Source organism: Flaviflagellibacter deserti (genome assembly GCF_042652085.1).
Classification (GTDB): domain Bacteria; phylum Pseudomonadota; class Alphaproteobacteria; order Rhizobiales; family Methylopilaceae; genus Flaviflagellibacter; species Flaviflagellibacter deserti.
On record NZ_JBHSJF010000004.1, the window covers coordinates 111649 to 169319 of the forward strand.

Here is a 57671-nt window from a genome sequence, read left to right on the forward strand (position 1 = left end):
CACGCCCTTGGCCTTCATCGGCGAGGAGATCGGATCCGTCTCTTCGAGGAAGATCACGTCCTGATGAGGGATGTCGGCGTGGACCGGCACCTCGTATCCGGCAAGGTCGTGGTTCACGAAGAAGCCGAGGCGCTTGTCGACCGCGAGTTCTTCCATCAGCGCCGCGCCGGCACCCATCGTCATCGCACCGATGACCTGGCTTCGAGCCGACTTCGGATTGAGTATGCGGCCCGCGGCGCAGACCGCCAGCATGCGCCGCAAGCGGACCTCTGCGGTCGCCACGTCGACCCCCACCTCGACGAAATGGGCCCCGAACGTCGATTGCTGGTACTTCTTGTCGAGGTCACCGTATTCGATCGCGTCCTCGGCGATGATCTCCTTGTCGCGAGCCGCTTCAGCTAGGGGAACGCTGCGGTTGCCGGCGCGAACCGAAGCGTCCGCAAAAACGGCCTCCTCCGAGTTGAAGCCAAGCTTCTGGGCCACGGCCTCCCGGAGCTTGACACATGCGGCGTAGACGCCCGCGGTCGAGTTGTTGGCACCCCATTGCCCGCCCGAGCCGGCCGATACCGGGAACGAGGAATCGCCTAGGCGCACAACGACCTTCTCGAGCGGAACGCCCATCATCTCGGCGGCGGTCTGGCCGATGATCGTGTAGGTGCCGGTGCCAATATCGGTCATGTCCGTCTCGACCGTCACGGTTCCCCGACCGTCGAGGCGAACACGCGCGGCCGACTTGGTCAGCAGGTTGTTGCGGAACGCAGCAGCGACCCCGGTCCCGACGAACCATCGACCTTCACGGACACTGCCCGGCTTCGGGTTGCGCTTGCTCCAGCCGAAGCGTTCCGCGCCGATGCGCATGCATTCGACGAGTTGTCGCTGCGAGAACGGACGCTCCGGGTGTTCCGGATCGACCTGGGTATCGTTGAGTGCTCGGAATTCGATCGGATCGAGGCCGAGCTTTTCGGCCATCTCGTCCATGGCGATCTCGAGCGCCATCATGCCGGGCGCTTCGCCAGGCGCGCGCATGGCATTGCCTTCGGGCAGATCGAGCACGGCGAGCCGCGTCGCGGTCATGCGGTTCGCGCCGGCGTAGAGGAGACGTGTCTGATTGGCAGCGAGCTCGGCGCCACCGCCCGGCAGGTCTCCCGACCAGGTCTCATGGCCGATCGCTGTGATCTTGCCGTCCCTCGCCGCGCCAATGCGAATCCGTTGGATCGTCGCCGGCCGGTGGGTTGTGTTGTTGATCATGAGGGGGCGCGGCAATGCCACCTTCACCGGCCGTCCGGCCGCGCGAGCGCCCAAAGCGGCAAGCAAGGCATCGGACCGCACGAAGAGCTTTCCGCCGAAGCCGCCGCCGATGAACGGTGAGTCGAGGCGGACATTCTCCACCGGGATGCCGAGTGTCTTGGCGACATCTCCCACGCCCCAAGCGATCATCTGGTTCGATGTCCAGATCGTGAGCTTGTCGCCGTTCCACGCAGCGATGGAGGCATGTGGCTCCATCATCACATGCGCATGGTCGGGGGTTGTATAGACGGCATCGAGCTGGACCGGGGCGGCGGCGAACGCGCCGGCGAAGTCGCCGGCGGCGGTGTCCGGCGGGCCACTGAATGCATTCGCCTCGGGCGCTTTCGCAGAGTCCTTCGCGGCGGCGAGCTCAAATACGCCTTTGGTCGGGACATAGTCGATGCGAACCAGATTGGCGGCGGTGCGTGCCTGCTCAAACGTCTCCGCGACAACCACGGCAATCGCCTGGTGATAATGCTCGATATCCGGGCCACCGAGTAGCTTGGCGGTGTTGAAGCTGCCCTTGGCGAGCTTTCCGGCATTGTCGGCGGTGACGATCGCAAGCACGCCGGGCGCCGCCTTTGCGGCCTTCACGTCGATCGAAGCGATGCGTCCCTTGGCGATGGCCGAGCCGACCATGTAGCCATAGGCTTGGTTCTGCACCACGTCGTGGCGCTCATAGGCATAGGGCGCGGTGCCTGTGGTCTTGAGCGGGCCGTCGATACGATCGGTCGGTTTGCCGATGACCTTGAGCTGATCGATCGGATTGGTGGTGGCTGGAGTATCGAACTTCATCTGTCAGCCCCTCGCTTCTGTCAGGACCGCGCCGAGCGTGCGCTCGACCAGGGGTATCTTGAAGCCGTTTTCTTCGGTCGGTTTGGCGTCGGCAAGCAGCCGCTCGGTTACGGCCTGGGCGCCGCGCGGCATTTCGGCCTCAGCTGCCTCGACGCGCCATGGCTTGTGGGCGACCCCGCCCACCGCCACCCGTCCGGAGCCGTCCGGCTGAACGATCGCTCCCACCGAGATCAAGGCGAAGGCGTAGGACGCGCGGTCCCGGACCTTGCGATAGATCTGCTTTCCACCGACCGGCTTCGGCAGCGTGACTGCGGTGATGAGCTCGCCCGCCGTCAGCGTCGTTTCGATGTGGGGCGTGTCGCCCGGCAGGCGATGGAATTCGGCGATCGGTATGGTCCGCGTCGCGCCGTCCGGGCGCACCGTTTCGACCGTCGCGTCCAGCGCGCGCATGGCCACCGCCATGTCGCTCGGATTAGTGGCGATGCAGGCCTCGCTCGCGCCGACCACGGCCAGTTGCCGATTGATGCCGCCGATGGCGGCGCAGCCGCTGCCCGGCTGGCGTTTGTTGCACCGCTGGTTGGTGTCGTAGAAGTAGGGGCAGCGGGTGCGCTGAAGCAGGTTGCCTGCCGTCGTCGCCCTGTTGCGAAGCTGCCCCGAGGCGCCCGCGAGCAGCGCCCGCGAGAGCAGGCCATAGTCGCGCCGTACACGCTCGTTGGCGGCGAGATCGGTATTGCGGACCAGGGCACCGATGCGCAGTCCACCGTCCTGGGTCGGTTCGATCTTGTCGAGGTCGAGTCCGTTCACGTCGATCAGATGGGTCGGTGTCTCGATCTCGAGCTTCATCAAGTCGAGCAGGTTGGTCCCGCCCGCGATGAACTTGGTTCCCTCTTTGCGCGCAGCGGCAGCGGCTGCGTCGGCAGCGGAGGTCGCTTTTTCATAGGTGAAGGATTTCATGCTCGGCCCTCCGCGACTTCGGTGATGGCCTCGACGATGTTGGAATAGGCGCCGCAGCGGCAGATGTTGCCACTCATCCGTTCCCGATATTCCTCGTTGGTGTCCTGCGGAGCTGAAGTCAGATCGGTGCTGACGTGGCTCGGGATGCCGGCCTTGATCTCCTCCAGCATCGCGACGGCCGAGCAGATCTGCCCGGGCGTGCAGTAGCCGCACTGGTAGCCGTCATGCTTGATGAAGGCGGCCTGCATGGGATGAAGATTGTCCGGCGTGCCCAGTCCCTCGATGGTCGTGATCGTCTCGCCCTGATGCATCACCGCGAGCGTCAGGCATGAATTGATGCGACGCCCGTTGACGATGACGGTGCAGGCGCCGCACTGGCCGTGATCGCAGCCCTTCTTCGTACCGGTCAGTTGCAGGTTCTCGCGCAGCGCGTCGAGCAGAGTGGCGCGCATGTCGAGCTCAACCTCACGTATCCCGCCGTTCACGTTCAGCGAAACCTTCGACATGACGGGTGCTCCGGCAATGATCGGTGCCGCGGAAGCGGGAACCTGGCCGTGAGCGATGTTCGGCGCGGCGGTTGCCACCACTGAGGCGGCGCCCACGATCAGGACGTCCCGTCGGGTGAAGTCGCTGCTACTTGGCATCAGGCTTTCCCTTCCTTGGTTGCATCAGCCGGCGCCGCACGAAACGGCTGGCTGCGATTTGCGTGTCGGACTTGTTCCAAGGATAGGGCGCCGATCAGCGCGCGATTACCGGCACTGGGCCGAATGCCCCTATGTTTGGAATTCATCAATTCCAAACGTTTCCCGTCCGTCTTTAGAAGGACTTGGTGCGTGTCACGCGGGGCGCCAGTGCGCTGACGACGCCTAACGAAGGTAAAATTGTAACAAAACGTATCCACCCGTTGTCCTGTCACATTGGATGACAGAACTCGGATACGCCGGATGATAGAGGCGATTGATCGGCGGCGGCCGATTCGGGTGATTGTCGGCGATCGCCTGGCAAGCGCGCCCTAGCGGGCGCCGTACTTCTCGTCGGTCACCTTTTCCAGCCAGTCCACGGTCTTTCCGTCGAGTGCCTCGGCGATTGCGACATGAGTCATCGGCGAGGTAGCCGTCGCGCCATGCCAGTGCTTCTCGCCAGGCGGTATCCAGACCACGTCGCCGACCCGCATCTCCTCGACCGGACCGCCCTCACGCTGAACCCAGCCGGTACCCGACGTCACGATCAAGGTCTGGCCGAGCGGATGCGTGTGCCAGGCGGTTCGTGCGCCTGGCTCGAACGAAACAATGGCTCCGCCGATGCGTGCCGGAGCCTCGCGCTGGAAGCGAGAAGCCACCGAAACGGAGCCGGTGAAGTATTCCGCCGGTCCTTTGCTCGGCTCCGAGCCGCTGCGAATGATCTCCATCCTGGTGTTTCCCTTCACCGATTGAGGGTTGGATCCCGCACTGGCGCGACCTTGGAAGACAGTCTTCGCCACCGGCACCGCGGACATCGCCTTGGGCCAGCCGGCGTAGAAAGCGAGATGCGTGATCACTTCGGAAATCTCGGTCTGGCTCAGGCCGCTGTCCATCCCCCGGTTCAGATGGAACGGCAGCTGATTGACCTGACTGTCGGCGATCAGAGCGGCGATGGTGACAAGGCTGCGATCCCGGGGCGCAAGGTCCGCGCGTCGCCACAGATCGCCGAACAGAACGCCATTCGTGTATCGGGCCAGGGCCGGGACGGTGCCGCCGACCTGTTTGTCCACGGCGTCTTTCCGCCGGGCTTCGGCGGCCTCGTCGAAAGCGATCGCTTCGCCCGACACCGCGGCGAGTTGCGCGGGATCGACGCCGCGCTTCTCGAAAACGGCCTTGGCGACGGCGACCGACGACATCGCCTTCGGCCAGCCCGAATAGAAAGCGAGATGGGTGATGATCGCGGTGATCTCCTCCGGCTTCACGCCATTGTCGAGCGCGCGATTGAAGTGGCCGGTCATCTGCGCGGTGTGACCGCCCGCGATGAGCGCGCTCACCGTGACGATGCTCCGATCTCGGGGGGCGAGTTCGGGGCGCTTCCAGACGTCGCCGAACAGGACGTCGTCGGTATAGTTGGCCAGCGCCGGCACCGTGGCCTGGACATCGGGAGAGACCACACTCCGCCGAGGCGATTTCGGTTCCTCGGCCTCGACCGGTGCGGCCAAGGAGAGAGCTGTGACTGCCGCGACAGCGAACTGCTTCATCGATCAACTCCGGTGCAATTTCAGGCGATGATCAATGACTAGGGCTCACTCTCCTCCATGATTAGACGCTAGAAACGGCATGCAGCCATATCGGAGTTTCATGAATGAGACGGGAGGAGCTCGGAGACCTCGCGGTCTTTCTGGCGGTCGCGGAGGAGCGGAGCTTCACGCGAGCCGCGGCCAAGCTTGGCACGTCCCAATCGGCGTTGAGCCATACCGTCCGAAGGCTTGAGGAGCGGCTCGGCATTCGACTTCTGACCCGCACCACGCGCAGCGTGTCTCCGACCGAGGCCGGGGAGCGTCTCCTCAGGGCGATCGGCCCACGGTTCGAGGAGATCGACGTGGAGCTCCGTGCGCTCGGCGAACTTCGGGAGAAGCCATCGGGCACGATCCGGATCACGGCGGGCGAACACTCGGCCAATGCAATCCTCTGGCCCGCAGTAGCGAAATTGTTGCCGGCCTATCCGGACATCCATGTCGAGATCATCGTCGACTATGGCCTGACCGACATCGTCGCGGAACGCTACGACGCCGGTGTCCGTCTCGGGGAACAGGTCGCGCAGGACATGATCGCAATGCGCATCGGACCGGACATGAGGATGGCGGTCGTCGGGGCGCCCTCCTATTTCTCACGGCGCAAGCGCCCGCGGATACCGCAGGACCTGACCGCCCATGATTGCATCAATCTACGCCTGCCGACGTTCGGGGGGCTCTACGCCTGGGAGTTCGAAAAAGGCGACCGCGAATTGAAGGTGCGCGTGGAAGGACCGCTCGTGTTCAACAATCTCGCGCTGCGCGTGAACTCCGCTCTGGCCGGATTGGGGCTCGCCTATCTTCCGGAGGACGAAGTCGAAGCACACGTGAAAGAAGGACGGCTGATCCGGGTGCTCGAGGATTGGTGTCCTCCGTTTCCCGGCTATCACCTGTACTATCCCAGCCGGCGGCAGCCGACGCCTGCATTCACGCTGCTCCTCGAGGCGCTACGCTACAGGGAGTGATCGTAAGGCGGAGAAGCGGGGAATGCCGTGGTTTGAGATCGGCTCCTCGGCCCGCACTACCCACGCACTTATGAACGCCTGATTCGCGCCGTCTAATCGACAGGCTGCAAGCTTTCTATCTCCAGGTGATCGCAGCGGCTCAGCGCCCTGCCCGATTTGGATGTCGGCAGCGACGAAGGACATGGCGTCAGGTTCGGAGCTTAGCAAGCTGCGGACTAACGATCGCAAAAAACAGCTTCGCGTCCCCAAATGCTCGGGCAGACAGGAGCGCGCCATGAACCGACGCCATGAGCATTTGCGCCTCTTCTTCCGGAGAGGCGCTTAGGCGGAACGAGCCTTGCTCCTCGCCGGTCTCCAAGACGGTAGCAAGCCATTCACCCAGGTTCCGGAAGTGAGCACGAACTTGGGCGGCCACAGCATCGGGGAGCAACTGAATCTCGCTCGCTAGCATCGCGCAAACGCAGAACGGCTCCGCGTCGTCGAGGACGCACTTCTGCCAGTAGCCGACGTAAGCGTCGAGCTGTTCGGCAGGATCACTCACCTGCTGCCTCAAAGACCGCAGGCCTTCCTGGGCCTGTCGCACATATCGCCCAACAAGCACGGATACTAATTCCGCCTTAGTCGGGAAGTGATGATGGATACTCGCCTTATGAATACCGACGGCTGCCGATATATCGGCGTAGCTGAAGCCGTTGTAGCCGCCGGCTACCACGAGAGACTGCGCAACATCTAAGATTTTTTCGGAAGTCGATTGCTCCATATGTCCGCCTACCTTCTAGTAGGATGAGATGTCAAGGCCTACCTTTTACCCCCTCGACACCAGCTTGCGCTGACGTAATTAGATTTCCTACCAATTAGTTGGTTTGCGAATTTGGTCAGAGAGAGCCCTTTATGAAAGACGAACTTTTTGCACCGTCCGGCTGGCTGCGGTCCTATTATTACGGCCGCGCCGTCTTCTCGATCGCCTGGATAATTGCTGCCATTTTGTTCGCGGATAATCGGACCGTCGTCTCCGTCTTACTCATCATCTATCCAGCCTGGGACGCTCTGGCGAACTTTGCTGACGCCCGAGCAAGTGGTGGGCTCGCGGCGAACAGATCCCAGACCCTGAATGTCGTCACCAGCACGATCATGACGATTATCGTCATCATCGCTGTGATGCGGGACATGCACGCAGTCCTCGCCGTGTTCGGCGTTTGGGCGATCCTTTCGGGATTGCTGCAGCTCTACACTGGAATTCGGCGTATGCGTTTGTACGGCGCCCAGTGGGCCATGATCCTGAGCGGCGCTCAGTCAACGCTGGCCGGCGGCTTCATGATCAAGCAGTCGATCGAGGCCGTCCCGCCCTCGATTCTCGACATCGCCCCCTATGCAGGATTCGGCGCGTTCTATTTCCTGGTGTCGGCGGTGTGGCTGACTGTTGCCGCTTTTCGCGGCCTGCCGCGAAAACTTGAACAAGCGCGTTCGAAGGTCGATTGAATCCCGCCGAGAACTCGCAGAAGCCGGCTACAGCGTTGTCGCTGGTGTGTAGCTCGTCATTTCGACGTAGCTGCCAAGCTTGAGCTAAGTCCTTTAGGATGATGATGCCCAGGGCCCGAATCGAACCAACGAACACGCGGATTTTCAAGCCCCGCCTGTTCGTTTTGGATCAGCAAGTTAGCTGGACGAGCCGTGTCTGGACTGTAGGCGCCGTCAAGGACTTAGCGCGAGTTTGTCCAGAAGAGCAGAAGCGTGGACGCGCCCGGCAGCGCCTTGCCGACGAGCTGGCGAAGATCGAGGCAGCCGAAGATCTGAACCGCGACGTTTTCCGGCATCCAGTGATGTCGATTCCAATGGCCCATCTCGGCAGCTAAGCTCCCCAATCCTGGTCATCCCAGTGCCAGCCGCCACTTCCGCGAAGCGCACGTCGGACGCTATTTTGCATGTCTGCGCTGGGCGGAAAGCCGACTACTGGGACGGTGGTACGACCGCTGGATGGCAGAACCGTCGCGAAAGAACACCCGCTCTAAAAGGCGCCTGATTGGGACAAGGGCAAGGGAAGCATTCTGTCCGTGTCACGCTCGACTTTCGAGCACCGATCGTACCTTGTGCGCGAGCTGATCGATCGTGAACGGCTTGCCAATCAGGTTCACGTCGGCATCCAGAACTCCGTTATGAACCACCGCATTGCGCGTATAGCCGGTGGTGAACAGCACCTTGAGATGCGGGCGGCGCCTGCGGGCCTCGTCGGCCAGCTCCCGACCGTTCACGTCAGGCATGACGATGTCAGTGAACAGCAAGACTATGTCGGCCCGTGTCTCCAAGATGCGGAGCGCTTTGGTCGCGCTTTCGACCTCGATCACCTGGTATCCGAGCTCATTCAAGGCCTCGACGGTGTAGCGCCTGACGGCCTCTTCGTCCTCCACGACGAGAATGACCTCGGCCTCATCGCCTAAGGGCACGTCGGGCGCCTGGCCCTCGCTTTTGCTCAGTTCCGCAGGGGCCATTAGGCGGGGGAGGTAGAGCTTCACCGTGGTGCCCGCACCGGGCTCCGAGTAAATCGCTATATGCCCGCCCGACTGCTTCACAAAGCCGTAGACTTGGCTGAGGCCCAGGCCCGTCCCCTTGCCGACCTCCTTGGTCGTGAAGAAGGGATCGAACGCCTTGGCGATCACCTCGGGCGGCATGCCGCTGCCGATGTCGGAAACCGCGATCATCACATACTGGCCCGCTTCCAGCCCGATGTGATTCGAGACGTACTTTTCGTCGAGGTGGCAACATTGCGTCTCGATGGTCAGCTTGCCTCCCCCCGGCATCGCGTCGCGGGCATTAACCGCCAGGTTCAGAATCGCACTCTCCAGTTGGTTCGGATCAACGTGGGTCGGCCACAATCCCGCGGCGAGCACGGTCTCCAGCTTAATGCTGGCGCCGAGGGAATGCCGCAGCAGGTCGGACATCCCAGCGACGAGCTTATTCGCATTGACGTTCTCCGGGGCGAGCGGCTGCTGGCGGGAGAATGCGAGCAGTCGTTGAGTTAACGTGGCGGCGCGCTGCGCGCCGTCCCGAGCGGCACCGAGATAACGGGCGAGGCGGGGGTCCTCGGGCGAGAGGCGGCGGCCGAGCAGCTCCAGCGATCCGAGGATCACCGCCAGCATATTGTTGAAGTCGTGCGCAATGCCGCCGGTCAACTGGCCGACGGCCTCCATCTTCTGTGCCTGGCGCAGAGCCTCGTTGGCTGTAGCCAGCTCCTGCGTGCGCTCCTCGACTCGCTGCTCAAGAAGCGACTGTGCCCGCTCGGCGGCCTGGAACAGCCGTGCATTATCGATGGCTATCGCCGCCTGTCCCGCAAGCCCGCTCATCACCCGCTCCGCTCGCTCGTCGAAGATGTTTGGCTCGGGGTGGCCGAAGAACAAGCCTCCGATGACCTCTCCAGAACGGGAGACGACGGGAACAGCGAGGTAGCTGCGGACCGGCAAGTGACCCTCGGGCATGCCGGAATGCGGCGCATTTTTTCCATAGCGTGGGTCGGCGGTTACATCATCGGAGCGGATGATCCCTTCGCCCTTGAAGGTCGGTGCGAAGATGGGCGTCGCACGCGGCATGCCGAAGCGCTCGAAATCGGAAATCTCGGCACCCGACAGCGAGTAGAGCAGCAGCCGCTCGCCTTGGTCCGTCTCGACATTGTAGAAAAACGCTCCGAATTTAGCGCCCGATAGCGTAACTCCTGCGTCGACCACCAATTGCACCACGCGGGAGAGGTCCAACTCGGCCGCGATGCGCGATCCGGTCTCATTGAGAATTTCCAGCGCCTGGCGCTCTGTCGCGAGATCGGCGACCGTGGCCCTGAGCGCTTCCTGCGCGGCTTTCTCAGCGCTGATATCCCGTGCCTCGATGATCGTGCCGATTGTTCGTGAGGCCTCGTCCTCGATCGGGCTGGCGGTGTAGGCCACGGGATAGAAGTGGCCAGCCTTGTGCACAAACACTTCCTCGCCGCTCATATTCCGGTGTTCCGGAAAGGCGCGATCAATGGGGCAATCCTCTAGCGGGAACGGCGATCCGTCGGGGTGCTGGTGGTGGATGACGTCATGCAACGGCCGACCCTGCGTTTCGACCAGCGTATAACCGGTCAGTCGCTCAGCGGCTGCGTTCATGTAAGAGCAGTGCTGGCGGTCATCCATAACGAAGATCGACACCGACGCATTGTCGAGAACCGCCGCGAGTCGCCGTTCTGCCTCTTTGAGCCGGCCACGCTGCTCTTTGCCCAACTCTGCGAGGTCGCGAGCCTCGACAGCCACTTGCCGCGCCTGAAGCCGCAGCTGCATGTGCTCCATCACAAGCGCGGCAAGCTCTTCCAGCATGACGGTTTCGTCCGGGCCAATCTCGCGCGGTTCCCGGTCGATCACACAAAGAGTCCCGAGCCGATGCCCGTGAGTGGTTTTCAGCGGCGCAGCGGCATAGAACCGCAGGCCGAAATCACCGGCTACGAGCGGATTGGCGAGCGAGCGGGGATCGGTTCGGGCGTCGGTTACAACATATGGCTCGTCACCCATGATCGCCGACGCACACAGCCCCGGCTCCCGGTCGATCTGCTCGACGTCGAGGCCGTGCTTGGCTTTGAACCAGATGCGGTCGTGATCGACCAGGCTGACGATCGCGATCGGAACCCGCAGCAACCTAGCCGCAAGAGAGGCGATTCGATCGAATGCGCCGTCCGCCGGGGTGTCCAAGATGTCGTAAGAACGAAGCGCCGCAAGGCGGTCCTCCTCGGCAGCATCGTGCGTGTCAGACAATAATCACCCCATGCAAAGACGCGCACATACTTCGCGAGCACCCTGAACGTATAAGCCGTAGCAATGTTCCTTTTCGTGTAGCGGACCGGACCTCACCAGATACCGCTGTCTTAGTCGGGCACACGCAACTCCGGAACAAGATCAAGCCTGCTACACTCGTCCGCCTCAGCCAAATCAAGCTGAGCGTCGAGGCGGTAACCGAGATGGACAGGTGGTGAACGTCGACGGCCTGTCTACTCGGGACGCCTCGAGAGTGGCTCGCCGCTCACGCCATCCCCTAATTATCTTGACCGCCCTCGCATCCTGAGCCGTTGCTACGCGTCAGAAGTCGGCGTGTCAGCTCTGACAATCGACCGATTTTCGGTCAGCGCTGGCGAAACATCCACTCGCCATTGGGGAAAAGCGACTTCAGGTCCTAAAACACGTCCGGAATTCTTATGTCGGGAAATCCCGTTCGTGAAAACGTACTTGCCGGTGGAATCACGACCTTTGATTTTGCGAATGACTTCTGAGAGGTTCCGAGCACACGCACCTAACGCAATGGTCGTTGCAACGCGACAGTTCGCGGAAACGTACGTTTCCTAGAGCCTCTTGGCTTTTCCGATTTCAGCGGTGTGGATTAGCCCAAGCACAACCGCCCTCCCCGACCGCTGGCTCAAAAATCTACGTTTTCCCGAGTTCCAGTTTGCGGCCAGGAGCGGGCATCTCTTCTCTTCCAGGAAGCGGGCCGTCTCGTGGTCACCGGTGTGTTAGAACTGTTTGATCAGGTCGCTGAGCGCGAGCCAGCAGCGCGGCAGCCTAGACGTGCCCGGAGCCGTGGGGCGCTCCAGTCCAGAAAGGCTCGGACTTTGCGGAGCCGCAGGCTGGCCGGGGGACAAACGAGGCTCACTGGCAGCGGTTCGGGCTCGAAGTTCTCGAGAATCGAAACCAGCGTTCCTGAGCGCAACTCTTGTTCGATCTGGTAAGACAACAGGCGCACGACACCTAGACCCGCGACAGCGGCGGTGATCGCGGACTCAGTGGAATTGACGGCTAGGCGTTGGCGAGGATCGGCTGTCCAGAAGGGATTGTCGCCGCGGTAGCGCCACTCCGGCGCGTTCTTGAACCCTCTGAAAGTGATGCCGTCATGTTCAGATAGTTCATCCGGGGTCATGGGCGTCCCGCGCTCAGAAAGGTAGGCCGGGCTGGCGCAGGCGACCCGTCGCACTTCGCCTACTTTCGTCGCACGAAGATCGCTGTCGACGAGGTGCCCGATGCGGACGGCGACGTCGACTTGCTCCTCAACCATGTTCACCTGGCGATCGTTGAGGTGCAGCCTCAAGTCGATATCCCGCTGCTCCTTCAAGAAGTCGATCGCGATCGGCAGAAGGTGCGTTCGGCCGAACACATACGATGCGGTCACGTCGAGTTCGCCACGTGGCGTACTGCATTCGTCCGCCGCATCGCGCTCGGCCCTCTCGACCTGCTCCAGAATGCGCCTCGCCGCCTCAACATAGACGCTGCCGGCGTCGGTAAGTTGGATGCGGCGGCTCGTGCGCACCAGAAGCTGCGTGCGCAGATGCTTCTCCAGCTCCGCGACCTTTCGGCTAACGGTCGGAAGCGGCGTACGCAGCCGCCGCGACGCGCCGGACAAACTACCTTCCTCCACGACGGCGAGCAGTATCGCCATCCCCTCGAAACGATCCATCTTGCATTCCGCTAATCGAGAGGAAGCATCTAAAGAGCGCAGGATATTGCTGCACCGGGGCAGGGTCTAGCTTGCGGCCGGTCGCCGGGCGCCGACTGGTACGAGCGTGTTCGGTGTCGCTATTGGAGCTGTCCATGACTATCACGATTTCCCGCCGGGCTCTCACACTGGGGCTTTCCGGCACGGCACTCGGTGCCTTGGCAGAGACGAACGCTGCCCACGCCGCGGGCTCACCGTCGCCGACCAGCGTCACGCCCCTCGCTCAGATCAGCATCGGCCGCTTCAGGGTGACGGCGCTGACGGACGGCTATGCGGATATGCCCTACAACTACTTTCCGGGGCGAACGTCCGAGCAGGTGGAGGCCGCCGCCAAGGCGGAGTCCACGGCGCGACCAAGCGGCGTCCGGTTCTTGTTCAATCAGTATCTCGTCGAGGACGGATCAAGGCGTGTTCTGATTGACGCTGGACCCGCCGGAACGCTGGGAAAAACCGGCCGCCTCCTCGAGGCGCTCGCCGCTCTTGGCTTGCAGCCGAACCAGATCGACGCGGTGATCGTGACCCACATGCATCAAGATCACATGGGCGGCCTCGTCGAAGGAGGGAAGCGCCGCTTCCCGAATGCGGAAGTCTACGTTGACCGCCGCGACATCGCTTACTGGACCGATCCCGCAAAGCAGGCCGGCGCGCCCGATTACCTTCAGACCAGCTTTCGCTTGGCGTCCGACCTAGTTCGTCTTTATCCCAAGCTCCAGGCGACGGAAGGCGACCACGAAATAGCGCGCGGCATCTCGCTCGTGGACCTGACCGGCCACACGCCCGGTCATATCGGTGTGCGGATCGAGGACGGTTCGCAAAGCCTGATCATGGTCTCGGACATGCTCTTCCCGGTGGTTCACCCGGACATGGGGACGGACGTGAACTTCCTCTTCGAACAAGATCGGCCGGCCGCCCAGGCGATGCGAGACCGTTTTTTTCCGCGGGCCGCCGAGGAAGGCGCCCTCATTGCTGCGACTCACATGCCGTTCCCCGGGCTTGGCCGGATCGTCGCCGATAATGGGCGGCTAGGCTGGTCTGTGGCAGATTGGGCGTATCAAGACTAGCTCGGAAGGATCCAGTCCGAGATTGCCGCCTGGCGGGGTACCTTGGCCGGCGCTAGATGGGAGGAACTGCGAGGACGGGGGCTCGTTCGCTGGGATCCTCCCTCCAAGTGGCTGGCAGCGCCCGCGTCGGCCCTGCCTCGACCGTCTAAAGCAAGCCTTCTCTCAAGGGATCGCCTGAGAGAAGGCCCGCGTAGAAGGTCGGAAGGCTCGAGAGGTCATCCTGCGGCCCGCCGCAGGCGAAGTTGGGCGGCAGCCCGAACCAGACGTTCCGCAGAGCGCCACGAGCTGACGTTCGGCTGCGCGCCAAGAGCGGACGTGCCTCGCCGGGCGTCGGAGTATCCTTCATTCAGGGCACCGATGCTGGCGCGTGAGATCAGCGGAGGGTAGTTTCAGCCTGAACTGATGACCGATGTTCTGCTTCCTTCCGAGACTGCGACTAACGCCGACCGTCTGGTTTCATCGACCCGTCCCGGCCGTGGGCAGCTCCGCATGGCCGCCGCCGTCTCGGCTGTCCTGCTTCTCGCGTTTGTGTCCACTGTTCCGTTCGCCGGCATTCCACTGCCGGGCACGGAAGCGTTCCTGCCAGCATATGCGGCTGCGGTGATGGTAAGCGATCTTGTCACCGCGGCGCTTCTCGTCTCGATGTTCGTTGCGGGCGGCTCGCTCGGGCTGCTCCTGCTCTCGATCTGTTATCTCTTCGCTGGCGTCACTGCGATCCCCTGGGCTCTGACCTTTCCTGGTGTTTTCGCCCCGTCCGGGCTACTCGGCGCTGGTCTTCAGACTACGGCATATATCGCCGCCATCCGGCGCTTGGCTTTCCCGCTGTTTGTGATCGCCTATGCCCTGTTCAAGGACCGCTGCGTGGCAGGCGGCCACGCCCGTTCGGTCGTCTGGTCCGTGGCGCTGACGACAGCGGCGGTCATCGCGTTGACCTCGCTCATCATCGCATCCGATAACGCCATGCCAAAGCTCATGCTCGACGAACGCAGCGTGACCAGCCTCTGGAGCTATGTCTCCGAGGCGGGCACCCTCGCCCATATCCTCGCGATCATCGTGCTATGGAGACGCTTCCGTTCAACACTGGATCTGTGGCTGCTGATAGTGCTCGGCACTATGCTGCTCGAGTTCGTGATGTTGACCTATATCAGCGGAGGTCGGCTGAGCCTCGGATGGTGGGCCGGACGGGTGTACGGTTTGGCGGCGGCCACCTTGGTAATGCTCATCCTGCTCCTGGAAACCAGCGTCCTGCATAGCAGGCTGATCAGATCGGTTTCGATCGAGAAGCGCGCCCGCGACGCACGCCTGCTGACGATGGAAGCGCTGTCGGCCTCCATCGCTCACGAGGTCAATCAACCGATTTCCAGCATGGTCACCAACGCCAACGCCTGCATCCGCTGGCTCGATCGAGAGTCGCCGGAACTCGAACGTGCCCGGAGCACGCTCGGGCGGATCGTCGCCGACGGGCATCGGGTCGGCGCCATCATCGAGGGTATCCGGGCGATGTTCCGCGAAGAGCGAGGACCACGTGAGTCAGTCGATATCAATCGACTCATTCAGGACGCTGTGCGGGATCTTGGGCTGGAAGCCCGGCTAAACGGAGTCGATATCTCTCTTACGCTTGACCCAGCACTGCCACGCGTCAATGCCAATGTCATTCAGCTACGTCAGGTGATCGACAACCTAGTTGCCAACGCGATCGAAGCGATGGATGGGAAGGGCGAGTGCGTGGTTCGCATCTCCACCGCCGGCCATCCCGATGAGGTCACCGTCCTAGTCGAGGACACCGGTATTGGCATTCCGGAGGATGTCGATCGGCTGTTCGATCCCTTTGTGACCACGAAGATGGGGGGACTCGGAATGGGCCTGATGATCTGCCGCTCGATCGTCGAAGCCCATGGAGGTCAATTGTCCGTACACAACAACGTGCCGAAAGGAGCGGTTTTCCGTTTCTCTCTTCCGACCTACCATCTGTCTGATAGCCGCGACGGAGAGAGCGTCCGATGACTTCGGATGGGTCAATGGTGTTCATCGTCGATGACGATCCATCAGTAAGAGATTCCCTTCAGAACCTTTTGTGTTCCGTCGACCAAGCGGTCGAGGGTTTTGCCAGCCCGACCGAATTTCTGGAGGCCGAACGTCCAGACGTTCCTTCCTGTCTCGTCCTCGATGTCCGGCTACCCGGTCAGAGCGGCCTCGAATTTCACCGTCAGCTGACGCGATCGGGTATCCACCTGCCCATCGTTTTCATCACTGGCCATGGCGACGTACCGATGTCGGTTGCGGCGATGAAAGCGGGCGCGATCGAATTCCTCACCAAACCTTTCCGGGAGCAGGACCTCCTCGATGCGGTGCAGAAGGGCGTCGAACTGGACCGCCGGCGCCGCGCCGAACTTGCGACGTTGAAGGACATCCTCGACCGCTATGAGACCCTGACGCAGCGCGAGAAAGAGATCCTCACCTTCGTTACCGCTGGTCGCATCAACAAACAGGTCGCCGCCGATCTCGACGTAAGCGAGATAACTGTCAAAACCCATAGGGCTCAGATCATGCGCAAGATGAAGGCGGCTTCGTTGCCTGATCTCGTTCGCATGGCTGACAGAATAGCCGCCGATATCCCATAGGCGGACGGGTTAGAGACCACGGTATAATTGCGGTCACCCTCCTCTATCCTCCATCGTCTGTCCAAGCGAAATCGCCCGCTCATGTTTGAGGGAGCGGCCGCCTTCGGACCAATCGGACATGGGGGAATGCAGAACCGCCGAACGATCTCCATCGTCGATGACGATGACGCATCTCGAGAGGCCCTGGCGGGTCTGGTCAGAGCTCTCGGCTTCGAGGTCATGGAATTTCGCGACGCGTTCGAATTCCTCACGTCGGAGGATCGAATGTCGACGTCCTGTCTCATCACGGACTACCGGATGCCGCGCCTGTCCGGGGTTGAGCTTCACCGTCGTCTCGTGGACGAAGGCCTCACGATTCCTTCCGTCCTCGTCTCCGCCTACTCGGATCATGTCGCACGCGACAGGATTGGAGACGCCGGCATCGATTGGTTCCTGCCGAAGCCAGTCGATCCGAAGGAGTTACTCCGCTGCCTAGAAGCAGCCTGCGGACGCCGCAATTTTGGAAACGATGGATTTCAATAGTTTCCACTTCGGAATTGGGAGGCCGAATTATCCCCTCCACCATCGAAGCGCGGATCGCTTCGATCCGCTTAGTCCCGGCTCCAACAGCCTTGAACACGATCAACGAGGGAATGGGAAAATGTCTATCACTGCCACGCCGACCCCCGGCTCGAATCTCCTGAAGCCGGACGACCACGCGCTGATCCTGATCGACTTCCAGTCGCAGATGTCGTTTGCGACCAAGTCGATCGACGCGGTCAATCTCCGCAACAATGCCGCGCTGATCTCGCACGCGGCCAAGAGCTTCAACGTCCCGACCATCCTGACCACGGTCGCCGAGAAGAGCTTCTCCGGCCCGATGTTCAGCGAGATCACCGAAGCCTTTCCGGGTCAGAAGCTGCTCGACCGCACTTCGATGAACACCTGGGAAGACGCGGCCGTCATCGACGAGGTCAACCGGATCGGCAAGGAGCGGCTGGTGTTCGCCGGCCTTTGGACTTCGGTCTGCATTGTCGGCCCGACCCTGTCGGCGCTCGATCAGGGCTTTGAGGCGTACGTCATCTCTGACGCATGCGGCGACGTCTCCGAGGAAGCGCATGAGCGCGCGATGGAGCGCATGATCCAGGCTGGTGTCCGCCCGATGACCTCGCTCCAGTACATGCTCGAACTGCAGCGCGACTGGGCTCGCACCGAGACCTACGAATCGACAACCGGTATCGCCAAGAAGTTCGGTGGCAGCTACGGCCTCGGCATCATCTACGCCAAGACGATGTTCGGCGCGTCCGAAGGTCACTGAGACCATTCCTCCGGTGCCGGCGAGCGGGTCCCCTCGCCACCGGCACGTTCCTCCAAGGAGGCTGCCTAATGCGCGTTTATCTACTCTCCCTCGCGGCCGGCATCCTCGTCGGCGTCATCTACGGTCTTCTCAACGTCCGTTCGCCCGCGCCGCCGGTGGTGGCCCTGGTCGGACTGTTCGGCATCCTGCTCGGCGAGCAGATCGTGCCAATCGCTCGACAGGTGATGAACGGCGAGTCAGCGCTTGGCGCCTGCATCAGCAGAGAATGCCGAGAACACATTCTAGGCGCGCTACCAGGCCGACATTCGAGGACCGGCCAGGGGGATAGCTGACATGGCTCCCGACCGTCGTTCCGTCATCGCTGGTCTTGGCGCCTTGGCCGCCGGACTGCCCTTCCGACCTGGAGCCGTGGAGGCTCAGACCATGACCGCACAAGCCGACCTCATCCTTCTGAACGGCCGCGTCACGACGCTCGATCGCGGCAATCCGCAGGCCCAGGCGATTGCGATCGCCGGCGGCCGCTTCCTCAAGGTCGGCTCGGAGCGTGAGGTAATGGAACTCGCCGGTTCGGAGACGAAGAAGATCGATCTCGGCGGCCGCCGGGTCATCCCCGGCCTGATCGACAGCCACATGCACATCATCCGCGGCGGGCTGAACTACAATATGGAGCTGCGCTGGGACGGCGTGCGCTCGCTCGCCGACGCGATGCGGATGCTGAAGGAGCAGGTCGACCGCACGCCAGCGCCGCAATGGGTGCGCGTGGTCGGTGGCTTCACCGAGCATCAGTTCGCGGAGAAGCGCCTGCCGACCATCGGGGAACTGAACGCCGTCGCTCCCGATACGCCGGTCTTCATCCTGCACCTCTACGATCGGGCGCTGCTGAACGGCGCCGCGCTCCGCGCCGTCGGCTATACCAAGGACAGCAAGGATCCCCCAGGGGGCGAGATCGTCCGCGACGCGCAGGGCAATCCGACCGGACTGCTGCTCGCCAAGCCGAACGCGACGATCCTCTATTCGACGCTCGCCAAGGGGCCGAAGCTGCCGGCCGAGTACCAGAAGAACTCGACCCGCCATTTCATGCGTGAAGTGAACCGCCTCGGTGTGACCGGCGTGATCGATGCCGGCGGTGGCTACCAGAACTATCCCGACGATTACCGGATCATCGAGGAACTGCACGCCGACGGGCAGCTCACCGTCCGCATCGCCTACAATCTCTTCACCCAGAAGCCGAAGGAAGAGCTGAGCGACTTCACCGGCTGGTCGAACATGGTGAAGCCGGGACAGGGCGACGACACCTTCCGGGTCAACGGCGCGGGTGAGATGCTGGTCTACACCGCGGCCGACTTCGAGGACTTCCGGGTCGAGCGCCCGGACATGCCGCCGAGCATGGAAGGCGACCTCGAACCCGTCATCCGCCTCCTCGCCGAGAAGCGCTGGCCGTGGCGCCTGCATGCCACCTACAACGAGACGATCACCCGCGCGCTCGACGTCTACGAGAAGGTCGCCCGCGACATCCCGTTCGACGGCCTCAACTGGTTCTTCGACCACGCCGAGACGATCGACGACCGCAATATCGACCGCATCGCCAAACTTGGCGGCGGCATCGCCGTGCAACATCGCATGGCGTTCCAGGGCGAATATTTCATCGAACGCTACGGCAACCGCGCCGCCGAGCGGACGCCTCCCATTCAGAAGATGCTCGCGGCCGGAATTCCCGTTGGCGGCGGCACCGACGCGACCCGTGTCGCCTCGTACAATCCGTGGGTCTCGCTGTTCTGGATGGTCAGCGGCAGGACGATCGGCGGCACCGAACTCTACCCGGTCGCCAACCGCCTCGATCGCGAGACGGCGCTGCGCCTCTGGACCGAGAACAATACCTGGTTCTCCTCCGAGGCCGGCAAGAAGGGCCAGATCAAGGAGGGCCAGCTCGCCGATCTCGCGGTTCTCTCAGACGACTATTTCTCGGTTCCGGAAGATGCGATCCAGGACATCACCTCGGTCCTCACCGTGCTGGGCGGCAACCCGGTGCACGGCAGCGGCGATTTCGTCGATCTCGCGCCCGCGCTTCCCGCGCCGATGCCCGATTGGTCGCCGGTCGGCCGCTTCGGCGGCTACCAGCAGCGCGCCTCGACCGACAACACCTACCGCCTCGCGGCGGCCTGCGGCTGCGCCAGCGCCTGCGGTGTCCACGGTCACGCACATTCCCGCGCTCTCGGGCAGGCCGCTCCGGTCTCCGACGAGCGCTCGTTCTGGGGCGCGCTCGGCTGCGCCTGTTGGGCATTCTGAGGAGCGGGCATGGCGGGGCCGGGGAATCTCAAAACGAAATCTGTCGGCCAGGTTCGCCCGGTGATTGGTTCGCGCGCCATACAATGGCTCGCTCTGCTCGGCCTCTGCGCAGCCTATCTGCAAGGCGGCATCAACAAGGCGACCGATTTCGGCTCTGCCATCGCGGAGATGAACCATTTCGGACTCTCGCCGGCCGCGCCGTTCGCCGTTGCGGTGATCATACTTGAGCTCGGCGCGTCCGCGATGATCCTGACTGGAATCTGGCGCTGGGCTGGCGCCCTTGCGCTCGGCGGTTTCACGCTGGTGGCGACGTTCCTCGCCAATCGTTATTGGGAGATCGCGCCGCCTGAACGATTCATGATGGCGAACTCGTTCTATGAACACCTCGGCCTTGTCGGCGGCTTCCTGCTGGTCGCCTGGTACGACCTGAACGAGGCTCGCGCGAAATGAGCGGAAGTTTCGCGCCCCTACGCCAGCCCGTCTTCGCAGTCCTTTGGGCAGCGACCGTGCTTGGCAACACCGGCAGTTTCATGCGCGACGTCGCGAGCTCATGGCTCGTGACCGACCTCTCGGCCTCGCCTGCGGCGGTCGCGATGATCCAGGCAGCGGGGACCCTGCCGATCTTCCTTCTGGCGATCCCAGCCGGCGTGCTTTCCGACATCCTCGATCGCCGCAAGTTCCTCATCTTCATCCAGGTTATGCTCGCCTCGGTCAGCATAAGCCTGATGATCCTGTCGCATCTCGGCCTTCTGAGCGTGAGCTCGCTGGTCGCCCTCACATTCCTCGGCGGCATCGGCGCCGCCCTGATGGGTCCGACGTGGCAGTCGATCGTGCCGGAGCTCGTCGAAAAGCAGGACCTCAAGAGCGCCGTAGCGCTGAACTCGCTCGGCATCAACATCGCCCGTTCCATCGGCCCGGCGACCGGCGGCTTTCTGCTCGCGGCCTTCGGTGCGGCGGTCACCTATGGAGCCGACGTCCTTAGTTACATTTTCGTCATCGCCGCGCTGCTCTGGTGGCGGCGTCCGCAGGACGCTGATGACGTCTTGTCGGAACGCTTCACCGGCGCGTTCCGGGCCGGCCTCCGCTATGCCCGCGCGAGCCGCGAACTCCATGTCGTGCTGATCCGCGCGGTGGTGTTCTTCGCGTTCGCCAGCGCAGTCTGGGCCCTTCTGCCCCTCGTCGCCCGGAACCTTCTAGAGGGCGATGCCGGCTTTTTCGGCATTCTGCTCGGAGCTGTCGGTGCCGGTGCAATCGTCGGCGCGCTCGTCATGCCGCGTCTCAGGCAAAAGCTCGATGCCGACCAACTGGTGCTTGGTTCGGTACTCGTCACCGCTCTTGTCATGGCCAGTCTCGCGCTTGCTCCGCCGAAGTTCATTGCATTCGTGCTTCTCCTGCTCCTCGGCGGCGCATGGATCGTCGCGCTCACGACGCTGAACGGCACGGCGCAGGCGATCCTGCCGAACTGGGTTCGAGGCCGTGCCCTTGCCGTCTATCTCACCGTCTTCAACGGCGCGATGGCGGGTGGCAGTCTCGGCTGGGGCCTGATCGCTCAGGAACTTGGCGTGCCGACCACGCTGTTGGTCGGCGGTGCCGGCCTCGTCATCGCAGGCCTCGTCATGCACCGGATCAAGCTGCCCATCGGCGAGGCTGATCTCACCGCCTCGCATCATTGGCCCGAGCCGCTGACTATCGATCCAGTCGAACATGATCGCGGTCCAGTCATCATCCAGATCGAGTATTGCGTATCTCGCGACAGCAGGCCTGATTTCATCTCCGCACTGACCAGATTGTCAGCCGAACGCCGTCGCGACGGTGCCTATCAATGGGGCGTGATGGAGGACGCGGCGGATCCCGAAAGGATCACCGAATGGTTCATGGTCGAAAGCTGGGCGGAACATCTCCGGCAACATCACCGTGTGTCGAAGGCGGATGCCGATATCCAGGCGGAGGTGTTGCGTTTCCACTCGGCCGCCGAGCCGCCGAAGGTGACGCATCTTCTGGCGATCGAGGCCAAGCACCAGAAGGCCTTTAAGCCATGATCGGCCGCGATCGGCTTCGCGCTCGATCATCGATTGTGGCTTACTGCATCGCACTGTCGTTCCTGGCCTGCGGTATGTGCCGGGATGCCTTTGCCGAGACAATTCCAGCGACGAACTCCGACTTTCTCAAGTCCTTGAAATCCATCCCGCTGAATCCAGACGCTAGTTGGTATCTCTCTTTGGGTGGCCAACAGCGGCTTCGCTTCGAGTCCATTGAGCACCCGATTTTCGGGCTAGGGTCGCCTTCGTCTAACGATTACCTGCTGTTGCGAACCTTCCTGTCCGCCGATGTCCATTTCGGTTCGAACCTCAGGACATTTCTTGAATTGGCCAGCGGATCGGCCCCGGGCTGGGACGGAGACGCCCCTCCGACGCAAGACGACGACATCGACGTGCTGCAAGGATTCGCGGAAGCCACGGCGCCCCTTGGAGATGCCAATCTCGGCATCCGGGGCGGACGGCAGGAGATGAGCTTCGGCTCTTCCCGGCTTGTCTCGGTGCGGGAGAGCCCAAACATCCGACGCTCGTTCGACGGGCTTCGCGCCTTCTACACCGCCGACAAGGACGTCCGCGTCGACGCCTTCGTCGTCCGTCCCGTGGCGCCCGAGACCGGTGCGTTCGACGACAAGGCCGACCTCGCGCAGACCTTCTGGGGCCTCTACTCGACGTTCGACATCGGCGCGACCGGCATCGATTTCTACTATCTCGGCCTCGAACGCGACGAGGCGCGGTTCGCGGTCGGTGTTGCGGACGAAAACCGTCAGACGTTCGGCGTCCGGATATTCGGCTCGCAGGCGGGTTTCGATTGGAACGTCGAGGCAGCGTTCCAGTTCGGCTCGTTCGGCGGCGACGGCATCCGTGCCTGGACGGTCTCTTCCAATCTCGGATACCAGTTCATGGGGCTGCCGCTGACCCCCCGATTGGGGCTGAACGCCGACGCGATCAGCGGCGACCATGATGCCTCGGACGGACGTCTGGAAACGTTCAACCCGCTTTTTCCCAAGCTTCCCTATTTCTCCGAGGCAAACCTCGCCGCTCCGGCGAACCTGCTCGACTTGCAGCCCAATCTCACACTCTGGTTTCGATCGGATCTTACGCTCGAAGTGGGATGGAACCCGCTGTGGAAGCAGGCCGAGGCCGATGCCTTCTATGCGCCTCCTCTCGTCCCGGTCGCGAACACCGGCGGAGATGGTCGTTTCATCGGTCAGCAGGTGAGCGCGACCTTGAGCTGGGACGTCGACGAGCATCTCAACCTCACCGGCACCTATGTGCATTTCGAGCCGGGCGACCGGCTCTCACAAGTTGGCGGACGATCGGGTGATTTCGTTGGCCTGTGGGCCCAATGGACCTTCTAAACCGACGGAGAGGCACCCACGCCCGATCACCAAGGACGGCGTCCAGATTTTAGGGATCAGGTCCGAAAGTCGCATATCCGCCAACGGATGTTGCATCGCGCGAGATATGCCTTGTCGTGACACCACCGCGTTCATGACGTCTGCTTTGCGCCAATCGCGGACCTCAGGAACGTCTGCTAGTCGGCGAAGCGGCCAATGTTCCGTCTCAGCGACTCGACCCTAGCTTGTTGTTAGAATTCCGCGCGCCCGCTCGATTCATCTCGATCTGGCGACAGACAACGTGCTGGCTATGAATTCGACGAACCGTTCCGCCCTTTTGGGCATATGGCGTTCGAAGGCATGGATGAAATTGACCGGCACAGGTTGAAGCGCATCGCCGGCAAGGAGGCGTGCCAACGCCCCTGAATCGAGATCCTTCTGCACCGTTGGCATTATCAACTGCGCTATGCCGAGGCCGTTGACCGCGGCGATCCGCAGTGCTTCGCCGCTATCCGCCTCCATCGCGGCCCTGGCATCGGGCAGAAAGCTGCGGCCATCGGCGAAGCGGATCGGATAGGGCCGACCACCTAGCCGATAGACGATATGCGAATGCTGCTCGAGGTCTGCCGGCGACGCCGGTTCGCCATGCGCGGCGAGATATGCCGGCGACGCCACCAAGGCGAGGACCAGCGTGCCCAGCGGTCGCGCGAACAGGCTGCTGTCCTCGAGCGTGCCGAGCCTGAGCGCCAGATCGAAACCCTCGCGCAGGATATCCGCCCGGCGGTCGCTCAGGCTGATGTCGAGGAGGATTTCGGGATATTGCGGCACGAATCGGGTCGTGATCGCATCCAGCAAAATGCGCCCCAGATCGGCCGGGAGACTGACCCGCAACCGTCCGCCGGTTAGCCGGCTTGGTTCAAGCACGTCCTGCGCATCGGCTAGGGCATCCAACAATGGGGCGACTTCCTCATAGTAGCGCTGTCCTTCGTCAGTGAGGACGGTGATGCGGGTGGTGCGCTGAAACAGGCGGACGCCCAGCCGCTTTTCCAGCCGGGCAATGCTCTTGGACACTGCCGATGGGGTCGTGCCGCCAAGCTTGGCGGCGGCCGTGAAGGAACCTGCCTCGACCACGCGGACAAACGCCGTCAGGCCGTGAAGTTGAGCGCTATCCATTATTGCCTTCTAGGCACAAAAGATGTCGCCGTCGACGGACTGATGTCCACGATCGCGATTTCCCAGATGGTCGTCACCACAGGAGATGCTTCATGGGATCAGTTGAAGGAAAGGTCGCCGTCATCACCGGCGGCAATAGCGGAATCGGCTTCGCCATGGCGGAACGGTTCGTCCGCGAGAGCGCGCGGGTGGTGATCGTCGGCCGCCGCCAGGATGCCGTGGATCACGCTGTCGCGGCGCTGGGCGATCGGGCGGCAGGCCTTGTCGGCGACGTCGGCGATCCGGTGACGCACGATAGGGTCGCCGCTTTCGTGGCGGAGCGGTTCGGCAAAGCTGACATCTATGTCGCCAATGCTGGCGCCATAACGATCGAGCCGAGCATGGCGGTTTCCGCCGAGAGCTTCGATCGCCAGTTCGACACCAATGCCCGGGCGGCATTTTTCGGCGTGCAGGCCATCCTTCCGCATCTGGCGGATGGCGGGGCCATCCTGCTCACCAGCTCGATCGCGACGTCGAAGCTGCTCGATGGCCATGCCGTCTACGCGGCCACCAAGGCGGCGGTCGAAGCCTTTGCCCGCGCCTGGGCAGTCGAACTCGCGCCGCGCCGCATCCGCGTGAATGTCCTCAGTCCCGGCCCGACGGACACGCCCATCCTCGGCAAACTGGGCCTGCCCGCCGATGCCGTTCCCGCGATGGAAGCGGAAACAGCGGCGCGCATTCCCCTCGGCCGCCTCGGGGAGGCCAGCGACCTTGCCGATGCCGCGCTGTTCCTCGCGTCCGACCGGGCCGCCTTCATCACCGGCGTCAATCTGGCCGTCGATGGCGGCATCGCCCTGACATGACCCGGCCGAAGGGAAGACGAAGATGACCACGACCTACATGGGAGGCTGCCTCCTTAGCGAAAGGCTCCGCCCCTACGTGCCGCCGGCGCTCGTAGCACTGGTACGAACCATCTACTTCTCACATGGGTCCCAAAGGCTTGGAGACTTGAGCTTCTGTGCCCAGCCGGAATAACGTTCCCGGGGGGCCAGATGAACACCAAAATTGAAAGTCTTTTATCGGACTACGACGGGGTGTCAGACCGAGTATGCGAAGCTCGTACACGTGGTGGTGGCGAGGCTGGAGGACGCGCTGCGAAGGGGGATCATGGCCCGTGTCTCCGGTAGGACCAAATCTACCGAGTGCCCTCGGCAACCTGGGCGTGCATGGATTCGGCCCGGCAGTGATACACAGTCGGCAAGGGGAGGAGACGCCTCGCGAAGTCTTGCGCGAGTTGGAAATGCGGGCACTAGACCATGAGTAAGTCGATATTGCGCGATCCCTCACAGGAGGATCCGCTAGCCGCATCTGAGGCGCGCCAAGACCACTTGCCGACCGCCGATCAGCGTCCTCCCGATGCGGAAATGGCGCGCGTACTTAATACCGCACCACTTCGCATGGCGTTAGATCCATCCGGTGGCGCCATCGCCCATTGGAAACATGAACCATTACATGACGTCGTGGAGCCCATGAGCCACCACGTCATAATGGCTTACAACGGCTCGATCCAGCGCATGGAGCGGCGATCCGGAAGATCGGTTGCGATTGGAACGTTTCGCCCCGGGGTCGTTATAATCATTCCGGAAGGATCAAGCTCGCGATGGGATATCCCGAAACCTGTTGATGTCGTGCAGCTCTATCTTCCTCACACAACGCTCGCGCGCGTTGCAGGCGAAGCCGACATGGCCGCACCGGGCATTCTTTTGGAGCGAACCGCACACCCCGACCCCGTTACATCCCGATTGCTCTTGACCGCGGCGGATGCCCTGGAGAGCAATGAGGTCCTGGATACGCTGTTCAGGCAGCAACTGACAGACCTCCTGGCCACGCGTCTCCTGGCTGCACACACCGGCTCGCCAACCACGATCCCGCCGGTCATGGGCGGGCTGGCACCGAAGACGCTGCTTCGCGCGATCGAACGTTTGCGTTCGGACAGCGATGCGGACGTCTCGCTCGCGACTCTCGCTTCGGAAGCTGGCCTGTCGCGCTTCCACTTCTGCCGCGCCTTCAAAGAAAGCACCGGGCTTTCACCTCATGCCTGGTTGCGCCAATACCGCCTCGAGCAGGCCATGACTATGCTGCGTGACACTGACTCATCGGTCGCGTCAGTCGCAGCGGCGCTTGGCTATGCCTCTCAGACAGCCTTCGCTGCGGCGTTCAGGCGGTTGACCGGCGACGCCCCGAGTGATTGGCGACGGCGCGCGCGGTAACAGCCATCGTTCTGTAAGCAGGTCAATCGCTCTGGCGCGAGGCCTTGGACGACCCATTCAGTCAGCAGTTCGCTCATCTCCTAGCCACGCGCCTTCCGGCCGCGCACGCGGCTCCGCGCGGTAACAGCAATCGCTCTGCAAGCAGGTCAATCGCTCTGGCGCGATCAGACACCCGGTTCGCTACATCACTCGTCGTCGTCGATCACAAATGCTTGCGGCCAATGAGGCGGCGGCGGCGACACCGAGACTTCAGAAAACTGAAACAACCGGAGTAGATTCCATGAGCCTCGACATTACCTCTCAGCCCGCCAAATCGGCACCCGACGAAATGGTTCCGTCGCGTTACGCGGTGCAGGTCGGCGATATTGAAGTGCTGGTGATCAGCGATGGAGTGTTGCCGCTCCCAACCGAGATGCTGGGACACAACGTCGATCCGGCCGACCGAGCTGGCTGGCTCAACGAAAAGTTCCTGCCGCCGGACGCTTTCGACTGGGCGCTGAACGTGGTTGTGGTGCGTAGCGGCGAGCAGACCATACTCGTCGACGCCGGGCTGGGATTTGACCCGGAATTGAACCTGCCGCGGGCCGGGCAGTTGACCAAGCGACTGGACGCCGCCGGCATTGATCTCGGATCCGTGACCGACCTGGTGCTGACCCACATGCATATGGACCATGTTGGTGGGCTGCTCGTCGACGGGGTGAAGGAACGGCTGCGTCCGGACCTCAGAATCCACGTGGCAGCCGCCGAGGTGAAGTTCTGGGAGTCGCCCGATTTCTCTCACGTCCACATGCCGCCGGGCTTCCCGGACGCGCTTCGGGCGGCCGCCGAGCGGTTCAGCACGGATTACCACAGCCATCTGAGGCAGTTCGACAAGGAGCAGGAAGTCGCGCCGGGCGTGGTCGTCACTCGCACCGGTGGCCACACCCCCGGGCATAGCGTTGTCCGCGTGGCGTCCGGCGGCGACCGGCTGATGTTCGCCGGCGACGCGGTGTTCGCGGTCGGATTCGATCATCCCGACTGGCACAACGGCTTCGAACACGATCCCGAGGAGGCGGCCCGCGTCCGAGTGCGGCTTTTGCGCGAGCTGGCGGAGACCAAATCGCTTCTGGTGGCCACGCACCTGCCGTTTCCGTCCGTCGGCCATGTTGCCGTCGACGGCGACCATTTTCGCTGGGTTCCGGTCTTCTGGGATTACTGACCGCTCGCTGGGTTAGAGCCGAACCAAGGCTCGGTTTATCGGAACCACGGTGCGATGGCTGGGACGGTGATGACGGCGAGGAAGGCCCTCGCCGTCTCTTGGAGGCGGTCTGCAAAAAACTGCGCCCGCTGGTTCCGCGCGCCAACAGCAATCGCTCTGGAAGCAGGTCAATCGCTCTGGGCCTCCGCGCCCCACCAAAAGGACTGACACCATGACCACCGTCACGGCCAAAGATAGCGTTCAGGTCTTCTACAAGGACTGGGGCCCGAAGACCGCCCAGCCGATCGTCTTTCACCACGGCTGGCCACTCAGCTCGGACGACTGGGATGCCCAGATGCTCTACTTCCTCGGCAAGGGCTACCGCGTCGTCGCCCATGATCGTCGCGGGCACGGTCGCTCCAGCCAGGTGAGCGACGGCCACGACATGGATCACTACGCCGCCGATGTCGCCGCGGTCGTCGAGCACCTCGATCTTCGCGACACAATTCATATCGGCCATTCCACTGGGGGCGGCGAGGCGGCGCGCTACGTCGCGCGTCACGGCAAGGGCCGCGTGGCCAAGCTGGTGCTAATCGGCGCCGTCCCGCCGCTGATGCTGAAGACGGCCGCCAATCCCAGCGGCCTGCCCATCGAGGTATTCGACGGCATCCGCAAGGAGCTCGCCGCTAATCGATCCAAGTTCTACTTCGATTTCGCGAGCGGCCCGTTCTATGGCTACAACCGGCCGGGCGCCAAGCCGTCGCAGGCGGTCATCTGGAACTGGTGGCGTCAAGCCATGATGGGCGGCGCCAACGCGCAGTACGACGGCGTCAAAGCGTTCTCGGAGACCGACTTCACCGAGGATCTGAGGAGCATCACTGTGCCCACGCTCGTCATGCACGGCGATGACGACCAGATCGTACCAGTCGCCGACTCCGCGCCTCTTTCGGCAAAGCTCCTGAAGAGGAGCTCGCTCAAAATCTACGAGAAGTTCCCGCACGGCATGTGCACGACCCATGCCGACGACGTCAATGTCGAGCTGCTGTCGTTCATAACGGCCTAGCGCCTCCCGTTTTCCGCCTTCGCGTCATCGTCGATCCAAGAGCTTCGCCGCCCATGAGGAGCGGCAACGGTGACGCGCGCTTTCTAGATACTCAAACACTGGAGTAGATCACATGCGACTTGTCATCATTGGCGCCGGCTTCGCCGGCATGTACGCCGCACTTTCCTCCGCTCGCCTGCGCGACATCATGGGCGTTTCGCCCGACGAGTTCGAGATCGCTTTGGTTGCACCGGAGCCGACGCTAGTGGTTCGCCCGCGGCTCTACGAACCGAAGCCCGAGACGCTGACCGCACCTCTCCAACACGTCCTTAAGGCCATCGATGTTGCTTACGTCCAAGGCCGCGTGGAGACGGTCGACACCAAATTCCGCGCCGTGGACATCGTTACGGCCGAAGGCACACGAAATACGCTCTCCTACGACCGGTTGATCGTGGCCACCGGCAGCCGGCTGTTCCGTCCAAATATCCCTGGCCTCGCTGAGCACGGGTTCAGTGTCGACCAGCTCGACGATGCGATCGCTCTCGACCGGCATCTGCACAGTCTGGCCGATCGTCCGGCAAGGAACGGGCGCGACACGGTCGTCGTTGCCGGCGGCGGATTCACCGGCATCGAGGCGGCGACGGAGATGCCCGCACGGCTGCGTGCGATCCTTGGCAAGGATGCCAAGCCGCGGGTCATTATCGTCGATCGGAATAGTGCGATCGCACCCGATATGGGCGAAGGCCCTCGCCCCGTCATCGAGGATGCGCTGCGCAGGCTCGGTGTGGAAACCCGGCTCGGTGCCGGAGTCGCGTCACTCGACGAATCCGGCGTTACGCTGTCCGACGGCGAACGCATCGAAGCCGAGACCGTGATCTGGGCCGCGGGCATTCGTGCCGCTCCGTTGACCGCACAGATCCCCGCGGAACGCGACAATTTCGGCCGGCTACTTGTCGACCGGGACTTGCGCGTACCGTCAGCGCCAGGCGTTTTTGCAACCGGCGATGCCGCGAGGGCAGCATGCGACGATCTCGGCAATTACGCGCTGATGTCGTGCCAGCACGCCACGCGGATGGGCGCCTTTGCCGGCAACAACGCTGCGGCGGAGCTGCTCGGAGTTCCGACCAAGCCATATCACCAGAAGGCGTACGTCACCTGCCTCGACCTCGGCGAAGCCGGCGCGCTCTTCACGCGAGGGTGGGACCGGAAAGTGGAAATGGTCGGTGAGCAGGCAAAGAAGACTAAGCACGAGATCAATACCGTGTGGATCTATCCGCCCCAGGCCAATCGTGCCGCTGCGCTGGCATCCGCCGATCCGGAGCGTGTCACTGACCTGTAGGCGCCTCACACCACGTGGCTGCGCTCCGCGTAGGAGCGCGGCTCGATCCCAATCGATCAACCTGGAGCTCACCACGATGAATCAAGAAACCATGTCCGCCATGCCGCTGACGACCCCAGCATTTCCACCCGTCCCTACCGCTTCATCGACCGCGAGTACTTCATCATCCTGTACCGGGGGGATTCCGAGGCGCTGCGCCGGCTCGTGCCGGGATCGCTCTTGTCTCTGGATTGTGAGAACTGCGAACGAACCAGCCTCAATCCCTTCAATCTCAGCTCGACAACGATAACGGGCCACCAATTCGTGCCGGCCGTCGATGCCGGCCTTCGGGAACACTTTCCGGCCGCTGTAGGGGCCTCGTCCGCTCGGATAGTCGTTTGGACCGGTTTTGGGGGTACATCGCATGCCTCGGCTTTCTCAGATTCGATCGAGTTCCGTCGATCAACGGATCGCCCTCGCTTTGGCGCAAGAGAAGCAGGTTAGCGGGCGCCTCGGCGCGCACGCGCTGACATTGGCTTTCGTAGCCATCGCCGTCTGGTGCGCCGTCGTCCATCCATGGCCAGGAGCCGCTTTCTACCTGGGGATCGTGGCCGCCTTCGTGGCTCTTGCCTGGACCTGGGGACGATTGGCCAGGCGGCCGTTGCCTGCATGGCTGATCCTAAGCTTCGTGCTGGCCAACGCCGCCCTGCTCACCGTGACGCTTCTTGTTCCCAACCCGTTCGATCCCCCGCCATGGCCTTTGCAGATGAAACTGCGCCCACCGGCGTTCGGGTTCTTCGTGCTTTTGATTGCGTGGTCTACGTTCACTCTGTCGCCATGGCTCGTGCTTGGCACGGCGCTAATCGTCATCACCACCTGGAGCATCGGCGTCGGTATCGTCGCGTTTCGGGCGGATGCTCTGCGCGGGTTCGGTCTTCCTGATGCGGCGGGGCTTTCGCGCTATCTGGATCCGCATTTCGTGGATACGGCGGCGTGGGCGTCGGCAACCCTCACCACATGTCTTATCGCCGGCATTCTTGCGGTTGTCGTCGGCCGGGCGCGACGTCTCGTAGATGTTCAGGCGCGCATGGAACGCGCGCGCGACAACCTCGCTCGGCATGTTTCGGCCAATCTGGTCGAGGAATTGGCGGAGAATGACGAGCCCTTTGGTCCGATCCGGAGGCAGGAGGTCGCGATCCTCTTCGCGGACATCGTCGGCTTCACGCGTCTCTGCGAGGGTCTGGCTGCCGAAGAGGTGATTGCCATATTGCGCGGCTTCCACGAGCGTATGGCCGATTGCGTTTTCGAGAACGGCGGCACCCTCGACAAATTCGTCGGCGACAGTGTGATGGCAACCTTCGGTACCCCCAAGCCGAGCGCTCGTGACGCTGTCAACGCACTGGCATGCGCTCGGTCGATGCTGAAACGCCTCGAAGATTGGAACACGCAGCGCCGGGCTTGCGGTGAACCAATCATCAGAGCTGGTATCGGGCTACATTTCGGGCCCGTCGTGCTGGGCGACATCGGTGACAGGAGGCGGCTTGAGTTTGCGGTCATCGGAGATGCGGTCAACGTTGCGAGCCGGCTTGAAAAGCTCACACGTGACCTTGGAACGTGCCTGGTGGTCAGCCAAGCGCTCGTCGATCGGGTTCTGGATCAGGCTGGCGACGGCGCCATCGAAGACTTGCGCCAACACGCGCCCGTGGCGGTACGTGGTCGAGCGCAGACGGTAGACGTGTGGACACACTCGGCAACCAAACAGAGGGCCGCGTCGTGCTTCTTGGGCTCGCTTCAGACCGTGCGGTTAGAGGAACCAATGTCGGTCGTTGATGCTCTCGTAGAGACGTAAGTTCCGAACGCTCTCGAGCCTCTGATCCGTTTCCTGCCGGGTCCCTAATCGCCTTTAAAACGCCGTCGCGAGATCCGCTCCGCGGGCCCGAGGCTGTCGCAAAGTTTCCTTCCGGAAATCGAAGACGGTACTTACGGAAGGTTGGCCAGGAAAGCGTTGCTGCCCCAGGGTACACTGGGAATGTCCGCTTCCAAGCAGGTTCCCAACTTCCGCTTCGGGTCAAATGCGGGCGCGGCGCGCATCTAGTTGCGCGGTTCGTGGCGACCGACTTCCGAAACCTCATCAGCTACAATGGATGGCGAGGAGATGGCGTCCGACGATTGCGTTCCGCTCAGTCCAAGCCGTGATCGCCGGCTTCGATGCCGCCGCTCACCTCCGAGGCTTTCGGGCCAGGGAAGGCAGCCGACTAGCGGGACGTCGACAAGACCTTGCGGTGTCACGCGACCCCGCTCTCATCGAGCAAACGGATTTTCTTCGGCCACCGTGGGGATCGCCATCTGCTTCACGAACGCCATGCGTTCGCAGTACTGGCGCAACTTCTCGTAATCCGAGCCCAGCCCTAAGGAGCGGAGACCGTCGAATTCGCTCTTGTTCTTCGTCCAAATACGATCGAGCTCGGATTTGGGCAGCGGCGACTCTGAAGTGCGACTCCGCACATGTTCTTCGATCTGCTGGACATCACCATCGTCGAACGTCATGCCTCGGCTCGCACAAAAACGGGCTGCGATCAGAACAGTGTACTTGCCGTCCAAAAGCCTTTCTTCGTCAGCTGTCTCGCTCATCCATTCTGGGCGACCGCTGATCAGCGAGCCTGCCATGAACTGAACCAAGCTGCCGGTGTGCCAGACCGCCGCGTAGCCGTTTGGGCTGCGGTACACGACGTAGCAGATCGCCTCCTTCAACTGATCCGATGCAAGGCATGCTTTGTCGCCGTTGATCGCGACCATCGCGAGCGTAGCTACCCGCAGTTTGGATGAAAGCCAGCGGGGCCGTACGCCCGCTTCGTCTGAGCACGGGACCATAGGGCTATGGTCCATCCCGATGAACTGAAAATTTCGGCTCGCCGCCATGCAACGATCAAGGCAGCGGCCGATGACCTGGACGGTAATCAGCCGCCGGGATTGCCCCCGCTGCATCGCGAGTTGAACCTCATTGGTGGCGCTGAGCAGGCTCGGGAACGGGACGAAAACCTCGGCCACCTTCCACTCGATAGCAGCGGCTATGCTGATTTTCTCGAGCTGGTCATCGACGGCTCGGCGAGCGATCTTTTCGACATCGGCGCGGTTCGTCGCTTCCAGAAGCGCAAACAGGACAATTGCCAAAAGACCGATGCCAATTGCGACATTGGCCTTGCTTCCTCTCCTCGACGATTGAGGCGCTTGCGCGTCATGAGAGGCGCGCGGAGACGGCGCCTTTGTAGCGACGGGCTGGCTCAGAGAACTGCCGGATTAGACGGCACACTGGACGCGGCTTTGATCCGGTTTTTGCGAACGAGGACGGCAAAGACCGTCGGTGAGACCAGAGCAGCCAGCAGGAGAGGCAAGAGCGATTCTGCTGGTGCCCCGGCAATTGCCAGTACCACCAGCATGACTGCCGTCGATGCCACACCAGCGGTGACGCAAAAGAGCACAAGGCCCCATCCCGGCATTCGTCGGATGAGGTCAATCATCGTTCGACAGCCGTCGCATCGTCGTCAGCCGAACCGCGACGATCTTCACTTCTTCCGCCATCTACGCCCCCAGCGTAATAACTTGTTTTTATACCCTGGGTTTATCCGCGCTGGAGGAGTTGCGAGCAAGGTGTTGGCCTCCCTTGCATGGAGGCAAAACGAATCGTTGCTTGGAACCTGCGTCGCCTGCGCGTGGCTGCCGGCGTTTCGCAGGACGATCTCGCGCTATCGGCCGGTGTCGATCGCGGCTATGTCGGCCGAGCAGAACGCGGCTCGGTCAACTCGACGATCGGTACCTTGGATAAGCTCGCAGCAGCCCTGTCGGTCCATGTGAGCGAATTTCTGCGCGAACCACCCGCCGGAGAATCACCCATTGAGCCGCTTAAGGGCGGCCGGAAAAGAAGTGCAAAGGTCGATTAACTCCCGTTGGAGCCCGCGCGAGCCCGTCACAGCATTGTAGCTGGCTTGTAGCTACCCGTTTCGGCATCGCCGACCAACTAGCGCTAACTTGTTGAAGATAATGGTGCCCAGGGCCGGAATCGAACCAGCGACACGCGGATTTTCAATCCGCTGCTCTACCAACTGAGCTACCTGGGCATCTGGCGCGGCCGGAGGCGGCGCGAGCCGGGGCCTTATAGAAAGATCGAAGGCCTCATGTCCAGCGCTTCGCGTGCCCGGTTGGAAATTATGTGACGATCGCACGGCGTCCGGCCCGCGCCACCTTGGCTCTACGGGGAAGAGCCTATCAGCGTGCCGCCAGATTCTTCGGCTGCTTGGTCTGTGCCGTCGAGCGCGCCTCGTCCCAGTTCCTGTCCGGCTCGTTGGCCTCCGCATCCTTCGGGATGACCCTCCAGGAGGCGACCGAACGCTGCGCCGCGGAAAGCTGCGTCTGGTCGAGCTTGGCCGAGATCTGGTCGCGCTTGGCGGCCGCGTCCTTGTCCCCCTGCGCCGCCGCCAGGGCGAACCACAGATAGGCCTGCGACAGATCCTGCGCGACGCCGAGACCGCGCGTATAGATCACGCCCAGATTGAACTGGCTGTCCTTCACGCCGCGCTCCGCCGCGCTGCGGAACCAGCTGACCGCCGTCACCATGTCGGATTTCCCGAGCCCGCCTTCGGCGTAGAGGACACCGAGATTGTGCATGGCCTGGACGTGACCGGCGGAGGCCGCACGCTCGTAGAGATCGCGGGCCTTCACCAGATCCTTAGTAACGCCCTGCCCCTTCTCGGTCATGCTGCCGAGCCGGTACTCGGCCGCAGCCATGCCCTGGTCGGCGGCGCGCTCGAACCATGTCGCGGCCTTCGCCAGATCGCGTGTGACGCCACGGCCGTCGGCGAGACGCATGCCGATTTCGTACTGCGCCTCGGCATCGCCTGCGAGCGCGCCGGCACGCAGACGGGGACCGGTGATGCCGTCCGGCAGATCGACGGGGGCTGTCGCGTGCTGGGGCGCGGGTGTCGCGACCGTCGGAACGGGCCGCGGCGCGGCCTGGGCCGCCGGCTTGGCAGGGGCGGCAACGGGCTTCGCGGGAATCGAACCGGTGGTCGGCGGATCGATATCGGTCGGCTGGAAATTGCTCGCGGCAAGCGACGGAGCGGACTGAAGCGCGCCGCTCGCCCTCGCGACGGGCGAGACCGGAGCAGGTTCGGCTTCCGCGCCATAGGCGGTGTCGGTCGGCAGCGATCCGATTTCGGACGGGCGATAGCTCGACGGCGCACCGCTCTCGGCGGTGGTGAACGACTGGGTTACCGGCTGGCTTGCCGTTTCCGGATCGACTTCGGCGAGATTGTCGGGACCCGACGAGCCGCCGAGCTGCTGCGTGGCCACGTAGCCGCCGCCGAGCATGACGGCGGCGAGACTCGCCGCGATCAGCGCCGTGCGCGAATGGCCGGCCATCAGCCCGCCACGGAGCTTCTCGGGAGCGGCCGGCCGAGCCTTCGGCGCCTGGCGGATCGGATTGGTCAGCTCGAGCGGCGTTTCCGCCTGCTTGCGGGCGTTCGAGGTGCGGCGCGCGGTCTCGATATAGCGCTGGCGTTCGGCGCCAGGCGTTACGCGGCGCTGCCCCGGCACTTCGTGCATCGACCGCGCAGCGGCTTCGGCAGCGGCTTCGGCGGCGGCGGCACGGGCACGCTCGATCAGGCTCGGCTGCGAGCCGGTCTCCTCGACGGCGGCCGCTGCCTGCGCGGGCAGGCGGGCGGCCACCTGTTCCAGGGTCTCGCGGACCGCGTCAAGCATGTCGCGAGTGCGGCTCTCATTGGCGTTCGAATCTCTCCGCAGATCGGCGATGCCACGCGCAATATCCTCGATGCGCGCCGCCATCTTGTCGCCGAACGCGCCGAGACTCTCCTTGATCGTCCGCTCGGCCGCGGCTTCGGCGGCTTCGACGGACAGCGTGCGCGAATTCTCGATCGTCTGCATGACCTTGGTCAGGCAGTTCTCGATATTGTCGAAGCTCTTGGTCGCGGTGCGTTCGAACTGCGTGGCCAGCCGCTCGACGGCGGCCTCCATCGCCATCATCGGATCGGAAGACGGCGCGGCCTTCGCAGCCGGCTGTTCGACAGTCTTTTCGGCGGCGGGCGCGGCCTTCGCCTCAGTCTTGACGGCGACCGACGCCGGAGCCGGCTCGGGCGCCGTCGGGGCGGTGGGCTCCGTTACGGGCGTCCAGTGGAACTGGTCGGCGAGGTCGTAGGCGATCGTGGTCCTGAGAAGCGACGGCGAGATCAGGTTTTCATCGGCGAATGCGGGCTTTGCCGACTTCGGTTCGGCGGCCACGATTGGCGCAGGTTCCGGCTCGGTCGGCTTTTCCACGGACTGTTTATCGAGGGTCTGCTGATGCGCGAGGATTTCGGCGATCGCGTCCTGCAGGCTCGGCTTCTTCGAACGTTTCGGGGCGACTTCCGGCGCGATCTCGACCGGCTCGACGTCCACGATTTCCTCTTCCGGCAGATCGAGCGGCCCGCCGAGCCGCGACAGCGCGGCGCGCAGCGGTCCGGCGCGACCGGCATTGACCGCTTCGGTGCGCGCCCGCTTGGCGGCGAGGCGGCGTTCCATCAGGTCGCTGAGGCTTTCGCCCGGAGTTTCGGGGGCTTCGTTGCGGGGCAAGCGGCCGACCACGGATGCCAGCCGGTCGAACGAGGTGGGCGGCGGCGCGTCCTCGACGGCCGGGGCTGGAGCTTCGGTGCGGGCGAAGATGCTTCGCGGCTCATGCCGCCACTCATAGGCCTTCCGCTCGGCGCTCGCGCGGCGTCCCAGATCGTCCTCGTAAGACACCCTTGTCTGCCTCTGCGCGCCGTTCGCCGACATCCCCGCCTCCAGGTCGCCGCGACGGAGCCCGACCGTGCGGCAAACCGAACCGGACAGGCCTGCAGGCTTGAGAAAGGATTGCTCCGCCGCGCGCTCGTCCGGTTCGTTGTCCTGTTTTCGGACGATTTTGGTAAATGCCGGGTTAAGGTTGCTTAACGGCCGTCAAGCATGTTTTCGCCGGGGCGGCGCGGAAAGCCATCGCTGCGTCGCGAAATCCGTGTTTCTTTTTGCCTGCTCGCGCGTTCCTTTGGACGAGAACCCATCGCCGCCTCGAGGAGAGACGTCATGCGCCAGATCGCCATTGCATTGCTCATCGCCGCGTCTCCCGTCGCGGCATCCGCCCAGTCCGTGCAGTCGGACGCCCAGTTCCAGATCGAACGCCAGGGCGATTCGATCGTCCGGCTCGACCGCAAGACCGGCGCGATCTCGACCTGCACCTTGGAGGGACAGACGCTCGATTGCCGGTCCAGCACCGACGAGCGCGCCGCCATGCAGGCCGAGATCGATCGCCTCGCCAATGAGGTCGACCAGCTGAAGCAGCAGATCGCCTCCGCCGACAGCACTCCGAAAACCGGTATAGACAAGAGCGGCAAGGAGTTGACGATCAAGCTTCCGAGCGAGGAAGAGATCAAGGGCGTGATGACCTATCTGGAAGACATGTGGCGCAAGCTCGTCGACCAGGTCCGCGACCTCACCAACGACAAGGCCTGATCGACACATGCACGGACGCCAGGCGGTCAGGACCGTCGACACCGATATGCCGACTTCGGTGTCGGTTAGCCGCGGCTTTCTCGATGTCCGCACGCGCGGAACAGGTTTCGTCGACATCACCCGCTCCGTCCGCAACTGGCTGAAGGAGATCGGCGCCTGCGAGGGCGTGGTGACTCTGTTCGTCCGCCATACGTCGGCATCGCTGACGGTGCAGGAGAACGCCGATCCGGACGTCCAGGCCGATCTTCTCGATTCGCTTCGAAAACTCGCCCCGGAAAACGACTTCTATCGCCACACGATCGAAGGGCCGGACGACATGCCGGCCCACATCAAGTCGATGCTGACCCAGGTCTCGCTGTCGGTCCCCGTGACGGAACGCGCGCTTGTGCTTGGCACGTGGCAGGCGCTTTATCTCATCGAGCATCGCTCCCGGCCGCATGACCGGACGATCTCACTGATGTTCATCGGGCTGCATGGCTAAAGCAATCGCCGCCCCATTTTCGTCTGCTTATTCACCAACAATCGTGGATTGCTGCCATGAATGCAGCAAATCACGGTCCGGATACTTATAATACCTCCATGGATAACGAGCTCTCCCCCAATCTCCGGTTGGTGATCGCCGACGATCACCCGCTGTTTCGCGGCGCGCTTCATGCCGCCATTTCCGGCGCGTTTCCAAGCGCGTCGATCTCGCAGGCGGGTTCGATCGACGAGCTCGTGGCGGAACTCGCCAAGACGCCGGAGATGGATCTCGTCCTTCTCGATCTCGCAATGCCGGGCGTACGCGGCTTCTCGGGCCTGCTTCTGCTTCGCGCGGAATATCCGGGCATCCCGGTCGTCGTCGTATCTGCTCACGAGGAGCCGGAAGTGATCCGCCGCTGCATGGAATTCGGAGCCTCGGGCTTCATCCCCAAGACCACAGAGGTCGAGGTGATGCGGCAGGCGCTTCAGACGATCCTCGACGGCAATACCTGGACACCGCCGGACATCTCGCTGCCGAGCGGCGGCAGCGACGAGACGACCGATCTCGTCCGCCGCCTCGGCACGCTGACGCCGCAGCAGGTCCGGGTCCTGATGATGCTGTCGAGCGGCCTCCTCAACAAGCAGATCGCCTACGAGCTCAACGTCTCGGAAGCGACCGTGAAGGCGCATGTCTCGGCGATCCTGCAGAAGCTCGACGTCGACAGCCGCACCCAGGCCGTCATCGCCGCCTCCCGCATCGAAGCGGGCCAGTGGCTCGGCGCCTCGATCGCCGACTAACACCGCCTCAGCCGAGTCCGTGTCCCGGGGCCGCGCAGCGGAGCCCGGGACCCATACCCCGCAGCGCGCGGCTCGATCACCGGTGCTGGGGCTATGGATTCCGCGGCTCGGCTTCGCCGCCCCGGAAAACTGACTCTCACCGTCGTCTTCCTCCGGCTTGACCGGGGTATGACATGGATCCTCCGGTCGAGCCGGAGGAAGACGGAAACGTCAGCTACTCCGCCGCGGGCCGGTGGATCCTGAGCTGCCCCAACAGGGCTCTCAGCGATGCCGGCCGCAGCGGCTTGTGCAACAGCTCGACCGCCTGTGCCCGCGTCGCGTCGCGCACCGTCTGGCTACGGTCGGCGGTAATCAGGATCGCGGGCGGCGGCACACCGAGCGCGTCGCGCAGCGAGCGAATCGCACTCAAGCCATCCTGCCCCTCGTCGAGATGGTAATCGGCGATCAGTACGTCAGGCCGGCCGGCCTTGATCCGGTCGAGCGCTTCTTCGAGATCGGCCGCCGTCAGCACTTCGCAGCCCCAGCCGCCCAATAACATCCGCATGCCTTCCAGAATCGCGGGCTCGTTGTCGACGCAGAGCACCCGCGTGCCGGACAGAGGACGGCTCTCGGCCACCGACCTGCGCGGGTGATCGACCGCTTGCGGCAGGTCCGGCGCGATCGGCAATTGCACCGCGAACATCGACCCTTCGCCGGGCTTCGAGACGAGCTTCAGCGGGTGGTTCAGTACACGGGCGACACGTTCGACGATCGAAAGGCCGAGGCCGAGACCTTGCGCCGCCCGTGCCCCTGATTCGAGCCGCTGGAACTCCTTGAAGATGAGCGACTGCTTCGAGGCTGGAATACCCAAACCGGTGTCCCAGACCTCGACCCTGATCGCATTCGCGCCATTGCGGCGAACACCGACGAGCACCCTCCCCTCGTTCGTATATTTGATCGCGTTCGAGACGAGGTTCTGCAGGAGGCGCCGGAGCAAACGCGGGTCGGATCGCACGCAGAGCTTCGACGGGATGACCTTGAAGCTGAGGTCCTTCTCCTTCGCCATCGGCGCGAACTCGACCTCCAGTTGACGAAGCATGTCGCCGATCCGAACCGTCTTCAGTTCCGGCTTGAGCGCGCCGGCGTCGAGGCGGGAGATGTCGAGAAGGGTCGTGAATATCTCTTCGACCGATTGCAGCGAGGCGTCGATATTGGTGACGAGTTCCGGACGCATGCGTCCATCCTGCGCGCTGTCGGTCAGGCTGGCCACGTATAGGCGGGCCGCGTTCAGCGGCTGGAGGATGTCGTGGCTGGCTGCCGCCAGGAAGCGCGTCTTCGAGACGTTGGCGTCGTCGGCCTGCGCCTTCGCCCGCGCCAGCTCCTTGTTCAGCTCGGTCAGTTCCCGTGTGCGCTCATCGACGCGCCGCTCCAGCGCCTTCTCGGCTTCGACCGTCTCGGTGACGTCGGTGAAGGTCGCGACCAGGCCCATATCCGGCATCCGATTCGTCCGGATCTCGATCACCCGGTTCATCGGATAGAAGGTCGTGCGATAGGAACGGTCGGTCTGCGATATCTGTTGCAGCCGCTCGGCCAGGAGCTCGTCCGGCCGCCCCGCGCCGTAGAGGCCCCGCTCGGCATTGACGCGGATGATCTCGTCGAGCGGCATGCCGGTCTTCAGCACGTCCTGCGGATAGCCGAAGATGCGGACATATTCGCGATTCCAGCAGGCGAGCCGAAGGTCGCGGTCGAACACCGCCACGCCCTGTCGGGCATGGTCGAGCGCGGTTTGCAGCAGGTCGCGCGAATAGAGGATCGCGGCCGACGCATCGTCGAGAAGCTGCATCGCGGCATCCTGGGACATCGCTCCGCGCTGTAAGAGCCGCGACAGGACGAGCCGCGACGACGGCGAGCCGATCACCGAGGCAAGGAGATGCTCGGCGAAGCGCAGCATGTGGATGTCGGCGTTCTCCGCCGGCCCCTGTCGCGCCGATCGCGCATCGCCGAAATCCTGGAAGGCCTTCGCCGTCCGCTCCTCGCCGAGATAGGTCCCGACGGTCGCCTGCAATTGGCCGACCTCGATCGGCGTGTGCCAGCCATGGAAGCTCTGGGCGATCTCGTTCGTATGCGGGCCGACGAAGACGTTCGCCTGCAGCCGCTCCATGGGCGAGCCGGCGCGGGTCAGCGAACCGAAAACGAAGGCCCCGATATTGAGACCAACGCTCCAGACCACACCGTGAACGAGCGGATCGAGATTGGCGCCGAACAGCGCCTGCGGCTTCAGCCAGTCGAGACCGAGCAGCCCGTCGGTCGCGATGTGGCCGACCGACAGCCCCTCCCCGCCAATGCCGGGCAGAAGCAGCGTATAGGCCCAGACCAGAAAGCCGGTCGTGATGCCCCAAAACGCACCACGCGCCGTTGCATCGCGCCAGAACAGACCACCGAAGAAGGCCGGCGCGAACTGGATCAGCGCCGACAGCGACAGCAGGCCGATATTGGAAAGCCCGGCATGGGTCGCCAGCCGGTGATAGGTGTAGGCCATCAGCAGGATCGCGACGATCGAAACGCGCCGGGTCAGGAGCAGGAGTTTCGGCACGTCCGCCGCGTTGCGATATCTGAGCAGCGCCGGCACGGCGATGTTGTTCGAGATCATGATCGCGAGCGCCACCGTCTCGACGATCACCATCGCGGTCGCCGCCGAGAAGCCGCCGATACAGGCCGCGACCGTGACGAAGATGTTGCCCGAAATGATCGGCAGGCTCAGGACGTACATGTCCGGCGACAGTCCGCCATCGCCGAACATCAGCATGCCCGCGAGCGAGATCGGGATGATTAGGACGACGATCAGGAGCAGGTAGATCGGAAACAGCCACGAGGCGTGGCGGACGTCCTCCTCATTCGAATTCTCGACCACGGTGACGTGGAACTGCCGTGGCAGCAGGAACACCGCCGCGAACGACATCAGGAGAACCGTCGCCCAGACATCGAGTCGGGGCATCTGCTCGAAACGCTGGATGAGATTGGTTTCGTTCGATCGCTGGATCAGATCGTCCGGCCCCTCGAAGACGAACCAGATCGCGTAGACGCCGACGATGATGAAGGCGAGCAGCTTGACCACCGACTCCGTCGCGATCGCCAGCATCAGGCCGTTCTGGTGTTCGGTCGCGTCGGCGCGGCGGGTTCCGAACAAGGCCGCGAAGGCGGCGAGGACCAGGGCCATCCAGAGCGCGAAGTCCGGCATGCCGGTCGCGGGCGAGCCGCCGCCGGTCAGCAGAAGCTCGACCGAGGCCGCGATCGCCTCGAGCTGCAGCGCGATATAGGGCAGGACGGCGACGACGAGGCCGACCGAGATCAGCACAGACAGCGACTGGCTCTTGCCGAACCGGGCGGACATGAAGTCCGCGATGGAGGTGATGTTCTGCGCCTTCGCCAGCCGGACGATATGCCGGATCAGCGGCGCGCCGACGGTGAAGGCGATGATCGGCCCGGCATAGAGCGCGATGAATTCGAGGCCCGTCTCGGTGGCGAGCCCGACTCCACCGAAGAACGTCCAGGAGGTGCAATAAACCGCGATCGAGAAGGAGTAAATGTAAGGACGCGCCGAGCCGTTCAGCCAGGACGGCGCCATCCGGTCGCCGATGGCGGCGATGGCGAACAACAGGCCCACATAGGCGAAGGCAATCGTGACGACGGTCCAGCCATCAAGCATTGCGCGGTCCTTAGGTCGTCCCGGCGGGACGCGGCGACGCCCTCAGCGATACGCCTGAACCCTGAAATATCCCCTTCGCCTGCGAACTTCTATCGGCACATGTGACAGGCGTCACTGCGCTCCGGGGCTGAACCTTTGCCGGGATCGGGGGTTAACAATCGGTCACCACGAGGCCCTGATGCGCAAACCCGGGAAGCTCCATGTCGCTACGATCACCGCGCTTGGCGGCCTGATACTCTCCGGCCTCGTCCTCGACACCGCCCCCGTCCGCGCCGAAAGCGCGCTCGAGTTCCTGCTCAACCAGGCCCGCCGGTCGCGACCGCAACCGCGATATGAAAGCCCACCTCCGCCGGTCACCCGCTTCTTCGATTTCTTCGGTCCTAGAGAGTTCATCGAACGCCCGCGGCGGGCGGCGGCGGTGTCGCACGATTTCGAGCGCGTGGTCTGCCGGCGGATATGCGACGGCGCCGAGATCGCGCTCGGCATCATGCCGGAAAAGCCGAGCTATCAGGACGCCGAGTTGATGTGTACCGCGGCCGGCAATGGATCGCCAACCAAACTGATTGTCGAGAAATTTGAGCCTGGCGCGGGGTTCACACCGACGAGCGTCGCCAAGGCCGATACCGAAACCTCGCCGCCTCTTCTCGAAGGCCGGGCCGCTCTCGGCCAGAATCCTTTACCGAAGCCTGCGCAGCCCGTCGCGCTCGCCTGCCCGCTGTCTCAAACCGCCGAACCCTTCATGGTCCCGCTGCTGCACGACGCGACACTCAGGGGCGGCGACGTGGTCGCGACGAAGGAGGGCTTCAAGGTGTTCGTCGGCCGCGGCGACCCGCCGTTCAGCCCGAAGGATTTCGTCGACGTCGACAAGTCAAAGCGGGTCTCCGACGCCATCCGCAAACTGAAGATAGCAACCCGTTGATCGAAAGCGGCCTTGCGATTCCGTCACTTGACGGGCGAAGCTGAACCATCCCGCCGGGAGGAAGCAATGCTCGAAGAGTTCAAGAAATTCGCCCTCAAGGGCAATGTCGTCGACCTTGCCGTCGGCGTGATCATCGGCGCCGCATTCAGCCAGATCGTCAGTTCGCTGGTCGAGGATGTCGTGATGCCGATCATCGGCTTCGTCACCGGCGGCCTCGATTTCTCGAACTATTTCTTCCAGCTCACCGGCGCGGCCGCACCGACCTACGATGCCGCCAAGGCCGCAGGCGCCACGATCGGCTACGGCAAGTTCCTCACCGTGGGCCTCAATTTCCTGATCGTCGCCTGGATCCTGTTCCTCGCGGTGCGCGGCATCAACAGGCTGCGCGCCAGGGAAGAGGCGAAGCCGGCGGAGGTGGCGGAAGTTCCGAAGAGCGAGAAGCTGCTCGAGGAGATCCGCGACCTCCTCGCCCGCAGGCCGGCCTGAGCCTTATTCGGCCGCGACCGAGATCCGCTTCAGCTGCAGCGCGCTCCACGTCTCGTCGAGCGCGTCCGCCAGTTCCAGGATCAGATCGTCGGTGTGGAACGGCGTCGGCGTGAACCGCAGCCGCTCGGTGCCGCGCGGCACCGTCGGATAGTTGATCGGCTGGACGTAGATCGCGTGCTTCTGCAACAGGCGGTCGGACGCGGCCTTCGCCAGGCTCGGATCGCCGACGATCACCGGCACGATATGAGTCTCGCCCGGCAGGACCGGCAGACCGCGCGCGGACAGCGCCCGCTTCGTCGCCTGTGCCTGACGCTGCTGCATCTCGCGCTCGGCGCTCGACGCCTTCAGATGCTGGATCGAGGCTCGCGCCGCGGCGGCCACGGCCGGCGGCATCGTGCTCGTGAATATGAACCCCGCCGCATAGGAGCGAACGGCATCGACGATCGCGGCCGACGCCGCGATATACCCGCCGACCACGCCGAACGCCTTGGCGAGCGTGCCCTCGATGACGTCGATCCGCTCCATCACGCCGTCGCGCTCAGCGACGCCGGCGCCGCGTGGGCCGTACATGCCGACGGCATGCACTTCGTCGAGATAGGTCATCGCGCCGTAGCGCTCCGCGAGATCGCAGATCGCCTCCATCGGCGCGATGTCGCCGTCCATGGAATAGACGCTCTCGAACAGGATGACCTTGGCGCGGTCGCGTGGCTCGGCCTTCAGGAGCTCTTCGAGATGCGTGACATCGTTGTGGCGGAAGATCTTCTTCTCGCAGCCGGAATTCTTCACGCCCGCGATCATCGAGGCGTGGTTCAGCTCGTCGGAGAGAAGCAGGCAATTCGGCAGGATGCGCGCGATCGACGAGATCGCCGCCTCGTTGGCCACATAGCCGGACGAGAACACAAGTGCGCCCGGCTTGCCGTGCAGGTCGGCCAGTTCCTGTTCGAGCTGGACGATCGGATGGTGATTGCCCGAGATGTTGCGCGTGCCGCCGGCGCCGGCGCCGGATTTCAGCGCGGTCTCGGCCATCGCCGAAACGACATCCGGATGCTGGCCCATGCCGAGATAATCGTTCGAGCACCAGACCACGATTTCGCTTGTGCCTTCCGGCCTATGCCAGAGAGCACGCGGAAAACGCCCTGCCACGCGTTCGAGATCAGCAAAGACCCGGTAGCGCCGCTCGGTATGCAGGCGCTCCACGGCTTCGTCGAAGAAGTGAGCGTAGTCGGGCTTCAGAACGGAAATTCCGTCAACCATGGAATAACTCTAGCCTACAACAGCCCTGCCTGTCCCGGTCAAACTTGCCTCAGGCGACCACGTGCCGCGCGGGCGGCGTCCTGTATCTCGGCGATCCGTGGGCCGGTCATTGACAGAAATCAACGATGCCGTCAGCAAGGATATGACCGTCAGGAATGAGTTTCTGACAAGGTGACCTCCGCGACCAGCTAATCGGCGACGGCGTTGATGAGATCACGGGCAGCCGACCGGACCTGCTGATCCCACGTTGCCAACTTGCTCTCGATCGCCTGCTCAATTGCGGCTCGGCCATCCCTTTGCTCAGGCAAATCCGACCATTCGGCGAGGATGTCTTCGATCTCGCGACGCATTCGATCCCGGTGTCGGGGCAGCTTCTGCGCGAACGCTTTCATCTCCGCCGCGGCGTCTATCGGCGGTTGTGCTCGCCGCAGATGCGCCGCCAATTCATCCAGCAGATCTCGGGTAGCGGCAAATCCTCGGGTTAGAATGAACTCGTCGACGAGCCCCTGAAACGACGTATTGAGGCCGACGATTTCTGCTCGTAATTGAGGAGAGCGACGATCCACGTGGTTTGGTCGAGGCGGCACCGGCCGTCTCTTCTTCGACTTGAAAATCCCGAACATAGTCGCCCCTCTACCGACGGGCACTATGCACGTTACGCGCGACTCGCTCGGTAAGAATAAGAAAATAAGCTTAATCGCCGCACGCCCGGCGTACACAGCGAACGTCCGAGAGGCCTGATTGCCCCGCGCTCCGCGGTCAGGACCTCGACGTCGAGCGTAATCCTGAGCGCACTGTCGCGGCACCGTTCTGCAGATTGGCCTTAGCCGCCCGGGCGCAGGCTAATGCCTCCCGCAGCCGCTCACGCATCTCCTTCAAAAAAAATCGGCCCCACCTGCTCGGCCTATTGCGGAGTCATCATCATCTCCCCTGAAATGAAGCTGAATGACGCTTGCGGGCACGCCGAAAGTCGAGAGTTTTCTCGGATGCTAGGGCGGGATCTTTCTCAACTCGCGAATGACCTCGGCGAGATCTAAGCCGATGATGTCGGCGATTGCGATCAGCTCAACGAGATCGACGCGGCGTTGACCGCTTTCGATATTGGCGATGAAGGGCTGATGGCGGCCAAGCTCTTTGGCAACCTCGACCTGTTTCAGGCCAGTCTTCTGGCGCTGCTCGGCCAGAAGCTCACTTAGTCGTTTCTGGCGGGGTGTTGGGGCCATCGGCTCGGCGCTGTGAATGCGCATGAGCAGCTACTGGCGATTTGCAAGTATCCAAAAATTAGATATCCGAATACCGGATGTTTCGCTCGACTTGCTGCGGCAACGATGCGATTGCACGGCCACTTCAAAAGGGAGAACGGAATGGTCGGCTATTGGACCCTTGGACAAGCTCTGTTGGCGCTCGGCTGGCTCTACTCCTTCATCTCGATCATCAGGCCGCTGCCGCCGATCAGGTCACGCTGGCTGGCGCTCGCTCTCTTCGGCGTCCTTGCCTTCGGCTTCGAGCCGATCAGCAACCAAATCAGCAAAGCGGAACAGGCTGTTCATGTGGCCGAGGTCGCCGCGCGTGAGCGTCTGCAGAGCGAGGAGCCGGAGCGTTATGCCGCCCTGATGCGCCAGAACGAGGAACAGGTGCGAACCAAGGAGGCTGAGCGTCAGGCGCGCGTCGCGGCGAAACTGGAACAGGAAGCGCAGGAGACGGCGCTCGCCCCGCAACGCCAACAGGACCAATTTGTCGATGCCCTGAAAAGCGTGGCGACAAACATCATTCAGGACATCAGCTTCATCGATCAGGAGGATGGCCAGCTCAAGGGCAAACTGGTACGGGTGACCTACTTCCAGCCGGAATTCTGGTCCGAAGCGGGCATGCTGTTCTCGGCGTCGGAGGCCTATAAGCGCGTCGCACAACTGACGCTTAAACAGGAGACCGCCTATTCCGGGGTGCAGTTCATCGTCAAAGCGCTCGCTGTCGATGATTATAAGCGCACCGAAGAGGTCTATGCCTTCGTCTTCAGCCTGCCGCGCAAGGAGCTGATGAAGATCCAATGGGACGAGTTCCTCGGCGCCGACATGCTCAATCTCTCGACCGTCGATACCAAAAGCCTCGGTCGGGGCATCGCTCGGTCGTATTGCGAGGATTATCGCACCGACGCCGCCCGGTTCTGCCGGGCAGTGGTGCGCTAGGATGATCTTATTCTCACTGACCGACGAACGCGGCTCGGTGTGACCCGGAAGAGACTCCGTCAGGGGCTGCATTGCAACTACCGGCTGCTCTCCGCATCCTGGGCCCTCTGGCGGTGAGATCGGGCCGCCGCTGCATCTTCCCTGAAAATCGCGGCGGCCCGCATTCCTCTCACGTCTTCCGCAACCGCCGCCGCGTCCGCGGTCTCGGCTTGGCAGCGAGCCTTTGGTCGATGAGGTGACGCGAGGTGCGCTGGGTCAGCTCAGAGAGTGCCTGCGAGGTCGAGTCCACCTGATCGTCATGGCGGCCGCGCGGGAAGGCCAGCAGTTCGGCGATGAAGTCATCAAGCCAGGGCGCCTGCCGCGGCAACACCACCTGCCCAGCCTCGAACCGTGCCGCCTGGACGAGCAGGCGAGCGGTTTTGTCGTAGCGCGGCTTTCTCAAGATGCAGCGCAGCAGTTTCTGGCGGCGGAGATCCTGGGCGATAGCACGACCGAGCTCGGTGTCTTCGATGAGTGTCGCATCGACGTTGTGCAGCAGCGACGTCTCGACAATCAGCCGCCGCAGTTCCGGCACTTCGAGCCGCACCCGTTTGACATCGAGAAGGTAGAAGCTCTGCTCCCTCGCACCCCAGATTGTGCCGACCGACCAGTCGCTGACCTCCTCGATGGTCGAGGCGGTGTCCCAGGACGCGACGACATAATCGAATGCCTCCGGTGGGCCATCGTAGAACCTCAGCCAGTCGCGGTGAATGAGATTGCCATCGAGCGGAACCGGGCTTTGCTGGTACTGGGCGGAGAACTCCATACTGCCGATATTGCGACGGATGAGTTCGAGCTCGGCCGCGCTCTCGCGCTTGGCATGAAGCACTTCGCCGATTGGCCGGACATAGACGTCATCCGGCCCGGCTCCAGTCCGGTAGGTCATCTCCTCCGACGCGATCGCGGGAATGCTGAGGACCTCCCACTCGTCCCTGTCGAGCACATGGCCGACGAGATCGTCCTCGTGCAAGCGCTGCATGATGATGACGATGGCACCGACCCGTTTGCTGTTGAGGCGGGTGTAGAGCGTGTTGGAATAGGTCTCGTTGACGCGACGTCGTTCCGCCTCGGAGACCGCATCGACGGCCTTGATCGGGTCGTCGATGATGATGAGATCGCCGCCACGACCGAGCACGCCGCCGCCCATCGCGCCGGCATAACGCGATCCCTGCAAGCTCGTGACGATCTCGATGCCGCGAGAGCGGCGCTGATCGATCCGGCAATCAGGAAACAGGTCCGTGAACCATTCGCTCTCGACCACCGTCTTGAAGTCGAGCGCCTGCTTGCGCGCGAATTCGCGGGCATAGGTCACGGTGAGGATCCTCTTGGTCGGATCATGCCCGAGCACCCAGGCGCTGAACGCCTGGGTAACCGCAATCGACTTCATCATCCGCGGCGGCACATTGATGATCAGCCGAGTGGTCTCGCCGAGCCAGACCCGGGTGAGCGCGTGGGCAATGGCGTGGAGATGCCAATTGTCCTGATAAGGCGTTCCCGGTTCGAGCGTCGTGAAGACCTTCGCGATGAAGCTCTGAAGATCACTGCGCAGGACCGCCTGCAGCAGGCGGCGACGATCACTCATCGCCGCCTCCCTTGTTTGACCGCGGACGAGCCACCTTGGCCGCCAGATACCGCTCGATGATCTCGGCGTCTGCAGTAGGCAGGTTGTCATTATCCGGCGCAGGCGAGCTTTCCGCGCGTCCACCGAGCTGAAGGATCTTGAGAACCTCAAGTAGCAGCTTCGGGCTTTTCTGGCATTCAGCAAGCAAGCGACGCCACAGCGCTTCCCGCCTGGTCATCTTGACCGATTTGCCATCGAGAGGGACTTTCCTCTCCTCGGCGAGCAGCCGGATTAGGAGCTCCTTGTCGGTCTCCACGACCTTCTTCCGGCGGCCTTTGGGATTGCCGGATCGTCCCGGCGCAAAACGATGTTCCGCCGGCGGCTTGCGATAGCCGACCTCGTAATCGCCGGAGTGGCGTTTGCGTTTGTCAGTCATCGCACCCCTCTCCGGCCTTCTCCTGCTCCGCACGCAGCCGTGCCGTCTCGTCGAGGCTGAGACCTGTCGCCTCATGGATGGCGCTGATGCCGGTGCGCTCCTTCATCCTGCGGATCGCCGTGTCGACATAGTGCGGGTCGATCTCGATCCCGTAGCCACGCCGCCCGGTCCGGTGCGCGGCGATGACGGTGGTGCCGGCGCCGAGGAACGGATCGAGGACGATCTCGCCACGATGGGAGACGTCGAGGATCAGGTCATGGACGAGCGCGACCGGCTTGACCGTCGGATGGCTGGCGAGCGCCTCGTCGCGATCACGGCCGAACTGCGCCATGCCGGGATAGTCGAGGACATTGGTCCGGTAGCGGCCGGACTTGCCAAGCCCGACATTGTTGGTGACCGAGGCCTTGCCGCTCTTCCAAACATAGATCAGCTCATGGGCGCTACGGTACAATGAGCCCATCCCGCCGGCCTGCTTGTTCCAGACGCACAGATTGATCAGCTCGGAATAGGCCTGGCGCCCGGCGTCCAGCATCTCGTTCATATGGCGCCAGTCCATGCAGGCGAAGTGGACCGAGCCATCCATGGAATGGCGCGCGACCTGCCCGAACACCTCCTTGAGGAAGATGGCGAACTCCGCCGGCGACATCTCGCCGGACGCCATCTGGAACTCGCGATGCTGGATGCGGCCGAGACCGGAGACGTGTCCCTTGATCGGCACATTGTAGGGGCAGTCCTGGAAGACCATCCTCGCCTTCTGGCCGTCCATCAACCGTCGATAGACCTCCGGATCACGCGCATCGCCGCAGATGATCCTGTGCCCATCAAGCAGCCAGAGATCGCCCGGCAGCGTCACGGCCGGTCCTTGTGGCGCTGGCATCGCCTCATCGGCCGGATCGCTCTGGTCGCGACCAGCCTCCGCATAGATCCAGTCGACCATCGGCGTGTCGAACCCGGTCAGCGACAGATCGAAGTCGAGATCCATCGCGGCGAGATCATCGAAATCAAGGGCGACTGCGGTCCAATCCCATTCGCTGCCCTCGGTGCTGCGGTTCAGCCAGAGTTTGAGCGTGGTGATCTCTGCTTCATTGAGATGTTCGGCGCGGACGACCGGCACTTCTGAGAGCTCGGCACTCCTGCAGGCCTCGACGACGGCATGGCCGCCGATGATGCCGAGATTGCGGTCGACCAAAATCGGCAGAACGCATCCGAACCGCCGGATATTGGCGGCAATCCGCTCGATCTTCTTCGGAGGGTGCTTGCGAACGCGGCGCTTGGCCGGCTTGACCGCGTCGATGGGAACCCAGTCGATCTTCGGTCTGAATTGGATCTGGCTGGTGTTGTGGTCAGCAGTAATCGGAGCAATGGCCACGCGTGGGCGCGCCCGATGTCTATGCTCATTCATGTTAGGTCATCCTCATATCGAGTGTGTGCTCGGAGGAAGACCTCTTCAGCGTGTATCCCTCGCTCAGGCGGGGCGCCGGGGTCCGGTTCCGTATGCCGGACCAAGGTACGGCGGTGCCTCAACGGCCCGCCAGATGAACGAATGCGAATTGTGGAAAGCCGCGATCACCGAACCGCGGCTTTGCAACATGTTGCAAATCGAAACGAAGGAAGAGCATGCCGCAGGTCAATGCCGGCGACGTTATCCTCCGCCGGCGCAACAACCATTAGAGCCAAGCCTCGTAATCGCTCTCCAGCGACTTCAACGCCGTCTGTCTCTGTGGCGGCTGCGATCGTTTATCCAAGGCTGATATCAGCTCGACGTCAGAACCGTGCCATAGGCGCGGGCCGATGGCCTCTATCCCGCTCGCTTAACGATTACGCAAACGCATGAGGTGAGATTGCCGATGGCTTGCTCGCCATTTGGGACGCGCAGTGATGGTGAGTGATGACGGTTTCGCGGAGCAGCGATCGTGCCGGATCACCCGTTTCTCGACGATCTTGGAAATGACGGCCCGTCAATTGAGGGTATGCTAACCAGTTCCGGGCAGCTTCTGAGCGTCCCGGGAAGGGACCTCGCCAGTCATCTCACCCCCAGGAAGGCCGGCATTCGCCTAGTCCCCCTGCATGAGGACCACGGTTAAGGGCTGTCACCAGTGGCTGGGTGACGGCCCCTTGAGTTGTCAGAATTGCTTGTTCGACCATCTCGTTTTGGACTTCGTTGCAGCAAGTTGCCAGAAGAGACCTTCCCGATCTGGCTAGGGGGTTGCCAAGTCGACAGCCACCGGGCGGCGAGCCCCGAGATAGCAGAAATCACCTCAGTATGATGGGATTTATGCTGCCGGCACGGCGCAGCTCAAGACGCAGAACGGCGCCACCGAGTGAATTGTTTCCCTCGATCAGCCGCATTAAGAGAGAGAGGAAAATAGTCCTTGCATCGAGCGGCAGCGAACCCAGCAGTCGCGAGCCGTGGTGTCTGACTGCTCAACTCTTTATGACAGGGTTCTTGCTTCGGCAGCGGGTCCGGCGACTGCGGTTTAGGGCCGTCACCTGTGGCTAGGTGGCGGCCCGTCTTGCTCCGCTAGGCGTAAGCGTTCCAGCTCGTTCCGTTCCACACGTACTTACGCCGGGTGCCTGGAGATGTCGTGTTCTCCGCGATATTCTCGATGACGTTGGTCCCGTCAGTCACGACGACGTTGAATGCGCCGGTTGCCGTGGCTTCGCGATGGATCGAAACCGTGTCGCCGCGCTCGCGCTGGACGGCCGAACCGATGCCAGACCCAGCAAGAAGTTCGGGTCTCAGCTGGATCGTCTTGGCGCCTATGATCGGGTCTTCAATCGTGATCGCGGTATGCCGATGCGCGCCGTACATGGCGTAAGTCGCAGCAACGCCACCGGGGATCTTGACCCACAACCTCTCAGTGGTCGAGAAGCAGTAGTTCCAGTTGTATTCTCCGATGCCGAGCAGGTTTAGGTTACCGTGGGACGTCTTTGGCGTCTTTGGGTCGAGAACGAGTTGTTGAGCCCCAGCGAGATAGATACCTTCGATCTTGCAGACGCCAGCATGCGCGCCTCCGTTAAGGCTAAGGGGTTCGTCGTCGCGGTTGAAGTTCAGATGCCAGTCGACATCGTTGAAGCCGTTCGGGGCCTGAACGCGTAGACCCATATTTTTGACGTTCAGAACCGTGCGGCCGAAATGGGAGAACATAGCGGCCGTTCCGGTGAATTCCCCATTCGCCACGCGCGGGTCGAAAACCTGCAACGATGTGAGCAGCAGCTCCGAAGAGGAAACCCTGAAGAACGACGGGTGGAACACATTGGGAAGTTTGTTGCCTTCATGATGTAACGACTTGATTTCGATGAGCTTAGCATTGCTCAGGAAAAGGCTGGTGGCCTCCGTCCACTCGATGTTCATCTGGTCGATGTCCATCTGGCTCGTGTTCTCAAAGCGAACCACTGCTTCGATCAGGGCCGGAATGCGCGCACCCCCTCGATGGCCGCCGCAATAGAGAACGTCCCATTTCGAGCCAGTGCCATCCGCCGTCCACCGGAGAAGGTTCCTCTTTCCGCCGCCGATGTTGATGCGTTGGAACTTGTTCGACCAGATCGTCCCAGCAATCGTCTTCATACCGTCGTAAGGGTCGAAGTAGCCCGCCTCGGCGCCTGCCCCATTGCTGTATGGCTGCACGCTGATCTTATCGAGGTAGCAATAGGTCATTGCTCCCAGCTGAATGCCGGCGCTGTCGACTTGGCCCGTTTGGTCGACCCCGTTGACCACCGAGAGCCCTTGGTATTCCCCGAAATAGCTGCGAACCGTTGTTTCGCCGATCGTCAGAATCGGGTGGTTTTGCGAGTACTGCGCGAAGACGGAGCCGGCATCGCCGCGGACACCCGGAATGCCAGCTTTGATCTGCAGGCCGACCTTCTGAGCACCTTGCATGCCGGTGTAGTGCGCTTCGTACCGACCAGTCGGGACATCGACGTATTTGCCGCTGGCGTCGGCGTAATCGAGCGCAGCCTGCAGAGCGATGAAATTCGCGTCTCTTGTCGTGTCGTCGGTGCCCGAGCCGAGGACGACTGTGCCGCCCTGCGTCGAGATGTCGATCGTGCCGCGGATGCGAGCAGGAAGCGGGAACTTGCCCGCAAGATTGTCCTTGTCGTGCCCGACAATGTAGGTCAGATCGCGGATCGCAAGCGCGTCTATTTCTCCAAGCATTATATATCCTTTCCTTCCAATGGAAGGTGAAGGATTATTGATGTTTGCCTCAGCATGATGGCGGCTGCATTGAGAATCTGATCTCGGCTGCAGCGGCTGGTTGCATGCTTAGCGAGGTCACGGAACGGCCGTTCAGGCGACTAGGCCGGCCTTCGTCGAATTCCTTGACTAAAGAGATAAAGTTTTACCGAACGGATTGGCGCAATAGCAGAACACTTCTGCCAAGCTCTCCTCTATCAAGGAGTGGTTAAATGCAGTTGTGGTTGAGCTATAAAGAACTCGGAGACTTCTTCCAGATAGAGGAGAAAAGGGCCCGCGAGCAGATTATCGAGGCTGGATGGACGCGTCGCAAGGGGAGTGATGGCCTCACGCGAGTGATGCTGCCGCCGGCCACAGCGCATACTTATTTGTTGGAATTTGCGCTCTCAGCCCGAGTCGACGAGCACTTGAGCACCCTTCGGGGCATCCTCCTCCAAGCGGGTGAAGAAGCGCACAGGAGGGCGGCTTAGCCTTCTCAAGCTCATCGATATGGGTGCGATCAGTGTGGAGCGACTAAAAGGTTTGGCATTGCATTAAGACACGATTCTGACTCGACGGGGAACGCGTACACTCTATTCTGCTGCATTATGCAATCTTGCCTTTTAATCTTAAATCTTTAGGTAAATCTGCAAAAGATCGCAGTCACTATTTGGCCGCATGTCCGACTTTGGTATGTCTTTCGGTACGTATGAAAGGCACGCTGATGAATCAAGCCGAAGAAGCATCCATGCCACAGGCTATCAAATCACCACCAAAGATGGGCCTAGCATCGGCAGCCGTGCTCGCAATTGGCGTAGCTCTGGTTCCGGTTTGGACCCTGTTTCTGGTGTGGAAACTCGTTTGGGCGGTCGTCTGACCGCGTCCAAGCGCCTCATCACTAGAAAAAGGCTCGTCTCAGAAAAGGCGCTGCTAAAGCCACGAAAACGAGGAAAGCCGCAACAAGGACGGCCAAAGGAGCGCGGTCTGATTCCATGTACCAATCATAGCAGATCAAACGGGATGCGGCGCCCCTATCCGGAAGAGATTGCGACCAATCCTCACCTGGTTCGATCGGCAAAATGCAACCGTTTTACCTGATGTCATCCCGGTCCGAGCGGCGGCTCGACAGCCAGAACGAATCCACATCGATACTCAGATCGCGGCGCACAACGTCCCTACGCGGCGACGCTTCATGAAACGCTAGCGTCGCCAATATTTCGGTCTCGAAGAGCACCCAACTGCGACCTCGTCGAAGTCGTAGAGCACATGCTCGCCTCGCCTTTTGCTATCACTGAACCAGTCGCTCAATTCGCCCCACGCTGGACGCCGTCATCCCATGCTGGATGACGTGAATGTCGAGGCCCTCATCCGGGTTGCAGAGTAGGGACTCAATCGCTACCACCTAGATGTTGGGCATAGTTTTCCGTCGACGGAAAAGGCTCTTGGGTCTTAGAGAGCGACCTAGATGCACTGCACCGCGTCATGAAGGCAAACCCAGCCGGCCGCTCACTGGCGAGATGCGCGAGGCAACGCCGTAAGGGCCGCCACGCTGAATCGGTTAGAAGCTCATCGGCGGCCTACCTCGCGATCAAACGGGAGCGGAATTTGTCTCTCGGCAGGCCCGGACATTCCCCAATTATAGCCTAAGGGGCATGGCGTGGACGCCGGGCAGAGCGCGCCGCTGATGTCCCCCGTCGTCTTCGAGATAGCCCTCAGGCTATGCCTTCCCCTTGGATCGAGAGCGAGAGCCGCCGCTTACCGTGCTTGTGGGAGGATTGACAGATCGTGTTCTGTGACCTCGATTAGCGAGATCGGACCGCCGGCAAGGACGTCTTCAAACACGCCGACCACAAGTCGACCGCTCTTCCATGCCAACGTATCGAGATTGGTCCGGCCTTTCAGGCAGACTGGCCCGTCGTGGAACGGTGTGTGACCGTGAATGACATGCTTGCCGCGATAGCTATAATCCTCGTCACGTTCGCAGCGAAACCAGAGAAGCTGGTCTGGCTGGCACTCCAGGTTGAACGTCGACACGCACCCAGCATGGACGTAGATGCGATGCTGGTCCTCATAGTGACGAGGAAGGGCGGCAATCCAGTCCAGATGGGCGTCGGGCACCTTCTTACCGTATGAAGCCATCGTGGCGAACCCGCCGTTGCTCAGCCACCAATCGGGCTCCAGCGGCTTGCGGATTGTCTCAAGCATCATCTGTTCGTGATTGCCCATGAGGCAGATCCACCGCCATCCCACTGGAGGGCCGGCCATCAGCCGCGCGATAATCTGGCGGCTTGCTGGACCACGGTCGATGTAATCGCCGGTGAAAACGACGGTCCCAGGCTCGGCCTCTTCGATTTTGGCGAGGGCTGCTTCTAGCAGGTCAAACCGCCCGTGCAGGTCGGAGACAACGTAGGTGGTCTTGCTGAGCGAGCGAAGCAAGGCGGTCATTCCATCATCTTCCATCTGACCGTTTTCGGATGAAAGCCATTGTCCCGCTCGCGCTGCGGTGTGGTCTGATCGCCGTTCGCTTCGGCGACGCCTCGCTTTGGGGAGAGCACTTCCGAGCGTCGCGCTCGATCAACTGATACTAACGCAGCACAGCCATCTATTCATCGCTGGAATGATGCTGTTCCGCATTTACAAGGCGATCGCTCGGCCCTCCTGTTTATCACCCTTGGCCTCGCCATCCGTTATTCGTTGATCGGGCATTCGGGGTGGGCAAGATTCCTGCCCCAGAGCTATCGCACGGCGACGCTCCTGTTCGTCTGCTTTGTCGCTGCCCGTCTTCGGGCGACTCAGCTGGTGAAGCTCGGCACGTGGTCCTATTCGCTCTAACTGCTGCATTTCACGCTCGGTAAGGCATTGCGGGCGGCGCCGAACATCTCGACATATCGGTTCTGATCGCGGTAGCTCTAGGGATCCCAGCATCGATTCCAGCGGCGGCTCTGGTTTCGACCTTCATCGAGAAGCCCGCGCACGAAATGATTAGTAGAAGTGGCGACGGGGCTACCCGAGACATTGACCGCATCAGGCGTGGCGGCCTCTTCCCGGTGATCAGGACATTCCCTCAGTTTGCAATGAATGGTGCAGTCCAATAAGGATTCAGCTGCACTTGCTGGGGAGCAACCGCATGTTGAAGACCGAAGCTACCGACAATCAGCCGAAGCCGATTACTCTTGAAGTAATCGCAAAAACGCATCTTCCGGCGCTTCGCGCCGCCCGCGCCGAAGCGACCTCCCCTGCCGAAATTGCGTCTCTGGATGCGACCATTGCCATTATCGAATGGCAGGTTTTTGGCGTCGATATTGACTAGACCGTCAACGTATCGACCTGGGTAGCGAACAGCAGGCCGATCTCATCCTCGATTGAGACGGGCCCATCGCCGATTGTTGACCACTGATCCGAGTTCGTCGAATTGGCCGCCCCATTTGTATTCAGGTCAAGGTAGGCAGCGAGACTGTTAGTCCCGACATTGGCCGAATGAGCGCGTTGATGGCGTCTCGTTTCGTCCCGCCCGTATCGTGCCCGGTGGGGGGACGTAGCAAACGACAGCCCCCACCGCGCGGCGAATCGGGGCGGGGCTTCTTTTCATTCCCCTGCAGCAATACAAGTACAGGCGCGTGGGCGACGACATGAAATCTGCCCGCGCTCAATTCGGCTGCTTAATGGCGGCGACGGCATCCTTTTCGGGTGCTTCCGCACTTGTCTAAAGCGCCGTTGCTCGCAGCTGGCGTGGCGGCGTCTATTGAAGCGCCAGCAACGCCACCGTTCTCTTCCGGCTAACCATCTCGACC

Annotated in this window: 47 protein-coding genes, 1 tRNA gene and 1 pseudogene (1 of these 49 running past the window's edge); 27 read left to right on the top strand and 22 right to left on the bottom strand. The window is 62.5% G+C overall.

The annotated features are described in order from the left end of the window. The 4 genes from paoC to ACFPFW_RS04435 form a co-directional block, all read right to left on the bottom strand. A protein-coding gene (gene paoC, locus ACFPFW_RS04420) for an aldehyde oxidoreductase molybdenum-binding subunit PaoC (RefSeq protein WP_114957133.1) crosses the window boundary here: on the bottom strand, positions 1–2082 show its 5' portion. It extends 129 nt beyond the left edge of the window; only the first 2082 of its 2211 coding nucleotides appear in the window; it begins with the start codon at positions 2080–2082; the stop codon falls past the left edge of the window. Between the two features lie 3 nt (positions 2083–2085). Next, a complete protein-coding gene (locus tag ACFPFW_RS04425) occupies positions 2086–3036 on the bottom strand; it encodes an FAD binding domain-containing protein (protein ID WP_114957132.1) in 951 nt (316 codons plus the stop codon). Next, positions 3033–3680: an aldehyde dehydrogenase iron-sulfur subunit PaoA gene (gene paoA, locus ACFPFW_RS04430; protein ID WP_114957131.1), complete on the bottom strand. Its 648-nt coding sequence runs from the start codon at positions 3678–3680 to the stop codon at positions 3033–3035. The genes ACFPFW_RS04425 and paoA overlap by 4 nt, the downstream gene beginning before the upstream one ends. 368 nt (positions 3681–4048) lie before the next feature. Beyond that, a complete protein-coding gene (locus tag ACFPFW_RS04435; RefSeq protein ID WP_114957130.1) occupies positions 4049–5257 on the bottom strand; it encodes a (R)-mandelonitrile lyase in 1209 nt (402 codons plus the stop codon). Positions 5258–5361: 104 nt separating this feature from the next. On the opposite strand from ACFPFW_RS04435, the gene ACFPFW_RS04440 reads away from it, so the two are divergent. Beyond that, complete coding sequence (locus ACFPFW_RS04440) at positions 5362–6255, top strand: LysR family transcriptional regulator (RefSeq protein WP_114957129.1); 894 nt, start codon at positions 5362–5364, stop codon at positions 6253–6255. Positions 6256–6442: 187 nt separating this feature from the next. On the opposite strand, the gene ACFPFW_RS04445 is transcribed toward ACFPFW_RS04440, so the two are convergent. Then, positions 6443–7015, bottom strand: a complete 573-nt coding sequence (locus tag ACFPFW_RS04445) for a TetR/AcrR family transcriptional regulator (protein ID WP_114957128.1) — start codon at positions 7013–7015, stop codon at positions 6443–6445. A gap of 131 nt (positions 7016–7146) precedes the next feature. Here ACFPFW_RS04445 and ACFPFW_RS04450 point away from each other — a divergent pair, with 131 nt between their 5' ends. Continuing rightward, positions 7147–7734: a DUF308 domain-containing protein gene (locus tag ACFPFW_RS04450; RefSeq protein WP_114957127.1), complete on the top strand. Its 588-nt coding sequence runs from the start codon at positions 7147–7149 to the stop codon at positions 7732–7734. A gap of 221 nt (positions 7735–7955) precedes the next feature. Here ACFPFW_RS04450 and ACFPFW_RS04455 read toward each other — a convergent pair whose 3' ends face one another. The 3 genes from ACFPFW_RS04455 to ACFPFW_RS04465 all read right to left on the bottom strand — a co-directional run bounded on the left by ACFPFW_RS04455 (position 7956) and on the right by ACFPFW_RS04465 (position 12711). Then, positions 7956–8096, bottom strand: coding sequence for a hypothetical protein (locus tag ACFPFW_RS04455; RefSeq protein WP_379769599.1), 141 nt, complete (start codon positions 8094–8096; stop codon positions 7956–7958). A gap of 213 nt (positions 8097–8309) precedes the next feature. Next, positions 8310–11024 carry a GAF domain-containing protein gene (locus ACFPFW_RS04460; RefSeq protein WP_114957126.1) on the bottom strand — a complete coding sequence of 905 codons (2715 nt, stop codon included), beginning with the start codon at positions 11022–11024 and terminating at the stop codon, positions 8310–8312. A 763-nt stretch (positions 11025–11787) separates the two neighbouring features. Further along, positions 11788–12711 carry a LysR family transcriptional regulator gene (locus ACFPFW_RS04465; RefSeq protein ID WP_114957125.1) on the bottom strand — a complete coding sequence of 308 codons (924 nt, stop codon included), beginning with the start codon at positions 12709–12711 and terminating at the stop codon, positions 11788–11790. Between the two features lie 134 nt (positions 12712–12845). Between ACFPFW_RS04465 and ACFPFW_RS04470 the strand changes: the two genes are divergently transcribed. From ACFPFW_RS04470 to ACFPFW_RS04515, 10 genes are all read left to right on the top strand, one after another. Further along, positions 12846–13811, top strand: a complete 966-nt coding sequence (locus ACFPFW_RS04470) for an MBL fold metallo-hydrolase (RefSeq protein WP_114957124.1) — start codon at positions 12846–12848, stop codon at positions 13809–13811. A gap of 402 nt (positions 13812–14213) precedes the next feature. Continuing rightward, positions 14214–15815, top strand: coding sequence for a sensor histidine kinase (locus ACFPFW_RS04475; protein ID WP_114957123.1), 1602 nt, complete (start codon positions 14214–14216; stop codon positions 15813–15815). 14 nt (positions 15816–15829) lie between these two features. Next, positions 15830–16432, top strand: coding sequence for a response regulator transcription factor (locus ACFPFW_RS04480; RefSeq protein ID WP_379769603.1), 603 nt, complete (start codon positions 15830–15832; stop codon positions 16430–16432). Positions 16433–16558: 126 nt separating this feature from the next. Continuing rightward, a complete protein-coding gene (locus tag ACFPFW_RS04485) occupies positions 16559–16954 on the top strand; it encodes a response regulator transcription factor (protein ID WP_114957121.1) in 396 nt (131 codons plus the stop codon). A gap of 124 nt (positions 16955–17078) precedes the next feature. Further along, entirely contained in the window at positions 17079–17729 is a 651-nt protein-coding gene (locus ACFPFW_RS04490; RefSeq protein ID WP_379769642.1) for a hydrolase, read from the top strand. 68 nt (positions 17730–17797) lie between these two features. Then, a complete protein-coding gene (locus ACFPFW_RS04495; RefSeq protein WP_114957119.1) occupies positions 17798–18061 on the top strand; it encodes a XapX domain-containing protein in 264 nt (87 codons plus the stop codon). Positions 18062–18152: 91 nt separating this feature from the next. Continuing rightward, positions 18153–20015 carry an amidohydrolase gene (locus ACFPFW_RS04500; RefSeq protein WP_114957233.1) on the top strand — a complete coding sequence of 621 codons (1863 nt, stop codon included), beginning with the start codon at positions 18153–18155 and terminating at the stop codon, positions 20013–20015. Between the two features lie 9 nt (positions 20016–20024). After that, positions 20025–20465, top strand: a complete 441-nt coding sequence (locus ACFPFW_RS04505; RefSeq protein WP_114957118.1) for a DoxX family protein — start codon at positions 20025–20027, stop codon at positions 20463–20465. Beyond that, entirely contained in the window at positions 20462–22054 is a 1593-nt protein-coding gene (locus ACFPFW_RS04510; RefSeq protein WP_114957117.1) for an MFS transporter, read from the top strand. The genes ACFPFW_RS04505 and ACFPFW_RS04510 overlap by 4 nt, the downstream gene beginning before the upstream one ends. Positions 22055–22128: 74 nt before the next feature. Beyond that, positions 22129–23409: an alginate export family protein gene (locus ACFPFW_RS04515; protein ID WP_379769645.1), complete on the top strand. Its 1281-nt coding sequence runs from the start codon at positions 22129–22131 to the stop codon at positions 23407–23409. 255 nt (positions 23410–23664) lie between these two features. Here ACFPFW_RS04515 and ACFPFW_RS04520 read toward each other — a convergent pair whose 3' ends face one another. After that, complete coding sequence (locus tag ACFPFW_RS04520) at positions 23665–24561, bottom strand: LysR family transcriptional regulator (RefSeq protein ID WP_114957115.1); 897 nt, start codon at positions 24559–24561, stop codon at positions 23665–23667. A gap of 92 nt (positions 24562–24653) precedes the next feature. Here ACFPFW_RS04520 and ACFPFW_RS04525 point away from each other — a divergent pair, with 92 nt between their 5' ends. From ACFPFW_RS04525 to ACFPFW_RS04555, 7 genes and pseudogenes are all read left to right on the top strand, one after another. Further along, positions 24654–25403 carry an SDR family NAD(P)-dependent oxidoreductase gene (locus ACFPFW_RS04525; RefSeq protein ID WP_114957114.1) on the top strand — a complete coding sequence of 250 codons (750 nt, stop codon included), beginning with the start codon at positions 24654–24656 and terminating at the stop codon, positions 25401–25403. A gap of 453 nt (positions 25404–25856) precedes the next feature. After that, complete coding sequence (locus tag ACFPFW_RS04530; protein WP_114957113.1) at positions 25857–26810, top strand: helix-turn-helix transcriptional regulator; 954 nt, start codon at positions 25857–25859, stop codon at positions 26808–26810. A 280-nt stretch (positions 26811–27090) separates the two neighbouring features. Continuing rightward, positions 27091–28008 carry an MBL fold metallo-hydrolase gene (locus ACFPFW_RS04535; protein ID WP_114957112.1) on the top strand — a complete coding sequence of 306 codons (918 nt, stop codon included), beginning with the start codon at positions 27091–27093 and terminating at the stop codon, positions 28006–28008. Between the two features lie 211 nt (positions 28009–28219). Beyond that, positions 28220–29050 carry an alpha/beta fold hydrolase gene (locus ACFPFW_RS04540; protein ID WP_114957111.1) on the top strand — a complete coding sequence of 277 codons (831 nt, stop codon included), beginning with the start codon at positions 28220–28222 and terminating at the stop codon, positions 29048–29050. Positions 29051–29162: 112 nt separating this feature from the next. Next, the gene (locus ACFPFW_RS04545; protein ID WP_114957110.1) at positions 29163–30368 is read left to right on the top strand and encodes an NAD(P)/FAD-dependent oxidoreductase; all 1206 of its coding nucleotides are present in this window, start codon (positions 29163–29165) and stop codon (positions 30366–30368) included. A gap of 76 nt (positions 30369–30444) precedes the next feature. Further along, a pseudogene (locus ACFPFW_RS04550) lies at positions 30445–30587 on the top strand (acetoacetate decarboxylase); the annotation flags it as partial. A gap of 184 nt (positions 30588–30771) precedes the next feature. Continuing rightward, positions 30772–32196, top strand: coding sequence for an adenylate/guanylate cyclase domain-containing protein (locus tag ACFPFW_RS04555; protein ID WP_114957109.1), 1425 nt, complete (start codon positions 30772–30774; stop codon positions 32194–32196). Between the two features lie 452 nt (positions 32197–32648). Here the strand turns inward: ACFPFW_RS04555 and ACFPFW_RS04560 are convergent, their stop codons facing one another. Together ACFPFW_RS04560 and ACFPFW_RS04565 are read right to left on the bottom strand one after the other, a co-directional pair. After that, a complete protein-coding gene (locus ACFPFW_RS04560; RefSeq protein WP_114957108.1) occupies positions 32649–33518 on the bottom strand; it encodes a hypothetical protein in 870 nt (289 codons plus the stop codon). A gap of 110 nt (positions 33519–33628) precedes the next feature. Next, positions 33629–33865: a hypothetical protein gene (locus ACFPFW_RS04565; protein ID WP_162799683.1), complete on the bottom strand. Its 237-nt coding sequence runs from the start codon at positions 33863–33865 to the stop codon at positions 33629–33631. Positions 33866–34012: 147 nt separating this feature from the next. On the opposite strand from ACFPFW_RS04565, the gene ACFPFW_RS04570 reads away from it, so the two are divergent. Next, on the top strand, positions 34013–34285 hold the full coding sequence (locus tag ACFPFW_RS04570) for a helix-turn-helix domain-containing protein (RefSeq protein WP_114957107.1): 273 nt from the start codon (positions 34013–34015) through the stop codon (positions 34283–34285). A gap of 101 nt (positions 34286–34386) precedes the next feature. On the opposite strand, the gene ACFPFW_RS04575 is transcribed toward ACFPFW_RS04570, so the two are convergent. Both ACFPFW_RS04575 and ACFPFW_RS04580 read right to left on the bottom strand, forming a co-directional pair. Next, positions 34387–34462: transfer RNA gene (locus tag ACFPFW_RS04575), tRNA-Phe, on the bottom strand. 148 nt (positions 34463–34610) lie between these two features. After that, positions 34611–37169, bottom strand: coding sequence for a tetratricopeptide repeat protein (locus tag ACFPFW_RS04580; RefSeq protein WP_114957106.1), 2559 nt, complete (start codon positions 37167–37169; stop codon positions 34611–34613). A gap of 285 nt (positions 37170–37454) precedes the next feature. Here ACFPFW_RS04580 and ACFPFW_RS04585 point away from each other — a divergent pair, with 285 nt between their 5' ends. The 3 genes from ACFPFW_RS04585 to ACFPFW_RS04595 all read left to right on the top strand — a co-directional run bounded on the left by ACFPFW_RS04585 (position 37455) and on the right by ACFPFW_RS04595 (position 39140). Next, entirely contained in the window at positions 37455–37880 is a 426-nt protein-coding gene (locus ACFPFW_RS04585; protein WP_114957105.1) for a hypothetical protein, read from the top strand. A gap of 7 nt (positions 37881–37887) precedes the next feature. After that, entirely contained in the window at positions 37888–38361 is a 474-nt protein-coding gene (locus ACFPFW_RS04590) for a secondary thiamine-phosphate synthase enzyme YjbQ (protein WP_114957104.1), read from the top strand. A 98-nt stretch (positions 38362–38459) separates the two neighbouring features. Further along, positions 38460–39140: a response regulator transcription factor gene (locus ACFPFW_RS04595; protein ID WP_114957103.1), complete on the top strand. Its 681-nt coding sequence runs from the start codon at positions 38460–38462 to the stop codon at positions 39138–39140. A gap of 214 nt (positions 39141–39354) precedes the next feature. Here ACFPFW_RS04595 and ACFPFW_RS04600 read toward each other — a convergent pair whose 3' ends face one another. Further along, on the bottom strand, positions 39355–42825 hold the full coding sequence (locus tag ACFPFW_RS04600; protein WP_114957102.1) for a hybrid sensor histidine kinase/response regulator: 3471 nt from the start codon (positions 42823–42825) through the stop codon (positions 39355–39357). A 178-nt stretch (positions 42826–43003) separates the two neighbouring features. Here ACFPFW_RS04600 and ACFPFW_RS04605 point away from each other — a divergent pair, with 178 nt between their 5' ends. Both ACFPFW_RS04605 and mscL read left to right on the top strand, forming a co-directional pair. Beyond that, the gene (locus ACFPFW_RS04605) at positions 43004–43744 is read left to right on the top strand and encodes a hypothetical protein (protein WP_114957101.1); all 741 of its coding nucleotides are present in this window, start codon (positions 43004–43006) and stop codon (positions 43742–43744) included. Positions 43745–43810: 66 nt separating this feature from the next. Continuing rightward, positions 43811–44230 carry a large conductance mechanosensitive channel protein MscL gene (gene mscL / locus ACFPFW_RS04610; protein WP_114957100.1) on the top strand — a complete coding sequence of 140 codons (420 nt, stop codon included), beginning with the start codon at positions 43811–43813 and terminating at the stop codon, positions 44228–44230. Between the two features lie 3 nt (positions 44231–44233). On the opposite strand, the gene hemA is transcribed toward mscL, so the two are convergent. The 3 genes from hemA to ACFPFW_RS04625 form a co-directional block, all read right to left on the bottom strand. Then, positions 44234–45484 (bottom strand): 5-aminolevulinate synthase, encoded by a 1251-nt coding sequence (gene hemA, locus ACFPFW_RS04615; RefSeq protein ID WP_114957099.1) that lies wholly within the window; start codon positions 45482–45484, stop codon positions 44234–44236. Positions 45485–45672: 188 nt separating this feature from the next. Beyond that, positions 45673–46107 carry a hypothetical protein gene (locus tag ACFPFW_RS04620; protein ID WP_162799682.1) on the bottom strand — a complete coding sequence of 145 codons (435 nt, stop codon included), beginning with the start codon at positions 46105–46107 and terminating at the stop codon, positions 45673–45675. Between the two features lie 366 nt (positions 46108–46473). Next, positions 46474–46731, bottom strand: a complete 258-nt coding sequence (locus ACFPFW_RS04625) for a helix-turn-helix domain-containing protein (RefSeq protein WP_379769619.1) — start codon at positions 46729–46731, stop codon at positions 46474–46476. A gap of 117 nt (positions 46732–46848) precedes the next feature. Here ACFPFW_RS04625 and ACFPFW_RS04630 point away from each other — a divergent pair, with 117 nt between their 5' ends. Continuing rightward, positions 46849–47670, top strand: coding sequence for a hypothetical protein (locus ACFPFW_RS04630; RefSeq protein ID WP_114957097.1), 822 nt, complete (start codon positions 46849–46851; stop codon positions 47668–47670). A gap of 169 nt (positions 47671–47839) precedes the next feature. Here the strand turns inward: ACFPFW_RS04630 and terL are convergent, their stop codons facing one another. The 5 genes from terL to ACFPFW_RS04655 form a co-directional block, all read right to left on the bottom strand. Then, positions 47840–49291 (bottom strand): phage terminase large subunit, encoded by a 1452-nt coding sequence (terL, locus tag ACFPFW_RS04635; protein ID WP_162799681.1) that lies wholly within the window; start codon positions 49289–49291, stop codon positions 47840–47842. Beyond that, positions 49284–49706: a DUF5681 domain-containing protein gene (locus ACFPFW_RS04640; protein ID WP_114957095.1), complete on the bottom strand. Its 423-nt coding sequence runs from the start codon at positions 49704–49706 to the stop codon at positions 49284–49286. Before ACFPFW_RS04640 ends, terL begins: the two co-directional genes overlap by 8 nt. Further along, on the bottom strand, positions 49699–51075 hold the full coding sequence (locus ACFPFW_RS04645) for a site-specific DNA-methyltransferase (RefSeq protein WP_379769624.1): 1377 nt from the start codon (positions 51073–51075) through the stop codon (positions 49699–49701). The genes ACFPFW_RS04640 and ACFPFW_RS04645 overlap by 8 nt, the downstream gene beginning before the upstream one ends. A gap of 1152 nt (positions 51076–52227) precedes the next feature. Next, on the bottom strand, positions 52228–53862 hold the full coding sequence (locus ACFPFW_RS04650; protein WP_114957093.1) for a hypothetical protein: 1635 nt from the start codon (positions 53860–53862) through the stop codon (positions 52228–52230). A 1773-nt stretch (positions 53863–55635) separates the two neighbouring features. Beyond that, complete coding sequence (locus ACFPFW_RS04655) at positions 55636–56325, bottom strand: metallophosphoesterase family protein (RefSeq protein WP_114957231.1); 690 nt, start codon at positions 56323–56325, stop codon at positions 55636–55638. 682 nt (positions 56326–57007) lie between these two features. On the opposite strand from ACFPFW_RS04655, the gene ACFPFW_RS04660 reads away from it, so the two are divergent. Continuing rightward, the gene (locus ACFPFW_RS04660; protein WP_114957091.1) at positions 57008–57190 is read left to right on the top strand and encodes a hypothetical protein; all 183 of its coding nucleotides are present in this window, start codon (positions 57008–57010) and stop codon (positions 57188–57190) included. Positions 57191–57671 lie beyond the last annotated feature (481 nt).

Bases quoted from the DNA above. Each gene is read 5' to 3' on its own strand.
- ACFPFW_RS04425 (WP_114957132.1), bottom strand. From the start codon at position 3,036: ATGAAATCCTTCACCTATGAAAAAGCGACCTCCGCTGCCGACGCAGCC.
- paoA (WP_114957131.1), bottom strand. From the start codon at position 3,680: ATGCCAAGTAGCAGCGACTTCACCCGACGGGACGTCCTGATCGTGGGC.
- ACFPFW_RS04435 (WP_114957130.1), bottom strand. From the start codon at position 5,257: ATGAAGCAGTTCGCTGTCGCGGCAGTCACAGCTCTCTCCTTGGCCGCA.
- ACFPFW_RS04440 (WP_114957129.1), top strand. From the start codon at position 5,362: ATGAGACGGGAGGAGCTCGGAGACCTCGCGGTCTTTCTGGCGGTCGCG.
- ACFPFW_RS04445 (WP_114957128.1), bottom strand. From the start codon at position 7,015: ATGGAGCAATCGACTTCCGAAAAAATCTTAGATGTTGCGCAGTCTCTC.
- ACFPFW_RS04450 (WP_114957127.1), top strand. From the start codon at position 7,147: ATGAAAGACGAACTTTTTGCACCGTCCGGCTGGCTGCGGTCCTATTAT.
- ACFPFW_RS04455 (WP_379769599.1), bottom strand. From the start codon at position 8,096: ATGGGCCATTGGAATCGACATCACTGGATGCCGGAAAACGTCGCGGTT.
- ACFPFW_RS04465 (WP_114957125.1), bottom strand. From the start codon at position 12,711: ATGGATCGTTTCGAGGGGATGGCGATACTGCTCGCCGTCGTGGAGGAA.
- ACFPFW_RS04470 (WP_114957124.1), top strand. From the start codon at position 12,846: ATGACTATCACGATTTCCCGCCGGGCTCTCACACTGGGGCTTTCCGGC.
- ACFPFW_RS04475 (WP_114957123.1), top strand. From the start codon at position 14,214: ATGACCGATGTTCTGCTTCCTTCCGAGACTGCGACTAACGCCGACCGT.
- ACFPFW_RS04480 (WP_379769603.1), top strand. From the start codon at position 15,830: ATGGTGTTCATCGTCGATGACGATCCATCAGTAAGAGATTCCCTTCAG.
- ACFPFW_RS04485 (WP_114957121.1), top strand. From the start codon at position 16,559: ATGCAGAACCGCCGAACGATCTCCATCGTCGATGACGATGACGCATCT.
- ACFPFW_RS04495 (WP_114957119.1), top strand. From the start codon at position 17,798: ATGCGCGTTTATCTACTCTCCCTCGCGGCCGGCATCCTCGTCGGCGTC.
- ACFPFW_RS04500 (WP_114957233.1), top strand. From the start codon at position 18,153: ATGACCGCACAAGCCGACCTCATCCTTCTGAACGGCCGCGTCACGACG.
- ACFPFW_RS04505 (WP_114957118.1), top strand. From the start codon at position 20,025: ATGGCGGGGCCGGGGAATCTCAAAACGAAATCTGTCGGCCAGGTTCGC.
- ACFPFW_RS04510 (WP_114957117.1), top strand. From the start codon at position 20,462: ATGAGCGGAAGTTTCGCGCCCCTACGCCAGCCCGTCTTCGCAGTCCTT.
- ACFPFW_RS04515 (WP_379769645.1), top strand. From the start codon at position 22,129: ATGTGCCGGGATGCCTTTGCCGAGACAATTCCAGCGACGAACTCCGAC.
- ACFPFW_RS04520 (WP_114957115.1), bottom strand. From the start codon at position 24,561: ATGGATAGCGCTCAACTTCACGGCCTGACGGCGTTTGTCCGCGTGGTC.
- ACFPFW_RS04525 (WP_114957114.1), top strand. From the start codon at position 24,654: ATGGGATCAGTTGAAGGAAAGGTCGCCGTCATCACCGGCGGCAATAGC.
- ACFPFW_RS04530 (WP_114957113.1), top strand. From the start codon at position 25,857: ATGAGTAAGTCGATATTGCGCGATCCCTCACAGGAGGATCCGCTAGCC.
- ACFPFW_RS04535 (WP_114957112.1), top strand. From the start codon at position 27,091: ATGAGCCTCGACATTACCTCTCAGCCCGCCAAATCGGCACCCGACGAA.
- ACFPFW_RS04540 (WP_114957111.1), top strand. From the start codon at position 28,220: ATGACCACCGTCACGGCCAAAGATAGCGTTCAGGTCTTCTACAAGGAC.
- ACFPFW_RS04545 (WP_114957110.1), top strand. From the start codon at position 29,163: ATGCGACTTGTCATCATTGGCGCCGGCTTCGCCGGCATGTACGCCGCA.
- ACFPFW_RS04555 (WP_114957109.1), top strand. From the start codon at position 30,772: ATGCCTCGGCTTTCTCAGATTCGATCGAGTTCCGTCGATCAACGGATC.
- ACFPFW_RS04565 (WP_162799683.1), bottom strand. From the start codon at position 33,865: ATGATTGACCTCATCCGACGAATGCCGGGATGGGGCCTTGTGCTCTTT.
- ACFPFW_RS04570 (WP_114957107.1), top strand. From the start codon at position 34,013: ATGGAGGCAAAACGAATCGTTGCTTGGAACCTGCGTCGCCTGCGCGTG.
- ACFPFW_RS04580 (WP_114957106.1), bottom strand. From the start codon at position 37,169: ATGTCGGCGAACGGCGCGCAGAGGCAGACAAGGGTGTCTTACGAGGAC.
- ACFPFW_RS04585 (WP_114957105.1), top strand. From the start codon at position 37,455: ATGCGCCAGATCGCCATTGCATTGCTCATCGCCGCGTCTCCCGTCGCG.
- ACFPFW_RS04590 (WP_114957104.1), top strand. From the start codon at position 37,888: ATGCACGGACGCCAGGCGGTCAGGACCGTCGACACCGATATGCCGACT.
- ACFPFW_RS04595 (WP_114957103.1), top strand. From the start codon at position 38,460: ATGGATAACGAGCTCTCCCCCAATCTCCGGTTGGTGATCGCCGACGAT.
- ACFPFW_RS04600 (WP_114957102.1), bottom strand. From the start codon at position 42,825: ATGCTTGATGGCTGGACCGTCGTCACGATTGCCTTCGCCTATGTGGGC.
- ACFPFW_RS04605 (WP_114957101.1), top strand. From the start codon at position 43,004: ATGCGCAAACCCGGGAAGCTCCATGTCGCTACGATCACCGCGCTTGGC.
- mscL (WP_114957100.1), top strand. From the start codon at position 43,811: ATGCTCGAAGAGTTCAAGAAATTCGCCCTCAAGGGCAATGTCGTCGAC.
- hemA (WP_114957099.1), bottom strand. From the start codon at position 45,484: ATGGTTGACGGAATTTCCGTTCTGAAGCCCGACTACGCTCACTTCTTC.
- ACFPFW_RS04620 (WP_162799682.1), bottom strand. From the start codon at position 46,107: ATGTTCGGGATTTTCAAGTCGAAGAAGAGACGGCCGGTGCCGCCTCGA.
- ACFPFW_RS04625 (WP_379769619.1), bottom strand. From the start codon at position 46,731: ATGCGCATTCACAGCGCCGAGCCGATGGCCCCAACACCCCGCCAGAAA.
- ACFPFW_RS04630 (WP_114957097.1), top strand. From the start codon at position 46,849: ATGGTCGGCTATTGGACCCTTGGACAAGCTCTGTTGGCGCTCGGCTGG.
- terL (WP_162799681.1), bottom strand. From the start codon at position 49,291: ATGAGTGATCGTCGCCGCCTGCTGCAGGCGGTCCTGCGCAGTGATCTT.
- ACFPFW_RS04640 (WP_114957095.1), bottom strand. From the start codon at position 49,706: ATGACTGACAAACGCAAACGCCACTCCGGCGATTACGAGGTCGGCTAT.
- ACFPFW_RS04650 (WP_114957093.1), bottom strand. From the start codon at position 53,862: ATGCTTGGAGAAATAGACGCGCTTGCGATCCGCGATCTGACCTACATT.
- ACFPFW_RS04655 (WP_114957231.1), bottom strand. From the start codon at position 56,325: ATGACCGCCTTGCTTCGCTCGCTCAGCAAGACCACCTACGTTGTCTCC.
- ACFPFW_RS04660 (WP_114957091.1), top strand. From the start codon at position 57,008: ATGTTGAAGACCGAAGCTACCGACAATCAGCCGAAGCCGATTACTCTT.